At 61.0% G+C, this 57,671-nt stretch carries 47 protein-coding genes, 1 tRNA gene and 2 pseudogenes (2 of these 50 cut by a window edge); 23 read left to right on the forward strand and 27 right to left on the reverse strand.

Annotation, left to right across the window (positions count from 1 at the left end; all coding sequences use genetic code 11):
• Together FFS21_RS01545 and FFS21_RS01550 are read right to left on the reverse strand one after the other, a co-directional pair.
• Window positions 1–127 (reverse strand): annotated as a pseudogene (locus FFS21_RS01545) (lytic transglycosylase domain-containing protein) (it extends 679 nt beyond the left edge of the window).
• A 31-nt stretch (window positions 128–158) separates the two neighbouring features.
• Window positions 159–2,153 (reverse strand): DNA topoisomerase IV subunit B, encoded by a 1,995-nt coding sequence (locus FFS21_RS01550; RefSeq protein WP_137923171.1) that lies wholly within the window; start codon window positions 2,151–2,153, stop codon window positions 159–161.
• A 252-nt stretch (window positions 2,154–2,405) separates the two neighbouring features.
• Between FFS21_RS01550 and FFS21_RS01555 the strand changes: the two genes are divergently transcribed.
• The gene (locus FFS21_RS01555; RefSeq protein WP_137923172.1) at window positions 2,406–3,614 is read left to right on the forward strand and encodes an MFS transporter; all 1,209 of its coding nucleotides are present in this window, start codon (window positions 2,406–2,408) and stop codon (window positions 3,612–3,614) included.
• A 1-nt stretch (window position 3,615) separates the two neighbouring features.
• Window positions 3,616–3,741: a hypothetical protein gene (locus FFS21_RS32660; RefSeq protein ID WP_283205132.1), complete on the forward strand. Its 126-nt coding sequence runs from the start codon at window positions 3,616–3,618 to the stop codon at window positions 3,739–3,741.
• A gap of 55 nt (window positions 3,742–3,796) precedes the next feature.
• Here the strand turns inward: FFS21_RS32660 and FFS21_RS01560 are convergent, their stop codons facing one another.
• Both FFS21_RS01560 and FFS21_RS01565 read right to left on the reverse strand, forming a co-directional pair.
• On the reverse strand, window positions 3,797–5,719 hold the full coding sequence (locus tag FFS21_RS01560; RefSeq protein WP_137923173.1) for an ATP-binding cassette domain-containing protein: 1,923 nt from the start codon (window positions 5,717–5,719) through the stop codon (window positions 3,797–3,799).
• A gap of 294 nt (window positions 5,720–6,013) precedes the next feature.
• Complete coding sequence (locus FFS21_RS01565; protein WP_137923174.1) at window positions 6,014–6,244, reverse strand: hypothetical protein; 231 nt, start codon at window positions 6,242–6,244, stop codon at window positions 6,014–6,016.
• On the opposite strand from FFS21_RS01565, the gene FFS21_RS01570 reads away from it, so the two are divergent.
• Entirely contained in the window at window positions 6,243–7,178 is a 936-nt protein-coding gene (locus tag FFS21_RS01570) for an amino acid ABC transporter substrate-binding protein (protein WP_137923175.1), read from the forward strand. The two genes, FFS21_RS01565 and FFS21_RS01570, sit on opposite strands and share 2 nt — an antisense overlap.
• Before the next feature lie 95 nt (window positions 7,179–7,273).
• Window positions 7,274–8,464 carry a benzoate/H(+) symporter BenE family transporter gene (locus FFS21_RS01575; protein ID WP_137923176.1) on the forward strand — a complete coding sequence of 397 codons (1,191 nt, stop codon included), beginning with the start codon at window positions 7,274–7,276 and terminating at the stop codon, window positions 8,462–8,464.
• A 20-nt stretch (window positions 8,465–8,484) separates the two neighbouring features.
• Here the strand turns inward: FFS21_RS01575 and FFS21_RS01580 are convergent, their stop codons facing one another.
• Complete coding sequence (locus FFS21_RS01580) at window positions 8,485–9,009, reverse strand: hypothetical protein (RefSeq protein ID WP_137923177.1); 525 nt, start codon at window positions 9,007–9,009, stop codon at window positions 8,485–8,487.
• A gap of 360 nt (window positions 9,010–9,369) precedes the next feature.
• Between FFS21_RS01580 and FFS21_RS01585 the strand changes: the two genes are divergently transcribed.
• Window positions 9,370–9,699: a DMT family transporter gene (locus FFS21_RS01585; protein WP_137923178.1), complete on the forward strand. Its 330-nt coding sequence runs from the start codon at window positions 9,370–9,372 to the stop codon at window positions 9,697–9,699.
• A gap of 21 nt (window positions 9,700–9,720) precedes the next feature.
• On the opposite strand, the gene FFS21_RS01590 is transcribed toward FFS21_RS01585, so the two are convergent.
• Entirely contained in the window at window positions 9,721–10,041 is a 321-nt protein-coding gene (locus FFS21_RS01590) for a hypothetical protein (protein ID WP_249359047.1), read from the reverse strand.
• Between the two features lie 22 nt (window positions 10,042–10,063).
• Between FFS21_RS01590 and FFS21_RS01595 the strand changes: the two genes are divergently transcribed.
• From FFS21_RS01595 to FFS21_RS01605, 3 genes are all read left to right on the forward strand, one after another.
• Complete coding sequence (locus FFS21_RS01595) at window positions 10,064–10,342, forward strand: hypothetical protein (RefSeq protein WP_137923180.1); 279 nt, start codon at window positions 10,064–10,066, stop codon at window positions 10,340–10,342.
• A gap of 103 nt (window positions 10,343–10,445) precedes the next feature.
• Window positions 10,446–11,237: a GumC domain-containing protein gene (locus FFS21_RS01600; protein WP_137923181.1), complete on the forward strand. Its 792-nt coding sequence runs from the start codon at window positions 10,446–10,448 to the stop codon at window positions 11,235–11,237.
• A complete protein-coding gene (locus FFS21_RS01605; protein WP_137923182.1) occupies window positions 11,230–12,564 on the forward strand; it encodes an O-antigen polymerase in 1,335 nt (444 codons plus the stop codon). Before FFS21_RS01600 ends, FFS21_RS01605 begins: the two co-directional genes overlap by 8 nt.
• Before the next feature lie 144 nt (window positions 12,565–12,708).
• On the opposite strand, the gene FFS21_RS01610 is transcribed toward FFS21_RS01605, so the two are convergent.
• Window positions 12,709–12,783: transfer RNA gene (locus FFS21_RS01610), tRNA-Arg, on the reverse strand.
• A gap of 255 nt (window positions 12,784–13,038) precedes the next feature.
• Window positions 13,039–13,503: a lecithin retinol acyltransferase family protein gene (locus tag FFS21_RS01615; protein WP_137923183.1), complete on the reverse strand. Its 465-nt coding sequence runs from the start codon at window positions 13,501–13,503 to the stop codon at window positions 13,039–13,041.
• Window positions 13,504–13,916: 413 nt separating this feature from the next.
• Between FFS21_RS01615 and FFS21_RS01620 the strand changes: the two genes are divergently transcribed.
• The 5 genes from FFS21_RS01620 (at window position 13,917) to FFS21_RS01640 (ending at window position 18,688) form a co-directional block, all read left to right on the forward strand.
• Entirely contained in the window at window positions 13,917–14,207 is a 291-nt protein-coding gene (locus FFS21_RS01620; RefSeq protein WP_137923184.1) for a hypothetical protein, read from the forward strand.
• Between the two features lie 105 nt (window positions 14,208–14,312).
• On the forward strand, window positions 14,313–15,089 hold the full coding sequence (locus tag FFS21_RS01625; RefSeq protein WP_137923185.1) for a PP2C family protein-serine/threonine phosphatase: 777 nt from the start codon (window positions 14,313–14,315) through the stop codon (window positions 15,087–15,089).
• A gap of 198 nt (window positions 15,090–15,287) precedes the next feature.
• Complete coding sequence (locus FFS21_RS01630) at window positions 15,288–17,828, forward strand: DUF6531 domain-containing protein (protein WP_171020306.1); 2,541 nt, start codon at window positions 15,288–15,290, stop codon at window positions 17,826–17,828.
• A gap of 2 nt (window positions 17,829–17,830) precedes the next feature.
• Window positions 17,831–18,076, forward strand: coding sequence for a hypothetical protein (locus tag FFS21_RS01635; protein ID WP_137923187.1), 246 nt, complete (start codon window positions 17,831–17,833; stop codon window positions 18,074–18,076).
• Window positions 18,077–18,199: 123 nt separating this feature from the next.
• Window positions 18,200–18,688, forward strand: a complete 489-nt coding sequence (locus FFS21_RS01640) for a DUF6714 family protein (protein WP_137923188.1) — start codon at window positions 18,200–18,202, stop codon at window positions 18,686–18,688.
• Window positions 18,689–18,697: 9 nt separating this feature from the next.
• Here the strand turns inward: FFS21_RS01640 and FFS21_RS01645 are convergent, their stop codons facing one another.
• From FFS21_RS01645 to FFS21_RS01685, 9 genes are all read right to left on the reverse strand, one after another.
• Window positions 18,698–20,038 carry a sigma-54 interaction domain-containing protein gene (locus FFS21_RS01645; protein WP_137923189.1) on the reverse strand — a complete coding sequence of 447 codons (1,341 nt, stop codon included), beginning with the start codon at window positions 20,036–20,038 and terminating at the stop codon, window positions 18,698–18,700.
• 12 nt (window positions 20,039–20,050) lie between these two features.
• Window positions 20,051–23,143 (reverse strand): peptidase domain-containing ABC transporter, encoded by a 3,093-nt coding sequence (locus FFS21_RS01650; protein WP_137923190.1) that lies wholly within the window; start codon window positions 23,141–23,143, stop codon window positions 20,051–20,053.
• Window positions 23,124–23,876: a peptidylprolyl isomerase gene (locus FFS21_RS01655; protein WP_137923191.1), complete on the reverse strand. Its 753-nt coding sequence runs from the start codon at window positions 23,874–23,876 to the stop codon at window positions 23,124–23,126. Before FFS21_RS01655 ends, FFS21_RS01650 begins: the two co-directional genes overlap by 20 nt.
• A gap of 45 nt (window positions 23,877–23,921) precedes the next feature.
• Window positions 23,922–25,304: a beta-barrel domain-containing protein gene (locus FFS21_RS01660; protein WP_137923192.1), complete on the reverse strand. Its 1,383-nt coding sequence runs from the start codon at window positions 25,302–25,304 to the stop codon at window positions 23,922–23,924.
• On the reverse strand, window positions 25,301–27,880 hold the full coding sequence (locus FFS21_RS01665) for an FHA domain-containing protein (protein ID WP_137923193.1): 2,580 nt from the start codon (window positions 27,878–27,880) through the stop codon (window positions 25,301–25,303). Before FFS21_RS01665 ends, FFS21_RS01660 begins: the two co-directional genes overlap by 4 nt.
• Before the next feature lie 210 nt (window positions 27,881–28,090).
• Window positions 28,091–29,596: an efflux transporter outer membrane subunit gene (locus tag FFS21_RS01670; protein WP_370459288.1), complete on the reverse strand. Its 1,506-nt coding sequence runs from the start codon at window positions 29,594–29,596 to the stop codon at window positions 28,091–28,093.
• Window positions 29,597–29,817: 221 nt separating this feature from the next.
• Window positions 29,818–30,084, reverse strand: a complete 267-nt coding sequence (locus FFS21_RS01675; protein ID WP_137923194.1) for a hypothetical protein — start codon at window positions 30,082–30,084, stop codon at window positions 29,818–29,820.
• 377 nt (window positions 30,085–30,461) lie between these two features.
• Window positions 30,462–30,986, reverse strand: a complete 525-nt coding sequence (locus FFS21_RS01680; RefSeq protein ID WP_137923195.1) for a DUF4399 domain-containing protein — start codon at window positions 30,984–30,986, stop codon at window positions 30,462–30,464.
• A 27-nt stretch (window positions 30,987–31,013) separates the two neighbouring features.
• The gene (locus tag FFS21_RS01685; RefSeq protein WP_137923196.1) at window positions 31,014–31,454 is read right to left on the reverse strand and encodes a DUF4399 domain-containing protein; all 441 of its coding nucleotides are present in this window, start codon (window positions 31,452–31,454) and stop codon (window positions 31,014–31,016) included.
• A 233-nt stretch (window positions 31,455–31,687) separates the two neighbouring features.
• On the opposite strand from FFS21_RS01685, the gene FFS21_RS01690 reads away from it, so the two are divergent.
• Window positions 31,688–32,926, forward strand: a complete 1,239-nt coding sequence (locus FFS21_RS01690) for a formylglycine-generating enzyme family protein (protein ID WP_137923197.1) — start codon at window positions 31,688–31,690, stop codon at window positions 32,924–32,926.
• 22 nt (window positions 32,927–32,948) lie between these two features.
• On the opposite strand, the gene FFS21_RS01695 is transcribed toward FFS21_RS01690, so the two are convergent.
• Entirely contained in the window at window positions 32,949–35,063 is a 2,115-nt protein-coding gene (locus FFS21_RS01695; protein WP_137923198.1) for a serine/threonine protein kinase, read from the reverse strand.
• Window positions 35,064–35,483: 420 nt separating this feature from the next.
• On the opposite strand from FFS21_RS01695, the gene FFS21_RS01700 reads away from it, so the two are divergent.
• From FFS21_RS01700 to FFS21_RS01725, 5 genes are all read left to right on the forward strand, one after another.
• Window positions 35,484–35,759, forward strand: a complete 276-nt coding sequence (locus FFS21_RS01700) for a hypothetical protein (RefSeq protein ID WP_137923199.1) — start codon at window positions 35,484–35,486, stop codon at window positions 35,757–35,759.
• Between the two features lie 71 nt (window positions 35,760–35,830).
• Window positions 35,831–36,100 carry a hypothetical protein gene (locus FFS21_RS01705; RefSeq protein ID WP_137923200.1) on the forward strand — a complete coding sequence of 90 codons (270 nt, stop codon included), beginning with the start codon at window positions 35,831–35,833 and terminating at the stop codon, window positions 36,098–36,100.
• Between the two features lie 74 nt (window positions 36,101–36,174).
• A complete protein-coding gene (locus tag FFS21_RS01710) occupies window positions 36,175–36,447 on the forward strand; it encodes a hypothetical protein (RefSeq protein WP_137923201.1) in 273 nt (90 codons plus the stop codon).
• Window positions 36,448–36,601: 154 nt separating this feature from the next.
• Complete coding sequence (locus FFS21_RS01715; RefSeq protein WP_137923202.1) at window positions 36,602–36,817, forward strand: hypothetical protein; 216 nt, start codon at window positions 36,602–36,604, stop codon at window positions 36,815–36,817.
• 885 nt (window positions 36,818–37,702) lie between these two features.
• Complete coding sequence (locus FFS21_RS01725) at window positions 37,703–39,622, forward strand: DEAD/DEAH box helicase (RefSeq protein ID WP_137923204.1); 1,920 nt, start codon at window positions 37,703–37,705, stop codon at window positions 39,620–39,622.
• Between the two features lie 133 nt (window positions 39,623–39,755).
• Here the strand turns inward: FFS21_RS01725 and FFS21_RS01730 are convergent, their stop codons facing one another.
• Together FFS21_RS01730 and egtD are read right to left on the reverse strand one after the other, a co-directional pair.
• Window positions 39,756–41,012: an SUMF1/EgtB/PvdO family nonheme iron enzyme gene (locus FFS21_RS01730; RefSeq protein ID WP_137923205.1), complete on the reverse strand. Its 1,257-nt coding sequence runs from the start codon at window positions 41,010–41,012 to the stop codon at window positions 39,756–39,758.
• Window positions 41,013–41,139: 127 nt separating this feature from the next.
• Window positions 41,140–42,252 (reverse strand): L-histidine N(alpha)-methyltransferase, encoded by a 1,113-nt coding sequence (egtD, locus tag FFS21_RS01735; protein WP_137923206.1) that lies wholly within the window; start codon window positions 42,250–42,252, stop codon window positions 41,140–41,142.
• Between the two features lie 601 nt (window positions 42,253–42,853).
• Between egtD and FFS21_RS01740 the strand changes: the two genes are divergently transcribed.
• From FFS21_RS01740 to FFS21_RS01750, 3 genes are all read left to right on the forward strand, one after another.
• The gene (locus FFS21_RS01740) at window positions 42,854–43,570 is read left to right on the forward strand and encodes a TerC family protein (RefSeq protein ID WP_137923207.1); all 717 of its coding nucleotides are present in this window, start codon (window positions 42,854–42,856) and stop codon (window positions 43,568–43,570) included.
• Between the two features lie 122 nt (window positions 43,571–43,692).
• The gene (locus FFS21_RS01745; protein ID WP_137923208.1) at window positions 43,693–44,487 is read left to right on the forward strand and encodes a thymidylate synthase; all 795 of its coding nucleotides are present in this window, start codon (window positions 43,693–43,695) and stop codon (window positions 44,485–44,487) included.
• Window positions 44,484–44,984: a dihydrofolate reductase gene (locus FFS21_RS01750; protein ID WP_137923209.1), complete on the forward strand. Its 501-nt coding sequence runs from the start codon at window positions 44,484–44,486 to the stop codon at window positions 44,982–44,984. Before FFS21_RS01745 ends, FFS21_RS01750 begins: the two co-directional genes overlap by 4 nt.
• Window positions 44,985–45,031: 47 nt before the next feature.
• Here the strand turns inward: FFS21_RS01750 and FFS21_RS01755 are convergent, their stop codons facing one another.
• Genes FFS21_RS01755 through FFS21_RS01780 form a run of 6 tightly spaced genes read right to left on the reverse strand, consistent with a single transcriptional unit; the run spans window position 45,032 to window position 55,628 of the window.
• Window positions 45,032–46,459 carry a hypothetical protein gene (locus FFS21_RS01755; protein ID WP_137923210.1) on the reverse strand — a complete coding sequence of 476 codons (1,428 nt, stop codon included), beginning with the start codon at window positions 46,457–46,459 and terminating at the stop codon, window positions 45,032–45,034.
• Window positions 46,460–46,475: 16 nt separating this feature from the next.
• Window positions 46,476–47,912, reverse strand: a complete 1,437-nt coding sequence (locus FFS21_RS01760) for a WD40/YVTN/BNR-like repeat-containing protein (RefSeq protein WP_137923211.1) — start codon at window positions 47,910–47,912, stop codon at window positions 46,476–46,478.
• Between the two features lie 16 nt (window positions 47,913–47,928).
• Entirely contained in the window at window positions 47,929–49,395 is a 1,467-nt protein-coding gene (locus FFS21_RS01765) for a WD40/YVTN/BNR-like repeat-containing protein (RefSeq protein ID WP_137923212.1), read from the reverse strand.
• The gene (locus FFS21_RS01770; protein ID WP_137923213.1) at window positions 49,392–52,142 is read right to left on the reverse strand and encodes a T6SS effector BTH_I2691 family protein; all 2,751 of its coding nucleotides are present in this window, start codon (window positions 52,140–52,142) and stop codon (window positions 49,392–49,394) included. The genes FFS21_RS01765 and FFS21_RS01770 overlap by 4 nt, the downstream gene beginning before the upstream one ends.
• 6 nt (window positions 52,143–52,148) lie before the next feature.
• On the reverse strand, window positions 52,149–53,147 hold the full coding sequence (locus tag FFS21_RS01775) for a DUF4123 domain-containing protein (RefSeq protein ID WP_137923214.1): 999 nt from the start codon (window positions 53,145–53,147) through the stop codon (window positions 52,149–52,151).
• A gap of 9 nt (window positions 53,148–53,156) precedes the next feature.
• Entirely contained in the window at window positions 53,157–55,628 is a 2,472-nt protein-coding gene (locus FFS21_RS01780) for a type VI secretion system Vgr family protein (protein ID WP_171020307.1), read from the reverse strand.
• 297 nt (window positions 55,629–55,925) lie between these two features.
• Between FFS21_RS01780 and FFS21_RS01785 the strand changes: the two are divergent.
• A pseudogene (locus FFS21_RS01785) lies at window positions 55,926–56,255 on the forward strand (dihydrofolate reductase); the annotation flags it as partial.
• 80 nt (window positions 56,256–56,335) lie between these two features.
• Here FFS21_RS01785 and pmbA read toward each other — a convergent pair.
• On the reverse strand, window positions 56,336–57,671 hold the 3' portion of the coding sequence (gene pmbA / locus FFS21_RS01790) for a metalloprotease PmbA (RefSeq protein ID WP_137923217.1). The gene runs 35 nt beyond the window's last position; the window shows 1,336 of its 1,371 coding nt (coding positions 36–1,371); its start codon lies off the right edge, out of view — the gene reads right to left on this strand; the stop codon is at window positions 56,336–56,338.

The raw sequence follows: 57,671 nt of genomic DNA on the forward strand, positions 1-57,671 counted from the left end.
TGTCGATATAGCCCCACAACTCGGCGTGCGCCGGCATGGCGATGCAGAACGAACCGAGCGCGGCCAGCATGCAGGCCAGGCGCCTTGCCTGTCCTTTCCACCGCGATTGCCCTGTTCGTGCCTGCATCGTCCAATTCTCCAGATAGTGCCGAGACCGATCAGATGTCGGCCTCGACCTCGTTGCCCTTCTCTTCGAGCCAGCTACGCCGCTGTGACGCCTCGCCCTTGCCCATCAGCATGTTCATCATGCTGATGGTTTGGGGCAGGTCATATTCGCCTAGCTGCACTGGCAGCAGACGGCGCGTATCGGGGTTCATCGTCGTTTCCCAGAGCTGCTCGGCGTTCATTTCGCCCAGGCCCTTGAAACGTGAGATCTGCCACGCACCTTCCTTGACGCCATCCTTCATCAACTTGTCCTGGATGGCCTCGAGTTCGCCTTCGTCCAGCGCGTAGAGTTTCTGTGCCGGCTTCTTGCCACGTGCCGGAGCGTCCACCCGGAACAACGGTGGCCGTGCGACATAGACATGTCCGAGGTCAATGAGTTTCGGGAAGTGACGGAAGAACAGCGTCAGCAGCAAAACCTGGATGTGCGCGCCGTCCACGTCCGCGTCGGACAGGATACAGATCTTGCCGTAGCGCAGGTTCGACAGGTCCGGCTCATCGTCCGCACCGTGCGGGTCCACGCCGATGGCAACGGCCATGTCGTGCACTTCGTTGTTCGCGAACAGGCGGTCGCGCTCGGTTTCCCACGTATTGAGCACCTTGCCGCGCAGCGGCAGGATGGCCTGGAATTCCTTATCGCGACCCATCTTGGCCGAACCGCCCGCCGAGTCACCTTCCACCAGGAAGATCTCGTTGCGTGTGATGTCAGTGGATTCGCAATCGGTCAGCTTGCCGGGCAGCACGGCCACGCCGGAGCCCTTCTTCTTCTCCACCTTCTGTGCGGCACGCGTACGGGCCTGCGCCTGGCGGATCACCAGTTCGGCCAGCTTCTTGCCAAAATCGACGTGGTGGTTCAACCACAGTTCGAGCGCCGGACGGCTGAACGTGGAAACCAGACGCACGGCGTCGCGGCTGTTCAGCCGTTCCTTGATCTGGCCCTGGAACTGCGGATCGAGCACCTTGGCCGAGAGCACGAACGAGGCGCGCGCGAACACGTCTTCGCTCATCAGCTTCACGCCCTTGGGCTGCAGCGAGTGCATCTCGATGAAGCTCTTCACGGCCAGGAACAGACCTTCGCGCAGACCGGACTCGTGCGTGCCGCCAGCGGGCGTGGGAATCAGGTTCACATACGATTCGCGCACCGGGGCGCCGTCTTCGGTCCAGGCCACCACCCACGATGCGCCCTCGCCCTCCGCAAACCCTTCCTCGCCGACAACCTTGTCCGGATCGGCATAGTGCTCGCCTTCGAACATCGGAATGACGAGTTCTGCGCCGCTGCCTTGCGCCAGCGCCTCGACCAGATAGCCCTTGAGGCCCTGCTCGTACTGCCACACCAGTTGCTCGCCGGTCTTCTCGATCACGAGCGTCACCTTGACGCCCGGCAGCAGCACGGCCTTGGAGCGCAGCAGGCGCTGGAGTTCGGCCATCGGAATCGTGGCCGAATCGAAATACTTGGGATCGGGCCACGCCTGCACGCGCGTGCCGTTCTTCTTCTCGCCGCGTTCGAGCTTGCGGCTTTGCAGCGGCTTGGTGACTTCGCCCCCGTGCTCGAAGGTCAGCGTGGACTGCGAGCCATCGCGCCACACCGTGACGTCGAGGCGGGTAGCCAGCGCATTGGTGACGGACACGCCCACGCCGTGCAGGCCGCCGGAGAAGGCATAGGCGCCGCCCTTGCCCTTGTCGAACTTGCCGCCCGCGTGCAGCCGGGTGAAGACGATTTCCACCACGGGCACACCTTCCTCGGGGTGGATACCCACCGGAATGCCGCGGCCGTCGTCTTCCACGCTGATGCTGCCGTCACGGTGCAACGTGACGAGGATCTCGGTGCCATAGCCGCCCAGCGCTTCGTCCGAGGCGTTATCGATCACCTCCTGCACGATATGCAGGGGATTGTCGGTGCGGGTGTACATGCCGGGGCGCTGCTTGACCGGCTCCAGGCCCTTGAGGACCCGGATGGAGGATTCGCTGTACTGACTGGTTTTGCTCGCCATGGAGTCGATGCGGATGTAAGGCGGATAGAAGGTCTGGCGGCCAGGGGCCAGCCGGTTTGCGCTGCATTGTAATGGATCGACGTTGCCGGGCGTTCACCGCTCCCGCCGGGGCGGAATGGAGTCAGGCACAAATCCGGGGCCGGGGGTAAACTCGTCGGCCAGCCGCCGTGACGCTCCCCCTCCCCACCGTGCCCACGTCGAGCGGATAGAGACATTACAGAGACAATATCAAGACAATAACGAGCCCTCGACATGACCGACCGCAAACTCTCCCTGACCACCGTACTTGTATGCGGCGGTCTTCTCGTCACGTTGTCCATGGGCATCCGGCATGGTTTCGGCCTGTTCAACATGCCGATCACCCAGGCGCATGGCTGGAACCGTGAAACCTTCGCCTTCGCATTGGCGCTGCAGAACCTGATGTGGGGCGCCAGCCAGCCCATCGCCGGCGCGCTGGCCGACAAGTTCGGCGCCATGCGTATCATGCTGATCGGCATCGCCCTGTACGTGGCCGGCCTGATCGTCATGGCCATGGCTACGAGCGGCACCGGCTTTGCCACCGGTGCCGGCGTGCTGATTGGCATCGCGCAGTCGGGCACGACGTACAGTGTGGTCTATGGCGTGATCGGCCGCGTGGCCAGTGCCGAGAAACGGGTCTGGGCGATGGGGATCGCCGCCGCAGCCGGGTCGTTCGGCCAGTTCCTGATGATTCCGGTGGAGCAGACGCTGATTTCCACGGTCGAGTGGCAGAACGCGCTGCTGATCCTGGCCTTCCTCGCCTGCTTCATGCTGCCGCTGGCCCTGACGCTGCGCGAGCCGAAGATGGCGCCGAGCACAGGCCCCCAGCAGAGCATTGGCGAAGCCGCCCGCGAGGCGTTCGGCAATCGCAACTTCCAGTTGCTGACGCTGGGCTACTTCGTCTGCGGGTTCCAGGTGGTGTTTATCGGCGTGCACCTGGCGCCGTACCTGAAGGATCGCGGGCTGGTGGACATCAAGGTCGCCACCGTGGCGCTGGCGCTGATCGGCCTGTTCAACGTCTTCGGCACGTACACCGCTGGCGCGCTGGGTCAACGCATGCCCAAGCGCTATCTGCTCTCCTCGATCTACATTGCGCGGTCGGTGGTCATCGCCGGCTACCTGCTGCTGCCGCTGACCGCGTGGAGCACATGGATCTTCGCCGCGCTGATGGGCCTGCTGTGGCTGTCCACGGTGCCGCTGACCAACGGCATCATCGCCCAGGTGTTTGGCGTGAAGTACCTGTCGATGCTGTCCGGCGTGGTGTTCTTCTCGCACCAGATCGGCAGCTTCCTGGGCGCGTGGCTGGGTGGCTTCCTGTACGACCGCACCGGCACGTACAACACGGTCTGGCTGATCGCTATCGCGCTGGGTGTGGTGGCCGCACTGGTCAACCTGCCGATCCGCGAACAGGCGCTGGTGCGTCCGCAACCGGTGGCGGTCTGACATGGCCTGGGCACGTGGGTTGGGCTATCTGGCGCTGGCGGTGGTGCTGACGCTGGGATTCCTGGCGTACCTGCGGCCGGGTTTCATGGTGGATCTGACGAATATGGTGCTGGCCTGGTGTGGGTAGTTTTCTCCCCTCTCCCGCCATGCGGGAGAGGGGAGAAAACCGAACAAAAGGTAGGTCACTCCCCCTTCGTCTTCTTCTCCAGCACTTCCCACCGCTCCAGCGCTTCGAGCAATTCCATCTCGATGCCGTCATGCCGCGTGGCCAGTTCGGCGGCGCGGGCGGGGTCCGAAGCGTATAGGCTGCCGTCCGCCAACTGCGTGGAGAGCGTCTTCTGCTCGGTCTCCAGCGCGGCGATACGCTCAGGCAGGCTGTCCAGTTCGCGCTGTTCCTTGTACGAGAGCTTGACGGTCCGGCCACCGCTGCGGTTATCGCGGTTGCTGGCCGCCGATTCGACGGGCTTCTGCTCGGCCTGCTTCGCCTGCTTGGCCTGGAGCGCCTTGGCGCGCGCCGTCTGCTCCAGCCAGTCCGAATAGCCGCCCACGGACTCGCGCCAATTCCCGCCGCCTTCGGCGGCAATAGTCGATGTCACCACGTTGTCCAGGAACGCCCGATCGTGGGATACCAGGAAGACCGTACCGCTGTATTCCTCCAGCAGTTCCTCAAGCAGTTCCAGTGTGTCGATGTCGAGGTCGTTGGTCGGTTCGTCCAGCACCAGCACATTGGCCGGCCGCGCAAACAGCCGCGCCAGCAGCAGGCGGTTGCGTTCGCCGCCGGAGAGCGACTTCACCGGTGAACGCGCGCGTTCCGGCGCGAACAGGAAATCGCCGAGGTAGCTCATCACGTGTTTGCGCTGGCCGTTGACTTCCACCCAGTCACTACCCGGGCTGATGGTATCCGCCAGCGATTTCTCCAGGTCCAGCGACGCACGCATCTGGTCGAAGTACGCCACCTGCAGGTTGCTGCCGTTGCGCACGGTGCCGGAATCCGGCGCCAATTCGCCCAGGATCAGGCGCAGCAGCGTGGTCTTGCCCACGCCGTTGGGACCGATCAAACCCACCTTGTCGCCGCGCATGATCGTGGCCGTGAAGTCGCGCACCACGACCTTCTCGCCGTACGACTTCGACACATCGGTCAGTTCGGCCACGATCTTGCCCGAGCGGTCCGCCTGCGAGACTTCCAGCTTGACGTTGCCCTGCACGTCACGGCGCGCGGCACGCTCGCTGCGCATCGTCACCAGCCGCTGGATGCGGGCCACGCTGCGCGTGCGGCGCGCTTCCACACCCTTGCGGATCCAGACTTCTTCCTGCGCCAGCAGCTTGTCGAACTTGGCCTGTTCCACGGCCTCGTTGGCCAGCAGTTCGGCCTTGCGCACCTGGTATGCCTCGAAATTGCCCGGGAACGACAGCAGCTTGCCACGATCCAGTTCGACGATGCGCGTGGCCACGCGGTCCAGGAAGGCGCGATCGTGGGTAATCAGCAGCACGCTGCCGCGGAAGTTCAGCAGCAGGTCTTCGAGCCAGCCGATTGCCTCGACGTCCAGGTGGTTGGTCGGCTCGTCCAGCAGCAGGATGTCCGGTTCGGCCACGAGACCCTGCGCCAGCGCCACGCGCTTCTGCAGGCCGCCCGAGAGCGCGTCTACCCGCACATGCGGATCGAGGTTGAGCCGGGCCAGCGTGGTTTCCACACGCGTGCGCAGGTGCCAGGCGTTGGCCGCATCGAGTTCGGCCTGCACATCATGCAACTCGGCCAGCGTGGCCTCGTCGTGATGGGTGTCGAGCTTGGCCAGCGCGGCGTCGTAGCGCAGTAGCAGGTCATGTGCCTCGCCCATGCCCAGGCTGACCGCATCGAACACGGTCAGGCCCGGCGCGAACTGTGGTTCCTGCGCCACATAGGCCGAGGTGACGCCGCTCTGGCGGGAAATCAGGCCGTCATCCGGCGCCGACGCCCCGGAAATGATCCGCAGCAGCGAGGACTTGCCGCTGCCGTTGCGGCCAATCAGGCCGACCCGCTCGCCGGCTTCGAGCGAGAAATCGGTGTGGTCAAGCAATGCCACGTGGCCAAAGGCCAGTTGGGCATCGGTAATGGAAAACAGGGCCATGGTGAGAAGGAGACGGGTGAGCGCGATGCCTGGGTGCGGCGCGGGGAGCGCCGGCACAGGGTGCGGACGCGCGAAAGGCAGGCCCGAATTGTAGACGACTGTGGTGGGCGGCTGCGGCATCAGACCGAAGGGCGCCTCTGGTTACGCAGTGGCGGCCACGAAAAAGAAAAGGCCCGTTCGGTTGAACGGGCCCCAAGAGTCTCTCCTCGGTGCCCTGCTCGCAAGGCACGTCTGAAGGATAGCCAGCCGCACGCTGCGCCAGAAGTCGGACAAATCCTTAAGGGAAAGTCCCCGTCAACCTGCGATGGCGCAAAGCGTTGCGCGCCGGGAACGTTGAAGATCGCCACTAGCTGATGCTGTTGTGCCTTGCACGTGGCCCGTGGAACAATCGGCGCCATCGGTTTCTCCGACCGCGCAACGGCCGCACCAGTACGAAAGCAGCATCAGAGCCGGAACCATCCGGCCATCGGCGGCAAACATGCCGCCTGGGTTATTTCCTGACAATTTTTCGACGGGTATTTTCATGACCAATTCGGGCCTGCCGCGCCGTGCCTCAATCCGAGGTCTGGCGTCTGTCGTAGTTTCCTTTGCCGCGCTGCTCTGCCTGCCCGCCTCGCCGCGGGTGCAGGCCGCCACGCCCAACTCCGTGGTGCTGCGCATCCAGCAAAGCGGTGTCATCCGCATTGCCCACCGCGAAAGCTCGGTGCCATTCTCGTTCGTGGCCGACGGCAAGCCGATGGGCTATGCCGTGGACCTCTGCCTCAAGGTGGCCGATGCCCTGCGCTCCCAGCTCAAGCTGCCGCAACTGCGGGTGGAGTGGGTGCCGGTGACACCGGCTTCCCGGATTCCCGCCATCGTCGACGGCAAGGCCGATCTTGAATGCGGATCGACCACCAATAACCGCGAACGGCGCGACCAGGTGGCCTTCACCATCCCGCACTACATTGCAGGCAGCCGCATGATCGTGAAGTCCGATTCCGGTATCCGCAAATGGAACGACCTGCGCGGCAAGACCGTGGTTTCGACCACGGGCACCACGCCGCTGGCCATGCTCCGCAAGATGGACGAAACGGGCGCGATGGGATGGAAGGTGGTGGAAGCCAAGGACCACGCCGAGGCGTTTGCCATGGTGGAAGCGGGCAAGGCCGACGCCTTCGTCATGGATGACGTGCTGCTGTACGGCCTGCGCGCTAACGCCAAGAACCCGACGGCCCTGACAGTGACGGGCGACCTGCTCACCATCGAGCCGTACGCCATCATGCTTTCGAAAAACGATGCCGAGTTCAAGAAGATCGTGGACCGCGCAATGATCGCCGCGATCTACGATCAGGAAACGCAGAAGCTCTACCGCAAGTGGTTCCAGCAGCCGATTCCGCCCAATGGCATCACGCTCGATATTCCCATGAGCTACCTGCTGCGCGATTCGTTCAAGTTCCCCAGCGACAAGGTGGCAGACTGAAACTGCCTCAAGGTCCGGCCGGGATGGCCGGGATGGCCGGCATGCGAAACTAGCGGCCAAACTCTCGCATTCCGCCCTCCTTTCGCACGATCACGATGACTGCCGCCTCATCCATCAAACTGTCTGACTTGTCTGTTTCCACGGCAGTTGCTGGCCTGATCGCCATGCTGACCGGCTACACCAGTTCACTGGTGCTGATGATCCAGGCCGGGCAGGCAGCCCACCTCAGCGATGCACAGATTGCCTCATGGATCTGGGCATTGTCGGTGGGAATGGGCGTGACCACACTTGGATTGTCGCTGGCGATGCGCGTGCCGGTGGTCGTGGCATGGTCCACGCCCGGCGCGGCGCTGTTGATCGCCAGCTTGCCCGGGGTGCCCTACCCCGAGGCCATCGGCGCCTTCTTGATGGCTGCACTGTTGATGACGGCGGCTGGCCTGACCGGCTGGTTCGACCGGCTCATGAAGGCGCTTCCGGCGAGCATCGCGTCGGCGCTGCTCGCTGGCATCCTGTTCCGGATCAGCGTTGATGTCTTTATCCAGGCACAGCACCAGACCGTGCTGCTGCTCGTGATGTTCGCCGCCTACCTGCTGGGCCGCCGCCTGTGGCCACGTTACGCCGTGCCGGTGGTGCTGGCCATTGGCGTGGCGCTGGCTGGCGCGCTGGGCCAGTTGCACTTCGAGCAATTTCACTTCGCCGCCGCGCTGCCGGTTTGGACCACGCCGGCGTTCTCGCTGTCGGCATTCATCAGCATCGCCGTGCCGCTGTTTATCGTGGCGCTGGCATCGCAGAATATTCCAGGGCTGGCCGTGTTGCGCGCCGATGGCTACCACGTGCCGGCCAGCCCGCTGATTACGGTGACGGGCGTTGCATCGGCCATCCTCGCGCCGTTTGGCTCGCATGGCATCAACCTCGCAGCGATTACCGCCGCCATCTGCACCGGTCCGCAAGCGGATGCCGACCCGCGCCGCCGCTATATGGCGGCGGTGGTCTGTGGTATCGGCTATCTGGTGATGGGCGTGATGGCCGCGAGCATCGCAGCGCTATTCGCGGCGTTTCCGAAGGCACTGGTGGTGGGCGTGGCAGCGTTCGCGCTGCTGGGATCGATCGCCAATGGCCTGACTGTTGCCATGCAGACGCCAGCCGAACGGGAATCGGCGCTGCTGACGTTCATGATCACGGCATCGGGCATGACGCTGGCCGGAGTCGGCTCGGCTTTCTGGGGTGTGGTGGGCGGAATGCTCGCGCTGCTGATTCTCAAGCCGCGCGAGCAACGAGCAAGCTGAACCGTCCCTGCAACGGCAACCTACAGCAGCAGGAAGGCGATCTCGGACGCCGGGATCTGCGACACGGGCACGCCGCGCCGACGCTGGAACAGCACATGTTCCAGCACGCGGTCGCGCTGTTCGGCAAACACTTGTGGATCGAAGCGCAGCGCATACACGGCGTAGTGCTCAGCCAGCAGCTTGTAGACCCGATGGCGGACGAGCAGCATCTCGTTCTCGGCGTGGAGTTGGGCCATCTCCGTGCTGTGGTCCTCTTCGAGCTGGCGCATGCTGACCACCACGCGGGCATGCATTCCCCGGTAGCGGTCGATCTCGGCATGGGCGCGCCGCAACTCCTCGCGCACGCTGCGCACTTCCTGTATCAGCTTGAGGTTCTGCTGGACGCCGCGCTGGATGCGCGACGCCTCTTCGAGCGCGTGATCGGCGGCGGCAATCGTGTTCTGCCAAACGCCGTCTCGGGGCTCCTCGCGGACATCCGGCGTTCCCTCGACGCCAGCTAGCCGCGTGACGGGCCACTGCGTGACCGCGTCCGGTTCGTTATTCATGATGCTCCCCTAACCCGTCTGCACCACAACCCGCCACCGGCGATTTTTTGATGCCGGCATGGTCAGGCCACGGCCTGTAAATCACCGCGACGCATTGTCGCCGTCTCGACCAACTATTACGAGCGGCCTTTGTTTTAATGTGTGTCCCATCATTCAAGCCCGCTTGCGCGACTACCGCAACCACCGCAAAGAGGGGTAATCCATCCGCCGGAAACCTTTACCCCGCTTGGGTTAGCGCGGTTCCGACGCGGCGTTTGCAGGCCCCACGCAGCAAGGCATCGGATAATGTCCTCTTTCAAGCGGCCCGCGCGTCGCTTTTTACGGTGCCTCCCTTCGTTTCGCCCTCTCGCCCCGCATTCCATGAACGGATACGTACTCCTCACCCTTGCCATCATTGCCGAAGTCATTGCCACCAGCAGCCTCAAGGCCGCCGAGAATTTCACGCGGTTCTGGCCTAGCGTGCTGGTCGTGTCGGGGTATGTCGCAGCGTTCTGGCTGCTGATGCAGGTCATGAAGACCGTGCCGGTTGGGGTGGCCTACGCCATCTGGTCCGGCGCCGGCATCGTGTTGGTCACCCTGATCGCGTCGATCCTCTACCGTCAGATTCCTGACCTTGCCGCCTGGCTGGGCATCGGCCTGATCATCGCCGGCGTGGCCGTGATCCAGCTGTTCTCGAAAATGAGCCACTGAGGGCGTTGAGGGGCGCGGCGCTCAGCCCTTCGGCGGCAGCGTCCGCAACAACCGGTTGACATGTGCGAGCGTGTCGCACTCGTCCACCTTCTGGCGCCGCCGCTGCTCGATGATGTCGAGCAAGGCGCGAACCTGCCCGTTCTTCGCTTCGCAAACTTCCCCGCCTTCCTTCGGACACGCCACCTCGATCTCGCCACGCAGGCTTTCCTGCACGATATCGATCAGCGCCGAACAGCCCGACGTGTCCGCCAACGCCGGATCGGACGCGGCCTGCAACGCCATGACCGGGGCGGCAGCCAACAACGCAAGCGCAGGCAACCAGCGGAAAAGCCTCCGCGGCACCCGAGAAGTCCGGGAAATGGGCATGGATTGGACAGATATGAATCAGGCAGCACCGCCGCTGCGGCGTGCGGGCTACATCATAGCGGTTTGTTTAATTCGGCCGAGAAAAATAGCAATTGCCGTGAAAGCGCCCCGCCACAACTCAGAAAAAGGGACCTCAAACTCAGTTACAGACAAGGCTATTTCGGATTATTTGTTGAAGCTGGATGACATGTCTGACCCTGAAGGTACGGTGGTCTCGGTAACATCGGGTTTCAAATCGCGATCGGTCCGGGGAGTACAATTGCCGCCCTGCCTATGATTCGAACGCCTCTACTGGAATGCCAACAATATCTGACAGTTCCGCCGACGATCTTGTCCGTTTTGTCTCCAAAGTCGTATTTGGCCGGCATGTGCTGCGACTCATGGTGTTCCTGATCCTGTGCGGTGCTGCCGGCGCCTACCTCATGCCTGCGCCACTCCAGACCTGGTTTGCATCTGCCTTGATCCGCATCGGCCAGGCCGGCGATGCCCGCAGTTCCTTGCTGGACCCACAAGCCGTGCGCCAGCGCATACAGTATCGCGGCTTCGTGCTGGAGGCATTGAAAGGCGCCGGCTTGCCGGATGACCCCCAGACAAACATGACCGCCCAGATCGCGGCAGACTCCTTCGGGATTGTGGCAAAGGGACCGAATAACGATGGACGCATGATCGAAATCAGCGTGCGCGGGCCCGACCCTGCAACGGCCAAGCGCGTCATCGCGTCCGCAGTCTCTATCCTGGTTGCCGAGCACAAGCCCGCCATTGCTGCCTACGAGACACGCATGCGCGCCCAGATCGACAGCCTCAATGAGTCCGTTGCGACTTATGAAACACAGCGCAAGCAGTTAATGGCGCTGGCCAACGCCCAGGGACCGAAAAAGGAAATCACAAAAGGGGTCACCGTGGCCGACAAAATCCAGATCATCGACGTGGACAGCCGCCGCCTGATCAAGCAACGCGAGATGCTGGAAGAACAGCTCGATCCCACGCGCACATTCGAGACCGCCGAAATTGGCCCGGTTGTCGTGACCGATCGACGCTATGGTCCCAACCGCTGGTGGGGTGTCCTGACGGGCGTTCTTATGGGCGTTTTCTTCTACGTTGCATATCTCGGCATAGCCAGTGCCGAGTTCCGTCAGGCCATCAACCGGGCTCGCGGCTACGGCCATGCTTGATAAATCCCTTGCCGTCATCTACAGCCTCATGATCCTGGGGCAGGCAGCAGCATTGCGTGCCTACATCGGAACATGGATTGCGCCGGCCTGCCTCTGGGGCCTGTTCTGGTTCATGTTCACGTTCGTACCCCTGGTCGCACTGTGGAACGTACCGGTCAATCCCGATGCCGTGCTGTATCTGCTAGTCGCCAGTTGCCTGTTCTCGCTGACGGCCTTGCCGTTCAGTTGGCGGCGTGTCTTCCGCCTGCGCCGCGAAAATCCCATGACCGTCGACTACGGCAGCGCGTTCATGCTGAATGCGTTCTATGTGATCAGCCTGGTGGCGATCTTCAGCTTGTTGATCGACCTGTGGATTCAGGGTGTGACGATATGGGATGCCATCTTCAGCCCCATGCAGGTTGCGGCCCGCATGATCGATATGCGGTATTCCGAATCGCTGGTGCCCAACATTTTCTCGAAGCTGAGCTTTGCCACACAGTACCCGGCCGCCATTATCGGAGGCTTCATCTATGTAACGCGCCCGGCTGGCGCCAAGAGAGCCAGAATCCTGGTTCTTACCTTTCTGCCATCGATCCTCGGCATGATCCTGCTGGGCGCAAAAGGCACGCTGTTCCAGGCCTTTGCCTTCTACTGGGGTGGCACGCTCGTCTGCAAGATCCAGCGCGGAGACCTGCGCATCCTCTCCAGGGAGGAGATCCGGAAGCTACTGCCGTACGGTGCGCTAGTCGTCGGACTTGTCACGGTCTCGCTGCTCTCCCGCTTCATCGGCAATGCCGGAGCAGATATTCTTGAGGGTCTGCAACGCCTGTTCGCCTCCTACGTGACCGCGCACCTCTACGGCTTCTCGGACTGGTTCAGCTTCACCACCGACGCCAGCTTCACGCAGTACTACTTCGACCTCCACAACAGTAGCGCGCTATATACCTTTACACCGATTGCACGTCTTCTGGGCGACACCACCGCACTGCCTCCGGGAACGTACGACGAATACTTCACCTACGATGCACTATTCCAGACCAACATCTACACGATGTTCCGGGGACTGATCATCGATTTCGGGATGTGGGGATCGTTGCTCTTCATGGTGCTGTTCGGCGTGGCGATGCACCTGTCCTACTGGATGTTCCTCGTGGCGCGCTACCCAGCCATGTCGGCCTCGATCTTTATCCACTCGGTAGGGTATTTCTACAGTTCGTTCATGATCAGCCTGCTGACTTACAACAGCATCTATCTGAGCGTGGTGATTATCGCCATCGTACTGTTCATGAACCGGATTGCTTCGCTGCAATTGCAACGCGCCAAACTGGGCGTAGGAAGCCTTACGTAGGAGCACCCGTCTTCGGATTATCAGGAGTATCCGAAGCACTCAGGAAGATTCCAACGGTTTATCGCTGACTTGGCTGAAGGCCGGCCCGCAACCCCTGAAATCTCAGGGGTGGGGAAAACTGAAGAACTGCTGCAGACTTAGGAATGGTCCCGCCGACAGGAATCGAACCTGTATCTAGCGCTTAGGAGGCGCTCGTTCTATCCATTGAACTACGGCGAGCGGACCGTCTGCATGCCACGGTGGCCGCGCGGTGGCGGGCTTGTGGTGAGACGGGGCGCAGTATAGCAAACTCGACCACCCTGCCGCCACGGCGGGAGGTGCCGGCACCGGCTGCGTGACGGGTGCTGGCGGCGTTGCGGGTGCCCGGTGCGCTGAGGCGGTGGCAGGCGCGGCCGCGGCGAGCGTTGCAGCTTTCCCAATCGATCAGTCCTGGCATGATGGTCTCCCTGGTTTCGTTCTTCGATGTGGATGGATTCAGGCGGCCTGCATGCCACCGCCATGACGGCCGGTCAGCAGGGCGCGGACCATGTGCAGCACGGTGATGGCGGCGGTGCGCGGGTGACGCAGGCAGGTTTCCACCTGTTCGCTGCGGGCTTGTCCGAGCAGGCACCACGTGCAGAAGTGCTCACAGTTGTTGGTCAGCAGGTGGTAGTGGTCTTCACCGAGGCGGCTGCGGGCGCGGGACACGGCTTCGGTGCCGACGAACCGGGCGCAGGGTTCGAGCTTGACCGCCACCGTGTGGCCGTCGGCGAACTGCTCGATCGAGGTTTCCTCGACGGGGGCAGCGTGCAGGGTGTGGCAGAAGCCGGCGTAGTGGATGACCCGGCCGCTGCCGATGTAGATGCCGTGGTGGGCGTAACCGTTGCGTTCCGTCACGAGATGGGCACCCACCAGATAGAGGTCCTGGCTTTCGGCTTGTTGTTGGTTTTGGGTGTTCATGGCAGTTCTCGGTTCGGTGTCTGTGGCTGGCAGCCAGCGCTGCGTTGTTGCCACACCAACCGCATCAAGCGTGCCAGGGAGGGGAAATCACGGCAGGACAAGGCTTTGCGGGAGATTGCCCGGATTTGAACCATGCGGAGCGTCGGCATTGCGCCGACAGATGATGGGCGATTGTGTTGGTTTCCCTGCGCCAGCCGCGGTGAAAACCGCAGCAGCTCGCAATGGAATACGCCTTTGCAACGGGGTGGTGGTTGCCATCCACCTTCGACTGGCACGGTGTTGGTCGCTGACCAACCGTTTATGCGCCGCCTGATCCCCAAAGCCCAGATTAAGCAACGAGAACATCACCGCACCGCATGGCACAGCGCTTGCACTAAGTGGATACCCGCGCCAGAACCCCTCAGGAGACCATTATGGCCACGCTCACCATCCGCGATCTTGCTGCCCATCGCTCACTCGATTTCCGCGCCATGTCGGCTGTCCGGGGCGGCGGTGCGCCGTGGGTATTCGGCTGGATTCAGCCCTACGTCGCGGCGCGTCCGAGCACGTTGCCCGTCGTGAACTTTTACGAGATCAATTACAGCTTCTATGCTGATCAGATGAACAATCAGTTCCAGAACGTCAACGTCCAGAACAACGCGCCGAATTCGACCATCACAGTCGACGCTGCGATGGACGCCCGGAACAAGGGACGATTGGTCTGAGTCCTGCATGAAACAGCAGGACCTTCGCGGTACCCCCAACACCTGACGGCCGCCCCGGGGGGCGCCATTCGCGCGGCGACTCATGGGTCCGCGCCGGAGCACACCGTGACCTGCGTATCGCAATTCCGCTGGATCTCCGCCGCGTCCACCGACGTCGGACTGGTGCGTGAACGCAACGAGGACGCCTGCCTCGACGCCCCCGAGCGCGGCATCTGGGCCGTCGCCGATGGCATGGGCGGCCACGCCGTCGGCGAATTCGCCAGCCGCGCGATCGTCCAGGCGCTCACGGCGCTGCCTGCGGCCGAGAACCTCGACGCCGCCGTGGAGCACGCGCGCATCGCCATTCAGACCGTGAACCAGTTGCTGATCGACGAAGCGCAGCGCATGAAGGTGCGCGTGATCGGCAGCACCGTGGTCATGCTGATGGCCTGCGAGCGCCGCTGCAGTTGTCTATGGGCTGGCGACAGCCGCCTCTACCTGTTCCGCGACGGCCACCTCAAGCAACTCACGCGCGACCACAGCCAGGTGGAGCGCCTCAAGGCACGCGGGCTGATCACGGCCGAGGAAGCCCGCCATCATCCCGCGCACAACACCATCACACGCGCCGTCGGCGCGGCCCCTAAGCTCGATTTGGAGTTGCTGACATTGGAAATCGGGGATGGCGATGTGTTCCTGCTCTGCAGCGATGGCCTGAGCAACGAGGTAGAAGACGCGCAAATAGCCGAACTACTCGACCTCGGCCACGAACCCGTCACCACGGCCGATGCGTTACTCAAAAGCGCGTTAGCCCATGGCGGACGCGACAACGTATCGGTCGTCGTCATCCGCGCCGAGGATATGGGTGGGGGATCGGATATGACGTTGTTGAATCCGGAGGTTTGAGGGGCTGCGTTTGATGGAACGCAAGCCGTTGCGAAATGCAGCGACTCGACGCGAGTCTTTCCTTGCGAGCAATATTGGATTGAGCAGAAATAGCGGACGGTGGTGTTGCCGTCCGCTGGCAGGACAAGCGCAGCATCGTTTCCGAAACTTGCTGCGATCCTCTGCCTTATGCATCCGCTTGTTGGTCTGCTTCGGCGCATGGCCCGTCTGTTCGCCTGCGCCGTCATGGTGTTGCCGTGCGTGTCCTTTGCCTATGCGCCGGTCGAACACTTCTACGCTTTTGGCCCAGTACCTTGGGCCTTCTTCGAGACGCCCGAAGAGACTTGCGACTATCTGAATCGCACCAACTTTACCAACCGACAATGGAGGTATTTAGAAAGCGCTCGTCGATGCTGGGACGGAGACCGGTGGACGCTCGTTCTCACCTCGCCACGTTGCGCACCCGACGGCTCGGAGCCACGCAGCACCGCCAGGAAAGACGAACGATGTGGCGGACCATTTTTCTGGTCTGTCAACACTCCGGTCAGGGAAATCGAGGACGACAGCTGCAAGATCGGCAATCCAGTATCTGTTGGCACTGGCGCAAAGGCCCAGACAGAAATCGATATCCCCGGAACGGAAAGCGTCGCGCCACTTCAGCGTTCCTACCAGTCAAACGTGCGCTTCGCCGCCTCAGATTCCTTCGGACCCAACTGGGTACACCCATGGAACAGGCAGATACAGGTTCCGACTCCATCTAGCGAAACCATTGCTGCGCTACGCCCTGACGGCTCGGCCAGAACATTCCGAAAATCTGCGACGGGCTGGGCTTCAACCTCCGGGCGCGACACCATCACACCTGAGCCCCAGACAAACGGTGCCATCGGCTGGCGATACTTTCATGCCGACGATGATTCCATCGAGATCTATGACGCTCGTGGCCGCCTACTGTCGATCAGCGCTCGAAATGGACAGACAACCAACCTGCGCTACGACCCGGGCGGAAAGCTGATAGAGGTGGTCAGTCATTTCGGACGGCGCTATCGCTTCCAGTACGACGGTGCAGGACGTATTACCTCAATCACCGATCCCACGGAGCAGACCACCCAGTACGCCTACAACCAGTGGGGCATGCTGGAGTTCGTGACACACCCGGACGGAACACGACGGACGTATCACTATGAAATGTCGCGCTATTCGACAACGAATGCGAAATACCTGACAGGGATCACCGACGAAGCCGGCGTCCGGTTCTCGACCTATACCTACGATGGAGACGGCCGCGTAACCAGCACAGAACTGGCCGGAGGGGTAAACAACCGCACGCTGGTCTACAGCAATGAACTCACCACCGCGCGCACATATCCTCGTGGCACACCCGCTACGCTCTACAAGCAGACACGCGTCGGCAATCGCTTGCTACCCTCTTCCATCGAAGGTCCAGTGCCCGAGGAAGGCGGCGCAAAATCCATTGCATACGATGCCGCAGGCAACATCTCCGGCACAGTTGGCTTCGACGGCAATGAGACCCGATACAGCCACGACGCACAGGGTCGTGAGACACAACGCATCGAGGGGTATGGGACTGCGGCGGCTAAGACCACAACCACCGAGTGGCATCCGACATGGAATCTGCCGCTGAAGATTGCTTCACCAGGGCGGATGGACTTCTTCACCTACGATTCCTCGGGCCAAACTCTCAGCTATTCCACCAATGCGACGAACGATCAGAGCGGCGCTGCCGGGTTCAGTGCAGCCCAAATCGGCCAGCGCACTGGTATGCGCCGGGAGTATGACGCTAGCGGACTTGCTGTGACAGCACTGGATACAGTTGACAACGCGGAGACTGCGCGATGGACGTACACATATGACGCAGCAGGAAATCTGGCAACCTTAACGAACCCCCGAGGGCAGACCGGCAGGGCTCTCAGCTACGACGGCGCTGGAAGACTCCTTACTGCGATTGATACGGCCGGCAGGCAGATTGAAATCCAGTACAACAGCCGGGGCAACATGACACGGTACCAACGAGGTACCGATGTGGTCGTCTACGCTTACAACCAAGTCGGATTCCTAACGACAGTATCAGGGCCCGGTACGTTTCGATTTGAGCTGGAGTACGACGATGCACACCGTGTGGCAGCGTATTGGTTGCCTGCAGATGTGACGCCGGAGGTCTTTTCCGCTATATCTGACAATCCGTTTGGCCGCGCCGCTGCCGCGCCCTCCAATGCACCTCAGTCGAAGCAAAAAGCTGGTTGGCTTAGGTCGATCTGGAATATCTTCAAGACATGGTTGGGGTCGTTGTTTGCGGACGCTAATGCGCAGGCTGGTTCCCCTCTTGTTAGAAACCCGGTTAACCGTGGGGGTGGGCAATCGGGACCCGGTATGGCTCCCAGGCCAGCGCCTGCCGACGTACTAGAGCAGGGCAACGCCGCAAAGCACGACCCGTTGCTGTCCTACATCGATTCAGTCGCGAACAGGGCCGGGGACGCAGTCCTCGCTACGATCCGGCATATAGGAGGGACATTCTATGGAGCCTCCAAGCTAAATGTCTGTGATGATGGCGGTGACGGAGGCGACTGCGACAGGCGGTACGATATCGATGTCGGCAACTGCCAAGGTGTCGTGAAAGCTCGCTACATGATCGCGGGAGTCAAAATATGCTTGGCGTCTGCAGCCCTGCGATACGGAGAATGTCTCCGTAAAGGTCCTGCAGGTATTACAACACCTTTGGCCGGATTTGATACTCCGCTATAGCCATGAACCATCTGAAAAGAATCGAATTCGCTTACGACCCGGAACAGGAAGCCCTTCTTATCCGATTTCCTGACAGGCTTTCGACGCCTTCGAACGCCATTAAAAATGAGACGCTTAGCCAAATGACATTCGAGCAAGCCGCTGTCTTCATTGGTGAGAAGGTTCTGTTGCAATACCCTGTTTATCATGAAATGTTCAAGGACTATCTGTGGTCTGAGGACGGGACTGTGCCTCCGAAGAAATCCTAGCTTCCGAGACGCCGAACGATTGACCTGCAGGCTCGGGTTACTTCTAACCTGAGCCCCGAGTTCCCATACACCGGAACACCTCATGAATTCTGACGACCTTTCTGGCCCGTTCTTCTCATTGTCATGAACCGCTCAGATCCCGATCGCCAAGCCGCTCAGGTTGCATCAATCATTCGCTCTGCTTTCCCTATCTTTCCAATCCCTCAAGGGCATCGACGACCTGATGGCATCTCCGACTACGAAGTCGATGACGACGTTCAAAAATTCCATGGACGGATGTGGACGGAGATATCGATTGAGCACTGGTATCGCTGTGTGTCGCCATCGTTCATTCGTTTCGCGACGAGCAGCGAATTCTTCAACTACTATCTGCCGTCGTTGCTGGTCGCGGTAATGCAAAGCGATGATTATTTGCACATGGCACTCGACGCCCTGCTTCCCACGAACCCGAAGAACGAACCTCGCGCCGAATGGAAAGCCTTCCGCACGAGCCTGAGCGTTGAACAAGCAGAGGCAATTGTCGCCTTCCTTGAATGGGTAAAGGAAAGCAGCCCCCCAGAGAGTGGCGAATGGCATGGCGCAGATGCTGGCCTGAGCGGACTATGGAACTAATCGCCTGACCTACTTCCCCTCAACCTGCCGACTATTGTTCCTGAAATCCTTCGAATGAATCCCGTGCTTTTTCAGCAACATCTGCACATGCGACCGATTCATGTCGAAGCGCCTTGCGAGTTCCGCTACGGTGCCGCCGACTTCCTGTAGACCACGTTCGAGAAACGCACGTTCGGCTTCGTCGCTGGCGGCGCGTTTGGCTTCGCTTAGCGATGGAGCGGTGCCAATGTCGGTCACGATCGCCTTGCCGGGGAGGGCTGTGCCACCTGTGGCGGCTTGCAGTCCGGCGGGCTTTGGGCGGATGTCTTGTGGCAGGTGGACGAAATCCGCAGTGTCTCCGGCCAGGCATGAGAGCCGGTACATCAGGTTGCGCAGTTCGCGGATGTTGCCGGGGTAGCCGTAGTGCAGCAGGAAGTCGCGCAGGCGTGGTGTGAGTTTGATGGGGCGGCGCTTGAGCATGCCTGCCGCTTCGTCGCCGAAGTAGGAGACCAGTAGCGGGATTTCGTCGCGGCGTTCGCGCAGGGCGGGCAGTGTGACGTGGATTACGCTGAGTCGATAGAACAGGTCTTCGCGGAACGTGCCTTCCTCGCTCATCTTGCGCAGGTCCTTGTTCGTGGCGGCGACGATACGCGTATCGACAGCGATCACTTCGTCGGAGCCCACGCGTTGTATTTCGTGCGCCTCCAGCACGCGCAGCAACTTCACCTGCCCGGTCAGCGGCAACTCGCCGATTTCGTCGAGGAAGATGGTGCCCGTATGTGCGCTTTCGAACTTGCCGCGACGGTCGTTGGCGGCGCCCGTGAACGCGCCCTTCTTGTGGCCGAACAGCTCGGATTCGAGCAGGCTGTCGGGAATGGCGCCGCAGTTGACCGAGATAAACGGCTTGTCGGTGCGCGAGCCATTGGCGTGAATCACCTTCGCCATCAGTTCCTTGCCGGTGCCGCTTTCTCCGTCGATCAACACGGGCAAGTCGGTAGGCGATGCCTTCTCTGCGATTTCCAGTGCCTCCAGCAACTTGGGGTTGTCGCCGAAGGTGCCCTCGAAGATGAAGCTGCGTTCCATCAGCGCCTGGCGTCGTTCGCGCGACGACATCTCCACAGGTTCCACCTCGGCTACTTCGGCTTCCCCCGTGGCAGAGGCCGCCGCTACGAAACGTTCCTTGTGCGAGAGGCCCATCACCTCGTCGCGCAGCGTGGTGGCCTGCTTGAGCAGCTTCTCGATCTCGGGACGTTCGAGCCGCGACGACCAGCGCAGCGTCGAGCGCAATATCTCGATCTTCTCGATCAGTCCCGCGAACGTGACGGAGGACGTGACGGGCGATGTAGACGAGGTGGGGTTATAGAGCTTCATGGTGTCATCCCGTCACGCCCCGCTCAATTGCTTCTGCACCAGCTGGTAGTACATGCCCCGGCGCTCGATCAGTTCCTCGTGCCGACCCTGCTCCACGATGGCGCCTTCGTACAGCACCAGGATCTTGTCGGCCTGCATGATCGTGCTGAGGCGGTGCGCGATGATCACCGCCGTGCGGCCGCGCAGGATGTCCTGCATGTTCGCCAGGATGTTGCTCTCCGATTGCGTGTCGAGCGCCGACGTGGCCTCGTCGAACACCAGCAGGCGCGGATCGTGATACAGCGCGCGGGCGATGCATAGCCGCTGAATCTGCCCACCGGAGAGTCCGATGCCGCGCTCGCCCACCATCTGCTCGTAGCCCAGCGGCAGCTTGGAGATGAACGCGTGCGCATCGGCCATCTTCGCCACTTCCTCGATGCGTCGCCGGTCGGGGCTGTCATCGCCGCATGCAATGTTCTCCGCCACCGTGCCCGAGAACAGCAGGTTGCTCTGCATCACATAGCCCACTTGCGCACGGAAGAACTCGGTGTCGATCACGTTCATGTCGTAGCCGTCCACCGTCATCGTTCCTTCACTCGGCTTGTAGAAGCCCACGAGCAGCTTGGCGAGCGTGGTCTTGCCCGATCCACTGCGTCCGACGATCGCCACCATCTCGCCCGGCCGCATATGGAAGCTGATGTTCTCCAGCACGTACGCGGTGTCATCGCCGCCATAGCGGAAGTACACGCCATCGAAGCGGATCTCGCCTTGCAGGTCAGGCAGCGAGACACGCGACATCACATCCTGCGGCTTCTGCTCGGGTTCGAGATCGAGCACGTCACCCAGCCGTTCCATTGCCACGCCCGCGTCGTTCAATTGGCCCCACAGCGCTACCAATCCCATCAGCGGGGCGAGTACGCTGCCCATGAAGGCGTTGAATGCGATCAACTGCCCGATGGTCAGTTCCCGCTCCAACACCAGCGTTGCCCCAACCCACAGGATCGTGATCGTCGTAGCGGCATTGAGCAACTGGCTCGCCAGCCCCACGAGGATGTGGAACGATTGCGCCTGATACTGCTTGTCGAGCGCCTTGGCGTACTTGCGTTCCCAGCGCAGCCGCACGGGCCGCTCGATGCCAATGCCCTTCACGGTCTCCGCACCGCCAAGCGTCTCCATCAGATACGACTTGGCATCGGTTGACGCGGCAAACACCTCGCGCGCATAGCTCTTGATCTTCGGTGTCACCAGCACGGTCAGCAGCGCGATGGGGATCACGAACGCAATCAGCAGCAGCGTCAGCTTCACGTTGTAGAGAAACATGATGCTGAAGTAGATGAACACCATCAGCAGGTTCAGCGCGGTGGTCACCGTCGATTCCGTGAGGAAGGCGCGGATCGTCTGGTTCTCCTGGAAACGCGCGAAGATGTCGCCGGTCTTGCGCTTGGCGAAGAACGACAGCGGCAGCGACAACGTGTGCTTGAAGAAGTGCGACATCATCGCGAAATCCATATTGCGCACCATGAAGTTGGCCAGGTACGCACGTATGGTCACCATCAACTGCGTGAACAGGTTCGAGATGATCAGCCCCAGTATCAGCAGGTGCAGCAGCCCCACGTTCTGATGCACCACTACGCCATCGAGAATGTTCTGGATGATCAGCGGCGGCACCACGCCCAGTAGCTGAATCACAAACGTGGCGAGGAACAGATGCGCGAGAATGCGCTTGTACGGTGCCAGATAGCTGATGAAGCGCAGCCACGGCGAGCGCGACACCGCCAGCTCGGTCATCTGCGCACCAGGTGAGAACAGCAGGCATGTGCCGCTCCAGCCGCGCTCGAATTCCTCGGCGCTCATCTTGCGGAAGCCGATGGCCGGATCGGCCACCCAGACATGGCGCTTCGACACACCATAGACCACCACGTAGTGGTAACCCTCCCAGTGGATGATGAACGGCAGCTCGAATCCTTCGAGTGCATCACGCGTGCATTGCACACCGCGCGCAGTAAAGCCAAGCGATTCGCCTGCACGCGCCAGGCTGTCGAGTGTGGCGCCCGCGGTGGTCACGTTCGCCAGTTCGCGCAGCTTGCCGAGCGTCATCGGAATGCCGTAGTGGCGACAGATCATCGCCAAGCACGCGGCACCGCAATCCATTTCCTCGGCCTGCTCCACCAGTGCGAAGCGGCGGATCAACCGTTCGCCCATCTCGGGCTTGGAATGCAGGTCGAGCAGCACAGGCCGCTTGCGCCGTTCCGCAAGTTTCTTCTGCCGATGCAGTTCGCGATCCACCACGCGGATGCGGTCTTCGAGCACCTCGCGCAACCGCGCGTTGCGTTCGAGGATCAACTGCACGGTCTTCTCCGGGATCACCAGCAGCCGCACATCGGTCTCGGCGATGGCCGATGCGATCTGCTCCTGCCGCATCACGCATGCGCGCTCACCGAAGATATCGCCCTGCCCCAGCGTGGCCAGTGCGAACGTGTCGCCATCTTCTTCGCGTTCGATGCGCACTGTGCCCTGCCGCACCACATAGAGCCGCCGATCGTCGCGGCCATCCTGCTGAAGAATCGGCTTGCCCGCCGTCACGCGTTTCACACCGACGCTGCGCACGGCATCTTCCAGCTCGGTCTTGTCGAGCTTGCCGCGCAGGTCGAACAACCGCGCCACGAAGCCACCTGCCGAACTGATGGCCACATAGCTGGTGATAAATGCGAGCGCCGCCGGATTGCCGCCGACCACGGGCTCGGAGACCGCGCGCGGAATCATGATCAGTTCAGTCTTGCCCGACGCACGCACCGACGATTCGTGCCGATACTCGCGCAGCAGCGCAATGTCGGCGAACACCTCGCCGGTCTTGCGAACACCCATGCTGATTTCCTTGCCGTGCTCCTCGTTGAACACGCGCACGGAGCCGCTGCGCACGATGAAGATGCCATCGGCCGGTTCGCCCGCATTGCACACCGTGTCACCGAAGCCAAACGTCAGCGTGCGCGCACTGGCGGCCAGCCGCTCGATCTCGTCACGCGTCAGTGGCGTCAGGATCTCCACCGTCGCGAGGAAGTCGGCCAACGGCAGCGCGGCAACCGACGATGCCGGGCTGACCGGCTCGCTAGCGGGCTTCGATGACATGTTCCTGCGCCCTCGCCATTAGCCATTCCTCACGCAATAGCCGTTTGATCTCCACGGCCACATCGGCATCGAGCCTTGCGGGATGTTTCGCGCGCACCAGAAAGACTTCGAAGAACGAGCGATCCGGTGCGGGGAACGGCCCGAGCAGATCGCCCGGCTCGGCGTTGAAGACCTTGGCCTCGATATCGCCCTTGAGGGAGCCGCGCAGCACCTTGCCGATATCGCCACCCTGCTCGCGCGTATCGGCAATCGAATGTTCGCGTGCCATCTCGTCAAAGCTCTCGGGATCATCCTGCAGGTACGACACCAGCTCGCGCGCCTTGCCTTCGGTATCCACCACGATGTGGCTGACCTCGATGCTGTCGAACTTCGGAGAATTCAACTGGAAGTACGTTTCCACGGCGGCGTCGGTGCCCACCTGATCCAGCATCTTCTCCTGATACAGGCTGTCCGTGATGAAGGTTTCGAATTCATCGAGCGTGATGTTCAGCGCGTCGAGATAGTGATTCATGTCGGTAGCACGATGCAGGCCGTGTACGCGGCGGAACTGGTCGGCGCGCTCCTGCACATCCTCGGGCGCGAGCTGGATGCCATGGCGCCGCGCCGCGTGCGCGGTCAGCTTGTCTCGCACCAGTTGCTCCACCAGCGGCTCGAACTGCCCCGTCAGCTTCAGCACTCTCACGAATTCATCGACGCCGATCACTTCTTCGTCGATACGGACGATGGCGGTCATGGCTCGCTCCTCTTCCTTTTTCTGTCGCTATGTCTCGGATGTTTTTCAGCCAGCCACCTGGCGGAACGGGTCCAGTCCCAGATCGATCAAGCGTCTCTCGCGCACGACGACTTCCGCCGTGGCCGTCATGCCGTAGCGCAGCGGATACTTGCTGCTGCCCACGCTGTAGAAGTCCTGCGCGAGCCGCACACGGCCCTCGTACACGGGCTGCTTGTCCGGCCCCGATGGCTTGGTGGCGGGCGAGATATATTCGAGCGTGCCCGCGATCAGTCCATAGCGCTGGTATGGAAACGCGCTGAACTTGAGCTTCACTGGCAAACCCTCGCGCAGAAACGCGCGGTCGCGCTCGGCGATCTCGATACGCAACATTGGCCGCGCATCCTTGGGCGCGATACCACCGAGCGGCGCATTCGCCTGGATCTTGTCGCCACGCTGCGTCGATGTGACATCGGTGATCACGCCCGACACCGGCGCCAGGATCAGCAGGAAGTTGTCCTTGTCGATGTTCTCGAACTTGATGCGCGCCGCGGCTTCGGCCACCAGCCGTGCGGTCTGTACCTGCAGCCGCAGCTTGTCTTCGGTGGTGCTGATCTCGCGAGCGGCCGCATCGTATTGCACGCGCAGGCTAGCCAGCTCCTGTCCGCTGCCTTCCAACTGCGCACTGGCCTGCGTGTATTGCTGCGCCAGCCGTGCGTCGAGTTCGCTCAACCGCGATTGCGCCACACGTAGATCGTTCTCGGCTTGCTGCGTGGTGGCGCGTTTGGCTTCCACCTGCGACTGCGACACCCCACCGCCTGCCGGCAGGGCGAACAACCGTGCGTAGCGATCCTGCTCCTGACGCGCGAAATCGCGCGCGCGTCGTGCATTGTCGAGATTGCTGCGCGCTTCGGCCAGTTGCGCGCGCTGCTGCTCCGCGAGCCGCGTCGTGCCCTCGGCCAAACGGTTCTCGTGTTGACGCGTGCCCAGTTCGATCTGTTGCTTCAGCGCCAGCGCGCGACGCTCCAGCAATGCCTTGCGCTCGGGAAACTGCTTCCATTCGCGCTCGGCATCTTCGAGTTTCAGTTGCGCCTGCAACGCGTTGGCCGCCGCTTCGATGGCACCGCGCGCGTTGAGCCGCGCCACCACATCGTCTTTCGATACTGGCTGTCCCTCGGCCACATAGAGATCGGCCAGCTCGCCATCGACGGGTGCATAGAAGCGCCGCACCTCGGATTCCGGTGCCAGCGTTCCCTGCGCAGTGACGATGACATCGGCATGCCCAAAGAACGACCAGATCAATGCGCAGAGCAGCAACCCGGCGGTGGCGACCACCGTCAGCAGCGTGAGCCGGCGCGGTTCTGCACTGAGCAATGCGATGCCTTCTGCACTGTGATCTTCGAGTGCCTCGGTCAAGGGGCGAAGCTGGCTGTCGCGGTTGTCGTCCTTCATGGCTTGCCTCCCGCCCCTACATTGACTTCCTTGCTGGCATCCTTGCTCTCGGTGCCATCGCCCTTGCTGCCCTCGCCCACCAATGACAGCTTGGTCTTGAGCACCGCCGGATCGAGCACCATGCGCAAATCATTGAGCGAGCGCCGCTGCGAATCGATCTCGGACTGGATGTCGTCACGAATCGTGTCCCACTGCGTGGAATCCTCGATCTTCAGTTGCGCGTAGATGCGTAGCCCCTGCCGCGCATCGGCCTGCGCATCGGCCAGCAACTTCGCCTGGCTGCGGAATTTTGCGGAGATACCTGCATCCAGCCGCTGCTCGCCGGCAATCAATCCGTTATTGCGATACTGGCGCCAGCTTGTGGCTGCGCGATTCAGCAACTGGTTGGCGCGCCGCAGCGCCACATCGCGAATCGCCTGCACATCGGCGTCGATGGTCTTCACGTAATACGCATCGGCTTCGGGATCTAGCGATGCATAGAAGCCCAACAACTGCTCCTCGTAGCCGGGCGTACCCTTTGCCGCTTTCACGGCGGCGAACTGCGTGGCAACTTGTTCCTTGTGCGCGGCATCCTTCGCCACATCGTCCGCCCATGGCCCGCTACCGATGGCCTTCAACGCCGTGATGGCCTGCGTGCTGTCGCCCTGCTCCCACGCCTTGTTCGCCAGCGCGTACTGCCGCTGCACATCGTCGGCGGGCAGCTTCGACTTGAGCTTCTGGTACTGCGCCTGGAACGGCGGTGTGGTCAGGTTCAGCTTCTGCATCTGCGCCACGAGTGCACCGGGCGCGCGGGCGCGCAGCGACTGCACCAGACCCGTGTATTGCTTCAGATCCGATTCCACGCGATCCAGACCGGACAGGCGCGGATACTTGTCCTTGTATTCGGCCAGCATCGGCTGCAATGCCTCGGGCTGGTCGCGACCAAGTTCGGTCGCCACCGCAGCATCGAGTCGATCGATTGCTGCCAGATACACCGAATCGTCATTGCGCAGCCGGCGCAGATCGCTCAAGGCGCGCGCATAGACATCTCGGAAGGCGGGCACATCGTTAGCGATGCGGCCAAGCAGGCGCTGATGCGATGCGGTGTCCTCATCCCACCAACGCACGAGTTCCCGAATCTTCGATGCATCGGCGTACATCTTCACCGGCCCTTCCACACCCCCACGCGCCGCGATATAGCGCTCCAGATCGGCCACCCATGCGAGTTGCGCGATCAACGCCTGGCCATCGCGATTGTTCTGGCTGCGCGCACGCATCTCGCCGGCAACGGTTGCGGCGCCGTCGAAATCATTGGCTTGCAGGCGTGCCGACCATTGCGGCACATAGCCCCGCATCAACGCTTCGGCGCCGAGCGTCTGGTACTGCGCGTTGTCGGGGTGGCGGGACAGTACCTTGTCCGCCACTTCGGCCGCACGCACGTACTTGCCCTGATCGACGAGTTCCTGCAGCGAGCGATCCGGTGCGCCACGCCACCAGATGTAAGCGCCACCGATGGCAACCACCGCCACGACGAGGATCGCCACGCGCGCGGCGCGTTCCAGTTGATGGCGATCCCGAATGCCGAAGCTGCGCATCGCCTCGACGAGCATCATCGTCACCTTGCCGCGCGGGGCGGGACGATGTGCCGCATCGGCCGAGGTATCGGGCGGCGACTCGGGATTGATCTCGTCTTCCTGCGCGGCGCGGTAATCCACGCAGAAAATATCGAGGAACGAATCCGCCGCACCCACGAACGTGGTCTTGTCGGGATCGACGTCGACCGGCAGCGCCGCCGCGCCTGTCGACTGGGGCGCCTCGGGCGATGCGACCGGCGCGACGAACAGCGACGTCTTCGTGGCCGTGGCATCGGCGTCCGCTTCGTACTCGATCTGCACGCGGTAGACGAAATGGCTGCCGCCGAAGGCCAGCACGTCGCCGGGCTCCAGGCGGATCGACTGCTCGCGCAACCGCACACCATTGACGAAGGTGCCATTGGTACTGCCGAGATCTTCGATCCACGGCACGCCTTGTTTCAGGAACAGGTGCGCATGGCGGCGCGACAGGTAGTTCACCTGATGCGGATAGTCGTCGCGATAGCGCGCAAAGGTGTCATCGGCCTTGCTGACCATGAACGGAAAGCCCGTCACGATCACCGGCTGCAGCCCGAGATCCTCGCGCATCGGCGCCAGGGTAACCGCCACGCGAGGCGGTTCCGGTTCTGCGGGCCGTGGGTATAGGCGCACGCGATAGGCGAGGCCAGCACCAAAGCTGACCTCGTCGCCATCACGCAGCACGGCGGGCTGCTGCGCCACGGCATCGCCATTGACGTGCGTGCCGTTCTTGCTGCCGAGATCAGCCACATAGACCGCGCCATCCTCGGAGAAGATGCGTGCATGGCGGCGCGACAGCACCGAGACCGCTTCGGTGGGATACGCCGCGAACGGCGCCTCGCCGCGACCAATCGCGAAGAGGTCCTCGTCGATGCGGATCTCGCCGAGCTCGGGGCGCGATACCGGCATCAGCAGGACGTCGAACACCTGACCCGCTTTCGGCGCCATCACCGGCACATCGAGGAAGGGTGCTTCGTCGCGCGTCATGTCTCAGCGGAACCAACAGTGGAGCCCGTGGCGCGCATCCGCAACGCGACACCGCCACGCGCAGTGGCAGACATCGAACGAAGGCGGCAGGTCACGGGTAAGAACATAGTAGGCCACGCCTGAAGGGAGTCAATGCGCTGCGCCGCAGCGTTGCGCAAACGCACGCACGGTGCGGGTTTCAAGGATGAAACGGTTTGTGCGGTGTTGCGGCTAACGCGCCGCGTTCGGCGCCCGGACGGCGGCGGGTGTCGCCGGGCCAGCCGTCGAGCTTGCAGCATCAGCAGGCGGCGCATTGCGAACATTGACGTCCGACCATCCGCCGCCGAGCGCCTTGTAGAGCGTGACGGTATCGGCCAGGATTTGTTGGTGGACGGCCAACAACGATTGCTGCGCGCTCAGCAGCGAACGCTCCGACTCGAACACTTCGAGTTGCGAAACAATGCCCTCGCGCGCCTGTGCCTCGATCTGCGTACCGACCACGCGCAACTGGTCAACCTGCTGCTGCAACTCGATGCGCTGCTTCTTGTGGGCATCCACGTTCACGAGCGAGCTTTCCACTTCCTCGAACGCGGTCATCACAGTGCGGCCGTACTCGTTCTCCACCACGCCGACATTGGCCTCGGTGGTCTTCACGCGGGCCCTCACACTGGGGTCGAGCATCGGCAAGTTGATGCTCGGCATGAAGCCGAACGTGAAGGATTTCATGAGATCCGATAACGCAAAGCTGGCCGTGCCGCCGCGCGCGGTCAGGCTGATGCTCGGCAGTTGCGCCAGCCTGGCCTGCCCGACGAGGTTGTACGCGGCCAGCACGCGGTACTCGGCCGCGATGATGTCCGGGCGGCGCGCCAGCAATTGCGACGGCAGGCCAGCCGGTACGGCAGGCAACTTCACGCGGTCCTGCAAGCGCCCCGGTGGTACTTTCAATTCGCCAGCCGGCGTGCCCACCAGCGTGGCCAGCGCATTCTCGGCCACATTGCGCGAACGCTGCAGCTCGATCAGGTCCTTGGTCAGCCGATTGATTTCCGCCTGCTGCTGCATCACGCGGATCTGCGGTAGCAGGCCATTGGCCAGCATCGCCTTGTAGGTGCCGAGGATGTCGCTGTTGCGGCCCAGCGTGCGGCGCTGCTGCTCCACCTGTTCGTCGAGCAGCAGGATGGTGAAGTACGTAATGGATACATCGGAGGCCAGCGCCAGATATCCCGCACGCCAGTCGGCCTCGGTGGCGCGGAACTCGGCGGTCTGCGCCTGCACGCCCTTCTCCACCTTGCCCCATACATCGATGTCCCAGTTCACGGTGCCGCCCAGGTTGTACGTCTTCGAGACAGCCTGGCCGGTGGTCTTGCTCACATCGAGACCCGCGCCGATGTCGAATACCGGCAGCGCACCCGCGCGAGCTTCGGCAATCTGCGTATTGGCCACGCGGATACGAGCGGCCAGCACCTTGATGTCGTAGTTGCCGCTCAACGCGCGGGCCACGAGTTGGTCGAGGTAGGGATCGCCAAAACCCTTCCACCAGTCGGGCACGATGGTCTCGGCAGGCGATACGGTCACGGACTCACTCGGTGACCACGCGGCCTTGCCGGGCACATCGGGACGCTTGTATTCGGGAGGACGGAAGTCGGCACAGCCGGACATCCCGATCACGGACAGCACCACGGTCAGGGATGCCGCGATATGCGGCAACGGGCGGCGCGAGGCAAAGGCGAAATCGATCACGATGGCATCCTGCTCCGAGCGCCAGTGGACCGTGGCAGTGCGTCCTGGCGTTCGATCTGTATTGTGGTGCGGCGCTGGCGGAGCGCAACCCCCGCATGCATCGTCACGCAATGCATGGGCAAAAAAATCGCCGGGGTGGAGGAATCTCCCCGGCGTAAGCTCCCCGTGCGGCTTGCGGCGTCTTGCGGACTTTGACGCCGGTGCCGCGCGCATTCTGCAAATCAGTACACGTTGTTGTGTGCGTTCTGGTTCGTGCGCACCGTATTGCTGAGGTGTTCCTGGAAGGCCGAGCCGTTGCCGAAGTAGCTCGTCACGTCCTGCATTTGTTGATTCGACTGGTTGATCTTGATGTCCTTGTCGAACGAAATGCTCACCGGCGTGAAGATCGACGTACGCGGGGCAAACAGCGTGCCGCCGCGAACGGCTTGCAGCGACGAGGCGCTCAGGGTTTCGGTCGAGGACAGGTCTTTGATGGTCAGCGTGGTCATGATGGTCTCCTAGAGAGGAAAGTTGCTTCAGTGTGATGAGCATCGGGTTGGTGTCGCGCTCGGACCATATATCGCAGGGAGCGTGCCAGGTCTTTGAAAAAAGTGGAAATCGTTGTGGGGTAAGGGATTGCGGGTGATGGGGGTGGTTTGCCGAGCGGCAGGGTGTTTGGTGTGGAGAGACAGGTGGTGTTGGGGGTGTCGTTTTACTTCCCACATTTTTTGCTCCCCTCTGGTTTTCTCCCCTCTCCCGCGTTGCGGGAGAGGGGAGAAAACAATCGGGATAGAAAGCGCATCGGCACGCTCACAAAAAAAAACGGCGCACATCGCTGTGCGCCGCGCCGGAGACAGGCGGACCGCCCCGCCTCTATCGCTCCGGGTCATTTGACGTAGATGGTGATCTTCTTCGAGTAGATGGGCGGGTTGGTCGGGATATGTTTCTCGTCGCCCATCAACAATTGCAGGGTGTGCTTGCCCGGCGGCAGTTCGATGGTGGTCTCGGTTTCTCCCGCGCCAAAGTGCAGGTGATTGCGATCGTTGGGGATTTCCTTGTCCAGCGGCGGCAGGTCCACATCGATCAGCAGGTGGTGATGACCTGTGTTCGGAAACTTCACGTCCTTGGGTGCCACGCCCATGTTGCGCAGGCCGAACCACACCTTGATCGGCTTGCCCGCAGGCATCGTCTGGTTGTTGTTGGGGTAGCCGATATAGAGATAGGCATTCTTCGGTGCCGCCGTGGGGCCCGTTCCGCTCGCGCTACTGGCGGCGGGCGTGGACGCATGGCCGGCATGCGCACCTGAGGCGCCAGGTGCCGATGCATCGGCCGCGTGGACGGCGCCGGCACCGAACCACGCCACCGTCGCGATCACCAGTGATCCATACAGCTTCGGTCCGATCTTTGTCATGGCGCTCTCCGCTGAAGTCCGTGTGCGCTAGCGCACGGTGATCGTGATCTTCTTCGAGTAAATCGGCGGATCGAACGGTACGTGCTTGCTGTCACCCAGCAGCAGTTGCAACGTGTGCTTGCCGGGTGGCAGTTCGATGCGGGCATCGGTCTCCCCCGCGCCAAAGTGCAGGTGGTTGCGGTCGTTCGGGATTTCCTTGTCGAGCGGCGGCAGCTCGACATCGATCAGCAGGTGATGGTGTCCGCAGTTCGGACGCTCGATGCCCTTGGGACACACGCCCATGCCTTTCAGGCCCATGCGCACCCACAGTTTGCCGCCCTCGATGACGGCACCGTCGCCCGGCCAGATGATGTAGGTCTCGGCACCCTTGGGTGCCGGTGTCAGCGGAATGGCGAGTGTGGAAAATAGCGCGGCACCCGTGGCGAGCAGCGCAGCCGCAAGCACACGGCACAGGGATCGTCTGGGCATGGCGGCTCCTCCCGGGAGAACTGTCCGCTGCACACGCCGCGCGAGATGCGTTGCGCGGGAGCGGTTTCTTGATCGATCTTTCCGATGCGCGCTTCGATTTGTCATTCAGCGTAGTGCGGCCACCAGCAAAAAGCGAACTTTCGCCGCACAAACGCTGTGCTATCTTGAAACGGCAGGCACCACGTCACGACAACTCCACACCGCGTGCCGATTCGCTTCAAGGGGGGCTGATTATGTGGCGGAAAGCACTAGCGGTGTCGCTGCCTGCGATCGTTGTTGCGATCGTTGCGGGCGGCGCCATGCGGATCGACGATTTCCTCGTGGCACCCGCCGAAGCCGGCATCCTGCCCAAGAACAGCGACGAGCAGTACGAACTCTCGTTCTGGGATTCGATCAAGAACAGCAACTACGCCGGCGACTACGAGGCTTACCTGAAGCAGTATCCGAACGGCAAGTTCGCGGCGCTGGCCAAGTCCAGGCTCGACCGCATCCGCGCGGCAGGGCCATCGGCCGCGCCCAGCGCACCGGCCGCAAAGCCCGAGCCCAAGGCCGAGGCCAAGCCCGCTCCGGCACCCACACCGCCGCCTGCTGCGCGGTCCGCGCCACCTTCGACGCCATCGCCATCGACACCGCCCGCCGCCAGCAATCAACCGCGTTCGCGCGCGGGCGGCGCGATCTCGCAAGGCACGGTCACGATGGCGAACGAAGGCAAGGAGACTCCACCACCTGCTGCAACCAAACCCGGCGAAGCACGCGGTGGCGAGAGTCGCGACTGTCCGCAGTGCCCGGTCATGGTGACCATCCGGCCCGGCTCGTTCACGATGGGCAGCAGCACCAGTGACCCCGCCGAGCGCCCGCCGCATCACGTAGTGGTGAACAAGCCATTCGCCATCGGCAAGTTCGAAGTCACGATCGAACAATGGAACGCGTGTGCCGATGCGAACGTGTGCCCACGCATCGCCACCAACAATGCCGATGCGAAGAACGCACCCGTGCGCGACATCAGTTGGGATGACGCGCAGCAATACGTGGGATGGCTATCGAAGACCACGGGCAAGCCCTACCGTCTGCCAACCGAAGCCGAATGGGAATACGCGGCGCGTGGCGGCACCAGTTCCGCATTCTGGTGGGGCGACAAGATGAGCAAGGGCAACGCCAACTGCAAGGACTGCGGCGATCCGTGGAGCGATGCCGCGCCTGCCAACGTGGGATCGTTCACCGCCAATCCCTTCGGCCTGCACGATATGAATGGCAGCGTCTGGGAATGGGTGGCGGATTGCTGGCACAGCTCGTACAAGGGTGCCCCCGTCGATGGGCGCGCCTGGGAAGAGCCCGCGTGCACATCCCGCGTGATACGCGGCGGTTCATGGCGTGAAGGGGCCAGCTACATGGTCTCTTCCACACGCTTCAAATACAGCACGAGCGTGCGGCAATCGCAGAATGGCTTCCGCGTGGCGCGCGATGCAAATTGATGTCTGATGGATGCCGCGTGCGCTACTTCGCGCGCGTGGCGATCTGCACAAGATCCACGCTGACCTGATCGCGCCCATGCTTGCTCGCCATCTGCGCGAGCGGCTTCTCCAGTGCGCGCAGATATTCCTGGCGCGTCTCGAAATCGGGACGCCGCGACTTGAACAGCGGCTCGGGCGTGGTCAGCAACACCACCAGTTCCGTGCCGAACGGTTTCGATATCACCCAGTCGCCGCTATCACCAATCGTCGCGCTGTAGCTGGCCGGTGCCTGATGCCCTTGCACGCGTGCGCTTGGTACCAGATGCGCCACCTTGCCATCGGCCACGAAGTAATCCACATAGACGTAGCTTTCATGCGGCGGCGTTTTCAGGTCGAGCACCAGCGGTGTGCCTTCGGTCAACTGCGTGCCGCCGCGCGTATGGAGCAAGGCGACGCCCCCCTTCTCTCCCGCTTTGCGGTTGCCTGACCAGTACGGCGCGATCATGCGTACCACATCGCACTTGTCCGCTGTCAGCGGCTGCGCGTCGAGCTTCAGCGTCTTCACGCCGCCCAGCTTGCCGAGCTTGTCACGTAATCCGCCGATAGCCGACTCCGCCACATAGCCATCCACCTGCAGCACATTGCCCTTGATATCGGCATTGAGCAGCGCGCATGGCGTGGCAGCGAGCACGGCGGCCACGGCTTCTGGCTTGAGCGGCACCGCTGTCGGCGGCTTGGGCGCTTCCTGTTCGGCGATGGATGGTGCAGGCGGAGGTTGCGTAGCCGGCGTGGACGCCACCGGAGGCGCTGGTTGCCCACCGTCCTTGACATCGCCCCGCCACAGGTAATACCCAACGCCCGTGGCGATGGCAACACCCGCTATCGCCGCGCCCACGAGCAGTGGCACCACGGGGCTGGCCTTTTCCGGCTGTCCGCCGAGTCCCGCCAGAAAGCGCGTCACGGTTGGCGTGCGCGTAGCGCGATCGAGCGACAGCGCCTGGCGCAGCGCCTTCCATTGCGTACGCGACAACGTCTTGGGCTGCGCGGGTTTCACGTTGCGTGCGCGTGCCTCGGTGGCTGACACCCGGTCGTACGGATGCTTGCCCGTCAGCAGTTCATAGCTGACGCAGGCCAGCGCGTAGATATCGTCGCGTGGATCGGGCTCGCGATGCTCGAACATCTCGGGGCTGGCGTACGCCGGAGTCATGCCGCCGAGTGAACCCGGATCGAAGACGGTCTGGTCGGCATCGTCCGCAGGCTGCTGGAAGCCGCGCGCAATGCCGAAGTCGATCACCTTCACTTCACCGCGATCCGTGAGAAACACATTGGCCGGTTTGAAATCGCAATGCACGAAGCCGCGTTCGTGCGCATAGGCCAACGCACTGCCCATGCCCACGATGATCGGCATCGCCTTGATATAGGGCAGCCCCGTGAACTCGGGCGCGCGCAACACACGATTGAGAGACTTGCCCTGCAGATACTCCATGGTAAGGAAAACAGTCGGACCATCGCGATCGAAGTCGTAGACGGTGACGATGTTCCGGTGCGCCAGTTGCTGCGCCTTGCGCGCTTCACGCTGCAACGCAATCAGCGATTTGGGATGCCCGCTGAACTGCAGGTTCAGCACCTTGATCGCAATGTAGGGCTTGCGATCCGACGCTTCGAGCTTGCGCAGGTCCAACGCCTTGTAGACCGTGCCCATGCCGCCCACGCCCAGGCACTCTTCCAATACGAAGCGACCATTGAGCGTGTCGCCCACACCCTTGGTGGGACCCGATGGAATCTGGCCGCCGGTGAAGTGGCCGCTTTGACTTCCCGTATTGCTGCCCGTCTGATAGGGATGTCCCGTGGCCGGCGCGCTGCGATCCGCATGATCCGGTTCGATGCGTGTCTCTTCGCCTGCACTGCCAGCATGCATGTCCTGGACACGGTCGACGGGATCGAACTGCGTGGCCACATGGGAGTCGATGCGGTGCATCACTTCGGCATAGACCGCCGGAGGCAGGGGAAAGCGCGTGTGCTCCTCAGTGAGCACGCGGGCAAACTGGGTGGAGTCGGTTTGATCGTCCTTGAGGGCCAGATCTACCGATGCAAGGAAGTCGTCGCGCGAGAGGCTGCCGCGCTGAAAGTTCCTGATGAGTTCGGTCAGGCTGGGCATCCGATGCATCCCGACGAGTGGTTGCCGACTGGGTTGCTGACTACTTGCCGACTATATTGCGGCCTCGCGCATGCCGCGAATCCGTCGCATCACGGCACAGGGCCTTCGATGGATACTAGTGCGCACTCCGGCCATTCGCAATGCCGCACTGATGCGCGGCGCCCACAGCCGTCGCTGGCGCGCCAACACCCAACACCTTTCTGTTGGCGCGCGGCCATCACACTCCCCCTCCCCGCCACGCTCGCACAGTGATGCCAGCGCGCGTGCATCGCCCGCAAAGCCTTGTGCCACAACCCTTTCGAAAATTTATTCGCGCAGGTGGCACGCGCTGGCACGCTCCCTGCGATATCTGGTCCGAGCGCGACACCAACCCGATGCTCATCACACCGAAGCCTCACCTACCTGTTTCTGGAGACCATCATGACCAAGCTGACCATCAAGGACCTGTCCTCGACCGAAACCCTCGACGCCCGCGCACTGCATGCCGTACGCGGTGGCTTTGCCTTCGCCCCCATCACCACTGTCTACAGCCCGTTCAAGCTGTCCTTCGACAAGGACGTGAAGATTAACCAGTCGAACCAGCAAATGCAGGACGTGACGAGCTACTTCGGCAACGGCTCGGCGTTCCAGGCCAACATGCACAACAACGTGACGACGAACCAGCACGCCGAGAACAACGTCTACGGCGCCGTCTGATCCGGCATCGCACGCACTCGCACCCCACGCAATTCGCACACCACATCGCACCTGAGTATTTGGAGACTGCCATGAGCACCCTGACCATCCTCGACCTGTCCAGCACCGCCACCCTCGACACCACCGGCATGAAGTCCGTACGCGGCGGCCTCGGTTTCGCCCCGTGGACCAGCGTCTACGCCCCCGTGAAGCTGTCGTTCGACTCCAGCCTGAAGATCGACCAGCAGAACCAGCAGATGCAGAGCGTGAACAACGCCTTCGCCAACGGCTCGGCGTTCCAGGAACATATGCGCAACACGGTGGACACGAACCAGAACGCCACCAACAACGTCTGGCGCTAAGACATCGTCATCGACACGCACCGGCGCGCGGCAGCCCCGCGCGCCACCGCAACACGCACCTGAAGGAGTTCACCATGTCATCGATCATCGTCCGCGACCTTGCCGCCAGCAAGGAACTCGATCGCAAGTCGCTTACCGCCATCCGTGGCGGCAACAGCTGGCTCAGCCAGGCCGGCAACATGGGTCCGCTGGCCAACGTCAATATCAACATCAACCAGAACGTTCAGCAGTTGCAGCAGGTGAACGTCGCCGCGTTCAACAACAACAAGATCGTCGGCGTGGACCTGGGCAACATCGCGCTGAACGTGAAGCCCTCGCAATGGGGCGGCAACTGGGCTGCAGTCTGAGCCCGGCCAGCGTGCCGCAGTGGTGCCACGCATTGCGGGCACCACTGCGGCCACTGCACTTGCCTATACTGAATCGGGCCCGCGCCTGCCCTGGCGCCGCCCGACCGGCGCCGTTCCGGCCGGCCGAGGCAAGGTCCGCAAGCTGGAGAACGCCATGGCAGTCATCGTCATCAAGGATTTGTCGGAAAACATGGACCTCGACCGCGAGGCCATGACCGCCATCATCGGCGGCGCCCGATTGGCCGGCAGCTATCGCTGGCAATCGCATCGACGACCATCGCTGACGCGATTGATCCAGTATCCGCAGGGTTTTCCGGGCACGCCGCAGGATGCAGGGGAGGAACGGGAGACCGGGACGCCGCGCAAGTGAAGTGAGTGCGCGAAAGATCCCCGGCACGATAAAGAAACAAGCGAAAAAGCGAGGGAGAAAAGAAAAGCCCGCCAAGCAATTGGCGGGCTTTGGTTGCGGACGGGCCCGGACCTCCTGGGTCTGCGTCACCGGCGATTCCGGTCATTCCTGTGCCAGGCATGTTTCCCATGGATTCCGCCCATGACGCGGACGCCCATCCGGACCACCCGGACAGTCGGAGGAAACGTGGCGATGGCATCAATGACCGCAATGCCCGAGCCGAGCGGCAAGCCAACCTTGCCAAAGGCAGGATCATCGGGACGTGAATCCGTCCGCCCCATTGCGGGCGTGGCCCGCGCACTGGAGTATAGGCAGCGGTCTCCGACATTCAAGCGACGCGGGCTGCGCTTGAATCGCACAATTCACATGCCTGCTTACGTTTGATTACGATTGCGCACGTGTTTGACCATTTCGCGGTGCAGCAAAAAAATAAGTGTTCTGCTATACTTCGCGCCGTGAGTTTCGCACTGTGAGTTCCGCACCACGCCCGGCATCATCAGCCCATGGCGTATCCGCTGCCCTCCCAATATCTGCTCCCTGCCTCTGTCATCACACGAAGTTCAGACAGGTGCCTGGCCAGAACGCACCGCTCACCTGACGTCGCCTCGTCTCCGATCCTGATGAACAGCCTGTAGTCCATTGCGCTGTTTGCCTGCCAGGGATAATCGACCGGTTGAATATGAATCAGCCAGTTGCCCACCCTGCCTGCCGCCGTGTTGCCAGCTGAGTCTGTCGAACGGCCTACCGATTGGCGCCGAAGCCTTTTTTAAGACTTTGCACTTGCGCCCACCCTCGAGCATCACATTTGCCCCGGGGTGCCATGCATATTTAATACGTACGTACGACATGACCCAGCACGAAGATTTCCGTGCGGAGCAACCTTTTGCCTCCGCCACCGACGCATCCGCTACGCCCGCCGCTGCCGTGAGCCCGCTCGACAAGCTCGACGCCCTGCTCAACACCGACGCAGCCCGGATCGTAGCCGCCGATGTGCCGGAAAGCGGCTTCGCCAAACTCGGCCTCGACGCCGCCATCCTGCGCGCCCTGGCTGAAGCCAACTACAACGACCCGACGCCTGTTCAGGCACAGGCCATTCCCGCATTCCTGGCCGGCAAGGACCTGCTGGTTTCGAGCCAGACCGGCTCGGGCAAGACTGCCGCGTTCATGCTGCCCGCTATCCAGCGCATCAGCGAGAAGCCGCTCACGAATCGCCCGACCGAACCCGCCAAGCGCATGAAGGGCAAGCGTCCCCGTCCGTCGCCCGCGCAGCCGTCGCTGCTGGTGCTGACGCCGACACGCGAACTGGCCCTGCAGGTAACGGAAGCCGCCGCCAAGTACGGCCGCCATCTGCGCCGCATCGTGTGCGCCAGCATCCTGGGCGGCATGCCCTACCCGAAGCAGTTGGCCATGCTCTCGCGCATGCCGGACATCCTCGTGGCCACGCCGGGCCGCCTGCTCGACCATATCGAAGCCGGCCGCATCGACCTGTCCGCGCTGGACATGCTGGTGTTCGACGAAGCCGACCGCATGCTGGACATGGGTTTTGCCGATGACATCGACGCCATCGTGGCCGCCACGCCGGCTTCGCGCCAGACGCTGATGTTCTCGGCCACGCTGGACGCACGTATCGCACAACTGGCCTCGCGCCAGCTGAAGGATCCGCAACGCATCGAGATCGCTGCCGCACGCGCCGACCAGAGCCACATCGAACAGCGCCTGCACTTCACCGACGACATGTCGCACAAGGAACGCCTGCTCGACCATCTGCTGCGCGACGCATCGCTGAAGCAAGCCATCGTGTTCACGGCTACCAAGCGCGATGCCGATTCGCTGGCCGAGCGCCTGTCGGATACCGGTTTCTCGGCTGGTGCCCTGCACGGCGACATGACCCAGGGCGCGCGTAACCGCACGCTGACGGCCCTGCGCCGTGGCAACCTGCGCGTGCTCGTGGCCACCGACGTGGCCGCACGTGGTATCGACGTGCCCGACATCACCCACGTGGTGAACTTCGACTTGCCCAAGCAAGCGGAAGACTACGTGCACCGTATCGGCCGTACCGGTCGTGCCGGTCGCTCGGGCGTGGCAATCAACCTCGTGAACCACAACGACATGTTCCAGTGGAAGCGTATCGAGCGCTTCACGAACAACCGCGTTGACGCCTCCGTGATCGAAGGTCACGAACCGCGTCGCACGCCGAAGCCCCGTTCGAACTTCGGCGGCAAGCCGGGCGGCCGTGACGGCTACCGCGGCAATGGCGGTGGCAGCGGTGGTGGCTATCGTGGCAACAGCAACGGCGGCGGCTATCGTGGCAACTCCGGCAGCGGCGAGCGTAGCTTCGGCGACCGCAAGTTCGGCGGCGAAAGCCGTGGCTTCGGCGACCGTGGCGGCGAGCAACGCAGCTTCGGCGGCGGCGAAAACCGTGGTTTCGGTGATCGCGGCGAACAACGCGGCTTCGGCGACCGTGGCAACACGGGCGGCTATCGCGGCCAAGGCCAAGGTCAAGGCCAGCAACGCGGCTTCGGTGGCGGTGAGCGCAGCTTCGGCGGCGAACGCAGCTTTGGTGGCGGCGAGCGCAACTTCAACCGCGATGGCGCCAATGCCAACCGCAGCTTCGGCAACCGCGAAGGCGGCCAGCGCGACGGCAACCGCGGCTTCGGCGGCGAACAGCGCAGCTTTGGCGACCGCAGCTTCGGCGACCGCAACAACGATCGCGGCGGCTTCGGCGGCCAACGCAACGGCAACAGCCGTTCGCGCTACGAGCGTTGATTCTCAGAAATGAGAAATGAAAAAGGCACCTTCGGGTGCCTTTTTTGTTGGTGCTCCTGCGTTTCACCTGCCCAGTGTTTGCTCCCCTCTCCCGCATAGCGGGAGAGGGGAGCAAGACAACGGAGAGATTTACTCAAACCCCACAACTCCGAAACCCCACAAACGACACATCGTCCTCCGGCAACAACGCTGTCCGCGCCCGCACATGCCGTGCGCGTGCCGGGCTCGCGAACGATACGCCGCGTACGGATTGATGCGTGCCGAAGCGGCCGATGATTTCGCCGTCGGTCGGCTCTGCGACAAACCCGATGTACGGCTCGTACGGCGTGGCCGTCCATTCGCGCAGCGCGCCCCACTGCAGGCCGCGGTTCTGCGTGGCCGCCAGTTCCCATTCCACTTCCTGCGGCAAGCGGCGACCTGCCCAGACACACCAGGCCTGCGCCTCGAACAGCGAGACATGGCGCACCGGCTCGTCGGGATTCAACGTGCGCTCGGTGCCGAAGCGCGATGCCACCCAACTACGGCTGACCGCATGGCGTCCCCAGTAGCGCGGTGCCGAGCGCTCCTGCGTCATCAACCATTGCCGGCCCGCAACCGACCAATAAGACGGATGCTCATAGCCGCGATCCTCGACGAACTCCAGGAACTGGGCGTTGGTCACCAGCGAGGCATCCATCTCGAAGGCCGGGACGTAAATTTTCTGCGGCGGCAATTCGTCGGGCCAGGCAAACCCATCGGCCTCGGCCCAGCCCTGCGTGAAATTGCCGCCTGGGAAATGCAGCGTACCGCCCGACGACTGCGATATCGACGGACCCACGGCGGCGGGCTCCACGGGCGCCATGCCCAGCGCCTGCAGCAGCGTCGCCACGGTCTCGCCTTGCGCGTCCTCATGGCAGAGTGCGCGACGGAACGGGTACAGCGTCGCGTCCTCATCATCGGGCAACAGCGCGATACGGCGCAGCAGGCCGTCGAGCACCTGCGTGGCATATTGCTTCACGCGGCTCACATCGGGCAGCACGATTTCCCAGCGCTCGTCAGGGCCGATCCGGTCTGGATCGAACCATTCATCGGCGCCATCGAGCAACGACGGCTCGCTGGCTACCGGCAGGCGGATGCCGCCCTGCTCCAGATGACGCACGCCGCGCAGGCACCACCATTCGGCGTGCCAGGCGATATGACCCAGGGTCCACAGCGGCGGGTTGCAATCGTACTGGCGCGGCACATCCCAGCCCTTGCGGGTCTGGCCAAAGGCACCGAGCCACGCGAGCGTGCGATTGCGTGATTCCACCAGCGCCTGCGCCAACCCTTCACGCGGCAGGCGGCGCGCGTCAGGCCATTGCGCATTGCCGCCGGTGAAATGGAGATCGGGAAGCATGGAGAATCCGCTCATCGAAATATCCGTGTCAGAGAATGAAAAAAGGGCCGGCCGGCCCGGCTGCGCGCATTATGACATCGCACGCGCACGGCTTCCGGCCGGCCCCGCTTCACCCTGCTGGCGGCGAGGCTTCCCGAACTCTCTATCCGCGCGCGTGGAACACCGCGAACCAGCCCTGGGGGTCGGTCCAGCTCACCGGATCGGTGAAGCCAGCCGCTTCAAGCAGGATCGCGAAATCCTCCACCCGATACTTGTGCGAATCTTCCGTGTGGATACGTTCCCCGGCCGCGAATTGGCGCTCGCCCTCCGGCCATCGCACCGTCACGGGCCGCACGCACTCCAGATGCATCTGGATGCGCGACGACTGCGTATCGAAGGTAGCGGCGTGCCGCCAGTCCTCCAGAGCAAAGTCGCTGCCGACGATGCGGTTCACGTTGCGCAATACGTTCCGGTTGAACGCGGCAGTCACGCCGAGCGCGTCGTCATAGGCCGCCTCCAGCGTGCTCGCATCCTTGAACAGATCCACACCAATCAGCACGCCGTCACCGGGACTGGCTGCCGCGCGCAGACGCTGCAGCAACGCCAATGCGTCGATCGGGCTGAAATTTCCGATGCTGGACCCTGGATAAAAGAACAGCCGACGCCCCCGCCGCACGTTCCTCGGCAGGTCCAGCGGCCCGCAGAGGTCCGCGCCCAGCCCCAACATCGGGATCTGCGGATGCTGTTGCTGCAGGCCCGACAGCGTGCCGCGCAGGAAATCGACGGATATATCGACAGCCACGTACTGCGCCGGCTGCAGGCTCGGAAACAACCGCGCCGCCTTCTCGCAGTTGCCAGCGCCGAGATCGATCAGTACGCAGCCACTGCCCGCCCGCGCCGCAATGGCCGGCGCCATATTGTTGAAGATCGATGCCTCGGTGCGCGTGGGGTAATACTCGGGCAGGTCGGTGATGGCCTCGAACAACCGCGAGCCCAACACATCGTAGAAGAACTTAGGGCTGATTCGGGCCTGGGCTTCAATCAAGCCGCGCAGGATCTCCGCACGCAACGCACCGCTATCCTCACGGTATTGCTGCACGAATTCCGGCTGGGGGGCGGCGCCTGCTCGAGCGTGGCCATTGCCAATGACGATGCCCGGTTCGGGCGCTAGCGTCGGCGTGGCGTGATTGTGGTGATTGGCTGAACCGTTGTTGTGGGAGTGGGAGCGGGAACTTGACTGGCTGGGGGGCTGACTGGGTGTCGTAACGGCCGGCATGACTTGTCCTTGTTGTCGATGGGCACTACGTGGCATCCCTCTAAGGCACCGCCTGTGCAAGGCACGGCGGTTGGCCGGGGATGCGCGCCTGTCCTGTCCGACGCACTTCTGCCTGGCCAATCCAAACAGGATAGGTGCATAAGCTTATACACCCACAATACGTTGCATCACTTTACAAGTCTGTCGGGCGATCTCCGTCAGACGCCACGACGGACAATGTCCGATTCTGAATACATACAAACCCCACCTCGGCAGTGCAACATTTTTCCTCGTAGTTCCCTTATAATCGCGTCCAACGTGCTCGGCGGAGTATCTGACGGGCACGAATCCCTTCCAGAAAGGGAAGTTAAAGGGGAGTAGCTTGGGGGCATCTTTGCCCTTAGCACAATCGTCATTCCGAGACGCGACCCGTCTCCGGTTGTGCTGACTCTGACGCGCATTCCGCGGCAGCCAGTCGAGCAAGACCTTTGCACACCTGGTTTCTATGGTTTGCAAAGGCAGCCCCATCGGACTTCCTGCGCTCGCCCCAGATCCCGGATGTGAAATAAAAGACCTTGCTGGCCGCCTGGCCCGCAGCTGTTTCGCACATTGAGGAGCGTACATGGAGTGGTTCACTGATCTGTTCACGATGCAGTTCCTGACGGCACTGCTGTCTATTGTCGTCATCGACCTGGTTCTTGCCGGCGACAACGCCATCGTGATCGCCCTGGCGGCACGTAATCTGCCGCCCCACCTGCAGAAGAAAGCCATTGTCTGGGGCACCGTCGGTGCCGTGGTCGTCCGTTCGGCGATGACCATCGGCGTGGTCTGGCTGCTCAAGATCCCCGGCCTGCTCCTGGTCGGTGGCCTGGCGCTGGTCTGGATTGCCTACAAGCTGCTGGCCGCCGAGGAAGATGGCGACGAGCATGGCGCGGGCGCTGCCACGCTGGTTGGTGCGATGAAAACCATCATCATCGCCGACGCCGTGATGGGCGTGGACAACGTGCTGGCCGTGGCCGGCGCTGCCCATGGCAGCTTCCTGCTGGTAGTGCTGGGCCTGTTGATCAGCATTCCGATCGTGGTCTGGGGTTCGAGCCTGGTGCTCAAGCTGATGTCGCGCTATCCGTCGATCATCTACATCGGCGCCGGCGTGCTGGCCTTCACGGCCGTGAAGATGATCTTGGGCGAACCGATCACGAAGGCGTTCTTCGAGTCGCAGCCCGTGATCAAGTGGGGCCTGTACGTGGTTCTGGTGGGTGGCGTGCTTGGCGCCGGCTACCTGACGCAGAAGCGTCGCGGCTCGCGCGAGACCACCGAAAAGCCGGTGGAAAGCCACTGAACTGGCTGACCTGAGTTGAAGCTGGCCGCCTCCGGGCGGCCAGCTTCGTTAACGGTGCCGATAGGCTAAAATCCCCACCTTGCGGTTAAAACGCCGACATCACATTCCCTTCCCACGCGCCGATGAAACAGTACCTCGACTTCATGCGCCATGTGTTCGAGCATGGCACCGAAAAGTCCGACCGCACCGGCACCGGCACGCGCTCGGTGTTCGGCTACCAGATGCGCTTCGATCTAAGCGTTGGCTTTCCGGTGGTCACGACCAAGAAGCTGCACCTGAAGTCGATCATTCACGAGCTGCTGTGGTTCCTGCAGGGCTCCACCAACATCCAGTACCTCAAGGACAACGGCGTCACGATCTGGGACGAGTGGGCCGATGCCAACGGCAACCTCGGCCCGATCTACGGTTACCAGTGGCGCGCATGGCCCACGCCAGACGGCCGTCATATCGATCAGATCACCGAGGTCGTGCAGCAGATCAAGAACAACCCCGATTCGCGCCGCCTGATTGTGTCGGCGTGGAACGTGGGCGAGATTCCGCAGATGAAGCTGCCGCCCTGCCACGCGTTCTTCCAGTTCTACGTGGCAGACGGCAAGCTGAGCTGCCAGCTGTACCAGCGCAGCGCCGATATCTTCCTCGGCGTGCCGTTCAACATCGCCAGCTACGCGCTGCTGACGCACATGATTGCCCAGCAATGCGACCTCGCTGTGGGCGACTTCGTCTGGACCGGCGGTGATTGCCATATCTACAGCAACCACTTCGAGCAGGTGCAGACGCAACTCTCGCGCGAGCCGTTGAAGCTGCCGACGCTGAACATCAAGCGCAAGCCCGACAGCATCTTCGACTACCGCTACGACGACTTCGAACTGGTCGGCTACGAATCGCACCCCGCGATCAAGGCGCCGGTGGCCGTATGACGTTGCTGACCCTGATCGTCGCGCGCGCGCGCAACGGCGTGATCGGCCGCGACAACACGCTGCCCTGGCGCCTGCCCGAAGACCTGCAGCACTTCAAGCGCACCACGTTGGGCGCACCCATCATCATGGGCCGCAAGACTTGGGATTCGATCGGCCGCCCGCTGCCGGGCCGCCGCAATATCGTGGTCAGCCGCAACCGGGACCTGAAGCTCGAAGGTGCCGAGGTGGTGAGTTCGCTCGAAGATGCCCAGCGGCTTTGCGTGGGCGTGGAGCAGGTATTCCTGATCGGCGGCGCACAGCTTTACGCTGAGGCGCTACCGTCAGCGGACCGCCTGATCGTCACCGAGATCGATGCCGACGTGGAAGGGGATGCGCACTTCCCGGCAGTGGATCGTTCGACATGGCTGGAGACAGCCCGCGAAACGCACCATTCGGAGGCGAATGGTTTTGAGTATGCGTTCGTGGTGTATGAGAGGCCGGCCTCGGGGGAGGAGTAATATCCCGACGGTGATTAGCGTCGCCCTCCATACCTACGGTGTTGCCTCTACTCAGCAACAGCGTCTTTGTCGGGCGCTAGTTGCAGAAATCCCAGCATCTTGTCTGGCCAATTTTCAACGACGTATAAGCGACCAAGATCCTTGTCGAACCCAACTACAAAAGGGTCGTTGCTCAACCTGATCCAGCTAGCGCCTTGATCCGTCGAATACAGCCATACACGATACGAGGAAATCTCTGCATCCGACCAAGGAAATATCCAGCGGGAAACTCTGTGAGTATCCTCAAGCTGGATGACCCAAACGTTCTCCGTGAAATGCGCTTTATCCACACGAAGATAGGAACTCATCGGCTTCCAGAAAAGCGTCGGCAAATCGACCGTCTTTTCCCATCTGTCTGATATCGGATTGAAAGTGCCGATCCATTGATCGCCGCCCATCCTGACGACACCCCGCAGCACCCCTTTAGCATCCTTCTCTACAAATTTTACATAGACACCGGGGTAGTGATACTGCGTGCTAACGGTCCAACCATTTGTCGTTTCGCGAAACGATATCCGCTGGGTGACGAGTCCGCTTGGGATGCGGTTATCTTTATCGAAATATTTTCCAGACACCCATAAATCGACACTTTTGCCCTCGTTCACGACCAGCATCCTAGTCGTATCCCCGCTCGAAAAACCAAGATCCGCCTCGGGTGCAATCTGTTTAAGAATGGCCGCTTCTGCCGCCTCGACCTCTTCGACTACCCGCCAAGTCCGCCCCTGATCCATCGAATGGCTCATGGCAGGATGCTTAAAAAAATTAGTATCTCGATAGGCCCACGCGTTGGTCAAATCGGAAAAGGCAACTTCCACACTTGAGGCGGACGAAACTGATTCTTCTCCCCATGCGGCCGAATGATAGGACCAATGATCTCCCTTGTCATCGGACCGAAAGACGGCGTAGCTGAGTCGCTCACCTCCTCCTTCATTTAATCGAATATCGATATTCGTACGGGCATAGATTGCGCCATCGGGCGTTGCGGTCATGCAAACATTCTCAGGACTAGTGGCAACCAATTTCACATATCCAAGTGCATCTACTCTCCAAACCAGGAACCTTCGATCATCATCCTTCCTACTCGAGAAGCGTGCATTGAACTTTCGACGTGCTTCACGCGATTTTTCATGGACATCCACAAGCGTTTCGAGTTGTGTCGCGTCAGGTTGTGTAACATCAGGATTATCGTGATTTGCCACGCCCTTCAAAACAAAGTACTTGGTTTCGCCTATTTTAGTGAGTGAACTGCAGCCAATCGCCGGATACCCCAACGCTTTGTCGTCCCATGCTCCCTTCCACACTTCGACAGGTTTCATATCCTGCGCGAACAGGTTGAACCGGACTCTTACCAATTCGAAAGGATAGGTCAATAAAACGAGAGCAAAAATGGCGAGAACAATGACATCGAAAGAAATCCTATCGGTTACTTTTTTCATATCCCCATCTCTGCAACTACATGGATATCGATAGATCGGGGAAATTCCCATTTGCTTCGTCGACTGGCACTAGCGGCAAAAATCCCAGCATCTTGTCTGGCCAATTTTCGACGACGTATAAGCGGCCAAGATCCCTGTCGAAGCCGATCAAGGAAGAGCCAATGTTCAACTTGGTCCAGCTAGCGCCTTGATCCGTCGAGTACAGCCATCGATATTTCGAGGAGATTTCTGCTTCCGACCAGGGAAATATCCAGCGGGAAACTCTGTGAGTATCCTCAAGCTGGATGACCCAAACGTTTTCCGTGAAATACGCTTTATTCACCCGAAGATAGGAACTCATCGGCTTCCAGAAAAGCGTCGGCAAATCGGCCGTCTTTTCCCACCTGTCTGATATCGGATTGAAAGTGCCGATCCATTGATCGCTGCCCATACTGACGATACCCCGCAGTACCCCTTTTTCGTCCTTCTCTATAAATTTGACATAGACACCCGGGTAATGATGCTGCGTGCTAACGGCCCAACCATTTGTCGTTTCGCGAAGCGATATCCGCTGCGTGACGAGCCCGTGTGGAATTCGGTTATCTTTCTCGTAATATTCGCCAGACACCCATAAATCGACAGATTTGTCCTCGTTCACGAATAGCGTTCTTAGCATCTCCCTGTTAAAGAAAGCAAGATTTGCTTCCGGTGCGATCTGCTTAAGCACGGCCGCTTCCGCCGCATTGATCTCTTCGACTACCCGCCAAGTCCGACCCTGATCCATTGAATGGCTCATGGCAGGCCCGCTGCTGTCAAACTCATTGTGATAGGCCCACACATTGGTGGAATCTGAGAAGACGACATCTACACCCCAGACGACCCCGATTGACGGACCACCCCAATCCGCCGAGTGATAGGACCACGTATTCCCCCTATCATCAGACCGAAAGACCGCGTCGCTAAGTCGCTCATGCCCTCCTTCACCGGATTGGACAGCAATCCCAGTGCGCGCATAGATTGCGCCATCAGGTGTTGTGGTCATGCAAACCTCCGCTGGGCTAGTGGCGACCAGACTAACCTTTCCGGGTGTATCTATTCTCCAAACCAAATATTTGCGCGCTCTGCCATCATAATCGTAAAAAGGTGTGTCGAAAACCCGACTACCCTGGTTTAAATCTTCATGAATATCAACAAGTGACTGGAGCTGTATCACGTGAGGATCTACATGATCCGTCAAATCCGCCAAAACAATAAACATCGCATTGCCTATCCTCGAGACCGAACTGCATCCGGCGTATGGATATCCTAACGAGCTTTCTTCCCATGCTCCCTTCCACACTTCGACAGGTTTCATATCCTGCGCGAACAGGTTGAATCGGACTCTTACCAATTCGAAAGGATAGGTCAATAAAATTAGAGCAAAAATGGCGGGAACAATGACATCGAAAGAAATCCTATCGGTTACTTTTTTCATACCCCCATCTCTGCAACTACATGGATTTCGACAGATCGGGTAAATTCCCTTTTGCTTCGTCGACTGGCGCTAGTTGCAGAAATCCCAGCATCTTGTCTGGCCAATTTTCAACGACGTATAAGCGACCAAGATCCTTGTCGAACCCAACTACAAAAGGGTCGTTGCTCAGCCTGATCCAGCTAGCACCTTGATCCGTCGAATACAGCCATACACGATACGAGGAAATCTCTGCATCCGACCAAGGAAATATCCAGCGGGAAACTCTGTGAGTATCCTCAGGCTGGATGACCCAAACGTTTTCCGTGAAATACGCTTTATCCACCCGAAGAAAGGAACTCATCGGCTTCCAGAAAAGCGTCGGCAAATCAACCGTCTTTTCCCATCTGTCTGATATCGGATTGAAAGTGCCAATCCATTGATCGCCGCCCATCCTGACCACACCCCGCAGCACCCCTTTTGCGTCCTTCTCTATAAATTTGACATAGACACCGGGGTAATGATGCTGCGCGCTAACGGCCCACCCATTTGTCGTTTCGCGAAGCGATATCCGCTGCGTGACAAGTCCATGGGGGAAGCGGTCGTCCTGATCGTGATACTTTCCGGACATCCACAAATCGATGCTCTTGTCCTCGTTCACGAATAGCGTTCTGACCATCTCCCTGTCGAAGAAAGCGAGATTTGCCTCCGGTGCGATCTGCTTAAGCACGGCCGCTTCCGCCGCATTGATCTCTTCGACTACCCGCCAAGTCCGCCCCTGATCCATCGAATGGCTCATGGCAGGCCCGCTGCTGTCAAACTTATTGTTATAGGCCCACACATTGGTCGAATCCGAGAAGACGACATCTACGCCCCAGGCAAGCCCGATTGACCGACCACCCCAATCTGCCGAGTGATAGGACCAAGTATTCCCTCCGTCATCAGACCGAAAGACCGCGTCGCGAAGTCGCTCACGTCCTCCTTCGCCTGATTGGACAGCGATCCCAGTGCGCGCATAGATTGCGCCATCAGGCGCTGTGGTCATGCAAACTTTTTCAGGGCTAGTGGCGACCAGCTTTACATTTCCAAGTGCGTCTACCCTCCAAACCAGGAACCTTCGGTCATCATCCTTGCTACTGGAGAAGCGTGCATTGAACTTCCGACGTGCTTCATGCCAGTCCTCATCAACATCCACGAGCGACTCAAGTTGTGCTGTATGAGAACCAGCATAGCCTGCTAAACCCTTCAGAACAACAAACCTTGCCCCCCCTATTCTGCTGAGCGAGCTGCACCCGGTCTCCGGATATCCCAGATTTTTGTCGTCCCATGCTCCCTTCCACACTTCGACAGGTTTCATATCCTGCGCGAACAGGTTGAACCGGACTCTTACCAATTCGAAAGGATAGGTCAATAAAACGAGAGCAAAAATGGCGGGAACAATGACATCGAAAGAAATCCTATCGGTTATTTTTTTCATATCAACGAATTTTTTATTTTTTACTTTCATATTCTTAGCTCCTCCATCACCCCTGGAAGCGCCTCAATCGAGGCATCAATGTTCCCGTGCATTCCCTCCGTGTTTTCGTTACGAAATGGACAAGAATTCAGCCAAGTCTCTAGCTTGCTTTTTGTTACTACCAAAATAATCACTGTGAGCAACGCAACCGCAACGGCAGCCGCGCCGTTCAGACGTACGAGAAAGCGGTATAATTTCGGAGGTGGCTTGAATAGCATGCCTACGGAAGCCCCCACAGAAACGCCCGCCGCTACCGAACGAGACATATAAGCAATCGCCAACGCCCTATCTTTTTCGCTCGCTGCTTTCCGTCCGTCAATCAGATCGAAGTAAATTCCGATCACCGCTCCTAACCCGAGATAGGCTGCTGCCGACATCCTGAAACTTCTTAGTTTCCTCACATGTGAATTTTCCAGCACGCTGACATTTCTCCGTTGGGAAGGCGTCGCTGCTTGGGCAGCCAGCTGCTTCAGCCCGGTTCCGAACGTTTCCTCAACCACCGTAGCTTTGAAGCTGTATGCACTACCGATCAGCATTAGAAGTTGGGCTCCTGCCTCGGTCCAACTTCGTCCATTGCGCTCGGTAGACGCTTTTCCAACGCTGGTCATTACGCCCAACAATTCGATGACTGTGAGAACAAATCCGATGCGTGACAAAGAGAGGGCGGCTGCCGTGCGTTTGCCTACGATCTCCTTGACGCGTTGCTGCAATTGTTCTTCCGACGGTGGAATATCCGCGAATGCGGCTCCAACACCCTTGGTCACTTTCTGTGCACGATCATTAAGTTCTTTTCGATGGGGTTCCAGAGCCTTCATCGCATCGCCGGCGAGGCCGCATCCCAGCGTCATTAGTTGTGTTTGCGCCACGTGCGCCATCCAGGTTGATGGCGGTCCTGCTGTGATGGTCAAAGCCGCCCGACCCGCAAGCAGGCTCAGTAGGGAGCCCATTGCGCCATGTGCCAACGGATCGCGCGCGCTCATGAGCGCTTGCATGGCATCGCCTTGTGCCAGATACGCCTTGATGCTCTTCAGGAAATTTTCAGCCTGACCAAGCGCGGCCTGTTTTTTGGCGTGGTCTGCAGCAGAAGGTGCGACCGTGACCGGACTCAACACACGGTCCACCAACGCCAATTGCCGAGATAGCAACGCCCTGAGAGCGGGATCGTTATAGCTGATCGCTGTCAGCAGTAGATTTCGGTCAGAATCATCCAGCAATGCTCCTGCCATCATCCAGCGTTTCCCTGCATCACTGCTTTCCAGACCCTGCATGGCATTTCCAACCTGGACCATGTAGCGCACGCCAAGCACGTCAGTGGGAACGCCTCGGGATGCGTACCGGCGATCATAAAGAGACAGTGCCGATTTCCTCAGCAGATCACTGTCCAGCCACGCCACGTGATCTTCGCCTGAATCCTTCAAGCGCTGCTGGTAAGGCTTGTATCCGTCTTTGCTGTGCTTTTCGTCAAATCTTGTTCGCTCGTCGCTAAAGTAAAGACTGTCGAACACCTTGCCTGCGTCTCCTCCTGGCTTGTCCAGAATAGAAGCCATGTGCCCTTCTGCCGCTCGACGAAGCTCACGCTCCCGTTCTGCTAACGGCATGGAGACCTGCCCTCCGCCAGGAAGCGGGACCATGACTTGTCCTTGCCGCACCCTGGCATCTCTTCGCGCGTTTTCCAGAGCGTGATTGAGACCAATTCTTTCCTCCTCGAGCTGCCTCCTAGCTTTTACCCTTTGCGCAACGTAGCCTTCCCGGAACTGCTTGATCATCCCGCTGGTCATCAACTTCCATTCATTGCTGATTTTTAGTTTTTCGCCAGAAGGCATGTCTACTTTTTGTTCCATCTGCAGCCAATCCAGATACGGTTGCCCCGCAGGCGCATAGGCATGCGCAAGCTCCTGCGTGATGCCAATACCGTCATGACACGCGACGATGGCGGCTCCTTTGGTGCAACGCAGCGTGGCTTCGATATTCGCAAGACGCTTTCCATGCACCTCGGCGTAGGACTGTCCGGGTTCGGGGATGATCTGCTTCAGAAAGAAGGGCGCACCCTTCGAATTGCCCAATCTTTTTCGCTCAACACGGATGTATGGCCCCCACTCCTGTTCGGTCTGATTCATCCCCATCAGACCAAACCACTGATCGTTGAGGATCTCTTGCAGCGCAGGGTTCTCCAACGCTGACCATTCGAGCACCTGGTTGCGCAATTGATCAGGGGGGCAGGTGTCTTTCTGCGATTGCTTGCCATTCATCCAACCGGCCAGGTCGAGGTGCTGCAACGATGCTGTATTGCTCTTGAGTTCTTCCAGCTTCTTGAATGGCACAGGGTCTGGATGGAACAAGTACCAGAGGTTCTTCACGCCTTTGGCATCGGGGACCATCACCAGCGAGGCATTGGCGCCGCGAATCTCCGGGTCGCACGGCTTTTTCTGGTCATCCTGCGGTTCGGCGTCAAGAATGAACTGCTGCAAGTAGCCATGGGGGTGCGCACGGTAGCCGCTCCATGTCTTGCCGCCGGCGCGCTCCACCAACACATACAGATATCCGCGACGCAGCATCCGCACCACGTACTGGGATCCCTTCAGCGAAATGCCGCCCGGCTTGGCCTGGAGCTGACCAGTGGGCGCGAACTGGTCCAGCAGCGTTCGATGGTTTGCGGTGTATGCCGTGGCATAGCGCGTAAAGAGAATCGGCAAACCTTTTCGGTCGCAGTTCTTACAGGCAGTCTGACAAACAGCCATGACAATTTACACTCCGGAAAATCTATACTCAGTTGGCGCGACGCTCCCAAACGCGTCGCCAAAGCCGATGCCAGGCTCGGCATTCATATGAGAAAGCGCCGCGATTACCGCAGCCTGCATGTCATGGCGCCGCCAGACCTCCTCCGACGAGCGAAAAATGCTGATCGCGTAATCAACGGCATCGGCATCTTTCAACTGGTGGCCGTCGGCTTCCATGAGCCAGCGCACCACGTCTGCTTCGTCTGGAACGCGATAAGCAGTTGGGCCGATTTGTGCCAGATGAAGCCAGAATCGGGAGATAGCTGGACTCAGATGTGCCAGCGCCCATTGCTGCGCGCTCAGGAAGCGGCGGGATAGCGAGACTCGATTCGCCGCAAGCTCAGTTGGCCGGACCGCTCGCACCCAATAATTCTCTGCCACGGCTGCGACCCGTTCGCCTGTGGCCCCATCGCATGGCATCGGACCATGAGGCTGCGGATAAGACCACCACTGCCGGATCGGACCGAGCCAGGCCGCTTGTTGCGCGGCTGTTAGCGCCGGCCAGAGACGTTGCATGACTCGGGGATCCTGATAGCGGAATAGCCGTGGCTCATCCGCGGGGTCAGATTGATATCCAAGTCGCAGCAGATGATCCGCCACGGCGTGGATCTCCTCTTCGCTCCAAAGCAACCCACAGATGTAGTGAGGCCGCAGTCGGTGTTTTGCCTCCGTATAGGCAGCCGCCACGATTTCCCGCAGGATGGTCACGCCGGGCGGACTCGCCAGGGCGACGAGTTGGGGGGCGAGCGCAGAATTCCTAGCAAAGTACGGATCTGGCACCGGATACATGCGATGAATACTTGCTGATTCCGTCAGCGCATCCGCAAGCGGGTTGTCTTGCGCCTGGTCGAGCAACAGATAAATGAACAATCCCCTGGCACTGCCGTCGACGATGGCTGTCACGTCATCGATTAACGGCAGCAATCTCTGCTGGTCTGTTGCGTCAAGACTTTTCCACTGATGCATGCTCGCCCCTCAGCGTGATAGTGAACCCGCGCCGATGCTCATCGCGTCGGAGACCTCTGAGGCGCAAGAGGTAAAGCCAGGCATGGGATAAAACTCGGTTTTTGCGCCGGGCAGCGTGGGCACTGCCGAAAAAGCCTTCCAGTTCCCGGGGGTGCCTTGTTCGATGCCGTTACGGTGAATGCGGATATAACTGCCGCCGCCATTCAGTAGAATTTCTTTTTTGGCAGCAACCTCGATCAGATCAGTGAAGCTGACTAGTTTGAGTACCTTCTGGGCGATGATCTCGATATCGTCGGATTGAGCCTGTATCTCGACCTTGCCTTTAGCTGCAAAGAACCGCATCCCGAGCTTCTGAACGAAGAGCACGGCGCGCTCGGCGAAGCTGCCGAAGATTCCGCCGCCGGTCGCAAACGACACGTGGGCACCAGTACTGATAGCGGTATGCTGCCCGCTATGCAAATGTGTGGATTCCGCTGTCGTTGCCGCAATTGCCGCCGGACCGGCCGCAACAAGGTGCGGCTCACTGAGTTCCCCGAGTTCGCCATTCCCTCGGATACCATCGATTTGCGCCTTTAGCAGCTTCGCCACGCCTGATTGCTCGCTGTCCTGCGCTCGCTGGCAGTCGGCACTTTCTCCCAATATGGCTTGGACATCCCGACCGTTCGCGAGCCGTTGGACCACCTCACCCATATCCTTGTGGTGGCCCTGCGCTTCGTGGCGTAGCTCAGTGGAGACAAGCATGCCTTTTGCGGAACGGATGGCGCCGTGTCCATCGGTGCGCAACTCGAACCCTTCGCCACGCTTTTCCTTGCGGCCCTCGGCATCGTGTACCCGGGTGATATAGCCCAGGCTCAGCAGCGAAGTCTGGTGATCACTCCCGATCTGGGTCTGGATCTGGCCCTGGGTGTCATCCTGCAAGAAGGTGTTGTGGCGCTCTCCAAACAGCTCCTTGCTGCGGATACCCGACAGCGCGTGTTGGCTCGGCAACAACCATTGCGGCATGTTGACGCGATTGGGTATTCGGCCTGTGACGATGGGGCAATCCGGATCGCCATTCAAAAAATCGACGATGACTTCCTGACCGATGCGCGGGATGTGGCTTGCCCCAAACTGATCACCCTGCCAAGTCTGCGAGACACGCACCCAACATGAGCTATTTTCGTCGCTGCGTCCTATCCGGTCCCAGTGAAGCTGAATTCGGATTCGCCCGAACTCGTCAAGCCATGCTTCCTGGTCTCGCGGCCCAACGACGGTGGCAGTTTGCGGCCCGGAGGTTCTAGGCTTTTTCAGAAGCCGCGCCGGGCGGAAAATCACAGTCGCTGGCTGAACCTCGAATCCCACTTCGCATTGCCAATGCTGGTCCTGCCCGGCTTCCTCGGCCACTTCTTCGAGTTGTAACCGAGTGGCATAGATCAGGTATTCGACGTTGGCCTGCTTCCGGGGATGGTGCGTTAGCGCGAAAATGCATCCCGCCGCCAAGCCTCGCAGATTGCCCTTTCCGCTGGCACGACTGCCGACCTGGCGCAATTCTTCCATGCGGATACGAGAGAGCATATCGCCCTCCTTCCATGGATCATTGCCCGTCACAGGTTGGGCGTGATCCCCTGGCCATTCATGAATCTGGCCGTCAGCATGTGCAGTTTCACGCGGATCACGCGTGCCGACGCCGAGTTCCGCACGTGGCTTGTTGAAATCGAAGTCGTTGGACGTCCATGCGCCGGACACCAGCCTGTCGGTGACCGCGAACTCTTGGATATGCTCCTCATCAATGCGGGCTGCGGAACCATGCCACCGCACAGAGTGGTATGCCGGGCTCCGGGATCTGCGGAACGCGCCGTTGCCGTCAGTCAGCACCAGCCGGTGCTTTTCCTCTGAATGCTCGAAGAAGAACGCGATTCCCCACTCCTCAGTCAGGCGCTGAAAGAACGCGTAGTCCGTCTCGCCGTATTGCACCTGATACTCCCGCTTTGGGTAGCGTCTCACGTCGAGCCGCATCTCGACCGGAAAGTGATAGTCGGCAAGCAGTTCATGCAGAATCTCGACCACGGTCTTTTGCTGGAATATCTTCAAGTCCGAAGTCTTCGTGGCAAGGTACAACCACGGTCGCAGCGTGAGCGTGTAGGCAAGCGATCTGCCATCGTTGACCGGTCCTTCCACCTTCGTGACAAGGCCACTGATCTCTCGCTTGCCTGCACCGGCCCTGCCCACTAACCCGCTGCCCTTGCCGTCCAGCTCGAGGGCAATGGTCAACTCGCGTCCCTGCAGCGCCGGCATGTCGAGATTGGCCGCCGGGCCAAACGCGGTGTTCAGACTGTCCGGGGTCTTGAGCGTGACACGGTATTCGAACAATTCGCAGAGGTTCTCCTGGCCCTCGACACGCACGACGGTCAGCGCGGAACGTCCCAGCAGTTCTGGCAGTCCCTCCCCCGTGAGCGTGACCGTACGGTCAGCGGTCCCGTGCCGATTGAACGAGGCACCCATCATCTCTCCTTCCCTATGCATTCACTGCGAATATCAAAAGACGCTGCGCGCAAATATCAGGCGCAATCTTCGATTTCGCAACGACCTGAAGCAAAGGAATGCCAGATTGAGATGAATGAAATCATTCGTCGCTTAATTTTCACAAAATATGCGACTCGTCTATAAGAATTTCCTAAAAGTGATCTGAATATTAATTACTTCTAATTTCCATATAATTGAAATTGAAGCGCAGTCGATTTAAGGTTTCTACGACGTGATCGGAGATCTCAGAATGTTAAGACGCTGGATTCATTGCTCTCGGTACGCAACAAAGTGGTCAGCCGCAACCGGGACCTGAAGCTCGAAGGTGCCGAGGTGGTGGGTTCGCTCGAGGATGCCCAGCGGCTTTGCGTGGGCGTGGAGCAGGTATTCCTGATCGGCGGCGCGCAGCTTTACGCCGAGGCGCTACCGTCAGCGGACCGCCTGATCGTCACCGAGATCGATGCCGACGTGGAAGGGGATGCGCACTTCCCGGCAGTGGATCGTTCGACATGGCTGGAGACAGCCCGCGAAACGCACCATTCGGAGTCGAATGGGTTTGAATATGCGTTCGTGGTGTATGAGAGGCCGGCTTCGGGGGAGGAGTAAGTCTCCCCGCTTGGGCTATGCGCCCCTCTCCCGCCTTGCGGGAGAGGGGCGCAACCATCAGGGGGCGAAAGCGCTACGCCTCAATTGCCCCCGGCAATCGTCATCTGTTCGATCAGAATCGACCCAGTTTCCTTGGTCCCGCGCACCAGCGCATCGGAACCGATACCGACGATCTGCTTGAACATCTCGACCATGTTTCCGGCAATCGTGATTTCTTCCACCGGATACTGGATCACGCCGTTCTCGACCCAGTAGCCCGACGCGCCACGCGAATAATCGCCGGTGACATAGTTCACGCCCTGCCCCATCAGCTCGGTCACCAGCAGGCCAGTGCCCATCTTGCGCAGCATGCCCGCGAAGTCATCGGCAGGCTGGGTCAGCGAGCTGGTCAGCGTCAGGTTGTGCGAGCCGCCAGCGTTGCCAGTGGTCTTCATGCCCAGCTTGCGCGCCGAATAGGTCGACAGGAAATAGCCTTCCACCACGCCGTCGCGCACCACATCGCGCTCATGTACACGCACGCCCTCCTCGTCGAACGGTGCACTGCCCATCGCGCCCGGCAGATGCGGATTCTCGTGGATCTGGATATGCGAGCCAAAGACTTGCTTGCCAAGCGAATCGTGCAGGAACGTGGACTTGCGATACAGCGCGCCGCCCGATACCGCCTGGACGAAAGCGCCCAGCAGGCCAGCGGCCAGCGGCGCCTCGAACAGCACCGGACACTTGCGCGTGGACAGCTTGCGCGCGTTCAGGCGGGCCAGCGCGCGCTCGGCGGCATAGCGGCCAATGGCTTCTGGCTCGGCAAGCGCCTCGGGGGCACGCTTCGACGAGTACCAGTCGTCACGCTGCATGCCACCGCCAGAGCCGGCGATCGGCGCGGCCGACACAAAATGGCGCGAATAAGGGTAGCCGCCCACGAAACCACGTGACGTGGCCAGCACGAATTGGGAATGCTGGGCCGATACGCTCGCGCCATCGCTATTCTTGATCTTCGGGGATACGGCAAACGAAGCGGCCTCGGCACGTCGCGCGATGTCGATGGCGCCAGCGGCATCGATGCTCCACGGATGGAAGAGGTCGAGATCCTTGGGATCGCGTTCGAGCAGATCCTCTTCGGCCAGGCCCGCGCAGTCATCCTCGGCCGTGAACCGGGCGATGTTGTAGGCAGCCTCGGCCGTGGCGCGCAGCGCAGCCGGCGAGAAATCGGAGGTGCTGGCATTGCCGCGACGCTGGCCGATCATGACGGTCACGCCCACGACCTTGTCGCGGTTCTGCTCGATGGTTTCCACCTGCCCCTTGCGTACCGTGACCGACAGGCCGCTGCCTTCGGAAATCTCGGTGGCGGCGTCGCTCGCACCCAGTTCGCGTGCCACGCGCAGCACATCGGCCGCCATGGCCTTGAGCTCGTCCTGGGTATAG

Origin of the sequence: Cupriavidus sp. 2SB, from assembly GCF_005503625.1 — a bacterium.
In the GTDB taxonomy this organism is placed as follows: Bacteria; Pseudomonadota; Gammaproteobacteria; order Burkholderiales; family Burkholderiaceae; genus Cupriavidus.

What these genes read in the sequence shown, in the direction of transcription:
- FFS21_RS01765 (WP_137923212.1), bottom strand. Translation starts at nt 49,395, where the DNA reads ATGAAAGTAAAAAATAAAAAATTCGTTGATATGAAAAAAATAACCGAT.
- FFS21_RS01575 (WP_137923176.1), top strand. Translation starts at nt 7,274, where the DNA reads ATGACTGCCGCCTCATCCATCAAACTGTCTGACTTGTCTGTTTCCACG.
- FFS21_RS01770 (WP_137923213.1), bottom strand. Translation starts at nt 52,142, where the DNA reads ATGGCTGTTTGTCAGACTGCCTGTAAGAACTGCGACCGAAAAGGTTTG.
- FFS21_RS01700 (WP_137923199.1), top strand. Translation starts at nt 35,484, where the DNA reads ATGACCAAGCTGACCATCAAGGACCTGTCCTCGACCGAAACCCTCGAC.
- FFS21_RS01615 (WP_137923183.1), bottom strand. Translation starts at nt 13,503, where the DNA reads ATGAACACCCAAAACCAACAACAAGCCGAAAGCCAGGACCTCTATCTG.
- FFS21_RS01675 (WP_137923194.1), bottom strand. Translation starts at nt 30,084, where the DNA reads ATGACCACGCTGACCATCAAAGACCTGTCCTCGACCGAAACCCTGAGC.
- FFS21_RS01550 (WP_137923171.1), bottom strand. Translation starts at nt 2,153, where the DNA reads ATGGCGAGCAAAACCAGTCAGTACAGCGAATCCTCCATCCGGGTCCTC.
- FFS21_RS01580 (WP_137923177.1), bottom strand. Translation starts at nt 9,009, where the DNA reads ATGAATAACGAACCGGACGCGGTCACGCAGTGGCCCGTCACGCGGCTA.
- FFS21_RS01750 (WP_137923209.1), top strand. Translation starts at nt 44,484, where the DNA reads ATGACGTTGCTGACCCTGATCGTCGCGCGCGCGCGCAACGGCGTGATC.
- FFS21_RS01560 (WP_137923173.1), bottom strand. Translation starts at nt 5,719, where the DNA reads ATGGCCCTGTTTTCCATTACCGATGCCCAACTGGCCTTTGGCCACGTG.
- FFS21_RS01690 (WP_137923197.1), top strand. Translation starts at nt 31,688, where the DNA reads ATGTGGCGGAAAGCACTAGCGGTGTCGCTGCCTGCGATCGTTGTTGCG.
- FFS21_RS01655 (WP_137923191.1), bottom strand. Translation starts at nt 23,876, where the DNA reads ATGACCGCCATCGTCCGTATCGACGAAGAAGTGATCGGCGTCGATGAA.
- FFS21_RS01640 (WP_137923188.1), top strand. Translation starts at nt 18,200, where the DNA reads ATGAACCGCTCAGATCCCGATCGCCAAGCCGCTCAGGTTGCATCAATC.
- FFS21_RS01680 (WP_137923195.1), bottom strand. Translation starts at nt 30,986, where the DNA reads ATGACAAAGATCGGACCGAAGCTGTATGGATCACTGGTGATCGCGACG.
- FFS21_RS01645 (WP_137923189.1), bottom strand. Translation starts at nt 20,038, where the DNA reads ATGAAGCTCTATAACCCCACCTCGTCTACATCGCCCGTCACGTCCTCC.
- FFS21_RS01740 (WP_137923207.1), top strand. Translation starts at nt 42,854, where the DNA reads ATGGAGTGGTTCACTGATCTGTTCACGATGCAGTTCCTGACGGCACTG.
- FFS21_RS01635 (WP_137923187.1), top strand. Translation starts at nt 17,831, where the DNA reads ATGAACCATCTGAAAAGAATCGAATTCGCTTACGACCCGGAACAGGAA.
- FFS21_RS01665 (WP_137923193.1), bottom strand. Translation starts at nt 27,880, where the DNA reads ATGACGCGCGACGAAGCACCCTTCCTCGATGTGCCGGTGATGGCGCCG.
- FFS21_RS01620 (WP_137923184.1), top strand. Translation starts at nt 13,917, where the DNA reads ATGGCCACGCTCACCATCCGCGATCTTGCTGCCCATCGCTCACTCGAT.
- egtD (WP_137923206.1), bottom strand. Translation starts at nt 42,252, where the DNA reads ATGCCGGCCGTTACGACACCCAGTCAGCCCCCCAGCCAGTCAAGTTCC.
- FFS21_RS01595 (WP_137923180.1), top strand. Translation starts at nt 10,064, where the DNA reads ATGGATTGGACAGATATGAATCAGGCAGCACCGCCGCTGCGGCGTGCG.
- FFS21_RS01745 (WP_137923208.1), top strand. Translation starts at nt 43,693, where the DNA reads ATGAAACAGTACCTCGACTTCATGCGCCATGTGTTCGAGCATGGCACC.
- FFS21_RS01760 (WP_137923211.1), bottom strand. Translation starts at nt 47,912, where the DNA reads ATGAAAAAAGTAACCGATAGGATTTCTTTCGATGTCATTGTTCCCGCC.
- FFS21_RS32660 (WP_283205132.1), top strand. Translation starts at nt 3,616, where the DNA reads ATGGCCTGGGCACGTGGGTTGGGCTATCTGGCGCTGGCGGTGGTGCTG.
- FFS21_RS01555 (WP_137923172.1), top strand. Translation starts at nt 2,406, where the DNA reads ATGACCGACCGCAAACTCTCCCTGACCACCGTACTTGTATGCGGCGGT.
- FFS21_RS01565 (WP_137923174.1), bottom strand. Translation starts at nt 6,244, where the DNA reads ATGAAAATACCCGTCGAAAAATTGTCAGGAAATAACCCAGGCGGCATG.
- FFS21_RS01725 (WP_137923204.1), top strand. Translation starts at nt 37,703, where the DNA reads ATGACCCAGCACGAAGATTTCCGTGCGGAGCAACCTTTTGCCTCCGCC.
- FFS21_RS01650 (WP_137923190.1), bottom strand. Translation starts at nt 23,143, where the DNA reads ATGTCATCGAAGCCCGCTAGCGAGCCGGTCAGCCCGGCATCGTCGGTT.
- FFS21_RS01755 (WP_137923210.1), bottom strand. Translation starts at nt 46,459, where the DNA reads ATGAAAAAAGTAACCGATAGGATTTCTTTCGATGTCATTGTTCTCGCC.
- FFS21_RS01775 (WP_137923214.1), bottom strand. Translation starts at nt 53,147, where the DNA reads ATGCATCAGTGGAAAAGTCTTGACGCAACAGACCAGCAGAGATTGCTG.
- FFS21_RS01695 (WP_137923198.1), bottom strand. Translation starts at nt 35,063, where the DNA reads ATGCCCAGCCTGACCGAACTCATCAGGAACTTTCAGCGCGGCAGCCTC.
- FFS21_RS01585 (WP_137923178.1), top strand. Translation starts at nt 9,370, where the DNA reads ATGAACGGATACGTACTCCTCACCCTTGCCATCATTGCCGAAGTCATT.
- FFS21_RS01705 (WP_137923200.1), top strand. Translation starts at nt 35,831, where the DNA reads ATGAGCACCCTGACCATCCTCGACCTGTCCAGCACCGCCACCCTCGAC.
- FFS21_RS01710 (WP_137923201.1), top strand. Translation starts at nt 36,175, where the DNA reads ATGTCATCGATCATCGTCCGCGACCTTGCCGCCAGCAAGGAACTCGAT.
- FFS21_RS01780 (WP_171020307.1), bottom strand. Translation starts at nt 55,628, where the DNA reads ATGGGTGCCTCGTTCAATCGGCACGGGACCGCTGACCGTACGGTCACG.
- FFS21_RS01715 (WP_137923202.1), top strand. Translation starts at nt 36,602, where the DNA reads ATGGCAGTCATCGTCATCAAGGATTTGTCGGAAAACATGGACCTCGAC.
- FFS21_RS01730 (WP_137923205.1), bottom strand. Translation starts at nt 41,012, where the DNA reads ATGAGCGGATTCTCCATGCTTCCCGATCTCCATTTCACCGGCGGCAAT.
- FFS21_RS01660 (WP_137923192.1), bottom strand. Translation starts at nt 25,304, where the DNA reads ATGAAGGACGACAACCGCGACAGCCAGCTTCGCCCCTTGACCGAGGCA.
- FFS21_RS01570 (WP_137923175.1), top strand. Translation starts at nt 6,243, where the DNA reads ATGACCAATTCGGGCCTGCCGCGCCGTGCCTCAATCCGAGGTCTGGCG.
- FFS21_RS01600 (WP_137923181.1), top strand. Translation starts at nt 10,446, where the DNA reads ATGGTGTTCCTGATCCTGTGCGGTGCTGCCGGCGCCTACCTCATGCCT.
- FFS21_RS01605 (WP_137923182.1), top strand. Translation starts at nt 11,230, where the DNA reads ATGCTTGATAAATCCCTTGCCGTCATCTACAGCCTCATGATCCTGGGG.
- FFS21_RS01630 (WP_171020306.1), top strand. Translation starts at nt 15,288, where the DNA reads ATGGCCCGTCTGTTCGCCTGCGCCGTCATGGTGTTGCCGTGCGTGTCC.
- FFS21_RS01685 (WP_137923196.1), bottom strand. Translation starts at nt 31,454, where the DNA reads ATGCCCAGACGATCCCTGTGCCGTGTGCTTGCGGCTGCGCTGCTCGCC.